Below are 56,353 nucleotides of genomic sequence, written 5' to 3'. Positions count from 1 at the left end.
GGCCGCGCTTCTCGGCGACGGTCTCGTTCGGCACCGGCAGCCTGAAGCCCGCGAACGCGACGGCGAGGCCGCCGTCGCCGCGCACCAGCTCGGCGTTGACGAAGTTCATCGACGGCGAGCCCATGAAGCCGGCGACGAACAGGTTGACCGGCTTGTCGAAGAGGTTCTGCGGGGTGTCGACCTGCTGGAGCAGGCCGTCGCGCAGCACGCAGACGCGGTCACCGAGGGTCATCGCCTCGACCTGGTCGTGGGTGACGTAGACGGTCGTCACGCCCAGGCGCTCGTGCAGGGTGTTGAGGGAGGCCCGCATGGAGACGCGGAGCTTGGCGTCCAGGTTGGACAGCGGCTCGTCCATGAGGAAGGCCTGCGGCTCGCGCACGATGGCGCGGCCCATGGCGACACGCTGACGCTGACCGCCGGAGAGGGCGGCGGGCTTGCGCTTGAGGTACTGGTCGAGGCCGAGCATCTTGGCGGCCTCGCCGACGCGCTTGGAGATCTCCGCCTTGGGCATCTTGCGGAGCTTCAGACCGAAGGCGAGGTTCTCCTCGACGGTCATGTGCGGGTAGAGCGCGTAGTTCTGGAAGACCATGGCGATGTCACGGTCCTTCGGGGGCAGGTGGTTGACCACCCGGTCGCCGATCGCGATCTCGCCGCCGCTGATGTCCTCAAGGCCGGCGATCATCCGCAGGGCGGTGGACTTGCCACATCCGGACGGACCCACCAGCACCATGAACTCCCCGTCCTTGATCTCAAGATCAAGGCCGTTCACTGCTTTGACGCCGCCCGCGTAGATCTTGTCGACTTTGCTGAGAACGATGGATGCCATGGATGTCCTTGTCGCCTCGGGCCAACCCCGCGTTCACCCGATATTGGATACGTTTTCATGCATCTCACCGGAAACGGATAACCCTGTCAAGGGTTTGCCCGGTTCTGGCCTGTCAGCACGACGGTCGTTCTCGCTCCGCACTGGAACGAACACGGAAAACATGATGGAATCGTTTCCATGAACATGCGTCGTACGACGATCAAGGATGTCGCCGGGGCGGCCGGCGTGGGGGTCGCCACGGTGTCGCGGGTGCTGTCGGGCGGGTCGGCCAGCCCGGAGACCAGGGAGCGGGTGCTGACCGTCGCCGCCCAGCTCGACTACCGGCCCAGCGCGCTCGGGCGCAACCTGCGCCAGCGGCGCTCGGGCGGCATCGGGCTGCTGCTGCCCGACATCACCGACACCTTCTACGGCCGCGTGGCCGACGGCGTGCTCGCCTGCGCGCGCTCGGCGGGCGAGCCGGTGATCGTGGGCACGACCGGGGACGACCCGGAGCGCGAGGCCGAGCTGATCGGCATGCTGCTCGAGCAGGGGGTGGACCGGGTGATCGCGATCCCCTCCGGCGACGGCGACGGCTGGGCGCCGACCCTGCGGGCGGGGGTGATCACGGTGTTCGCGCACCGGCTCTCGGCCGGGCGTGACGACATCCCCGCGGTGGTGGCCGACGACCGCGCGGGAGTCGGGACCGCGGTCGACTACCTGACGGGGCTGGGGCACCGGCGCATCGCCTATCTGGGCGGCCCGGGACAGCAGCAGCGCCTGTCGGCCTTCAGGCAGGCGCTGGGCCCTCTCGTCGACGAGGACCTCATCGTCGTCGCCCGGGGCAGCCGCGACTCCGCGTACGCCGCCGCGGCCGGGCTGTTCCAGCACCGGCCGGACCTGACCGCCGTGCTGGCCGGGGGCAACCTGCTGGGCGAGGCGGCGGTGCTGGCGGCGCGGGAGCTGGACCTGCGCATCCCCAGGGACCTGTCTCTGATCATGTTCGACGACGTGCCCTGGGCGGAGCTGTGCTCACCGCCGCTGACGGTGATCGCCCAGCCCGCCAGGGACATCGGCTACCGCGCCGCCGAGCTGGTGCTGCGCGGCGGCACCAGGAGGCCGCGGGGTGTGCTGCTGCCCACCGAGCTGATCGTGAGGGGCAGCTGCGCGGCTAGAGGGACTTCTCGATCGCCGCGATGACGGCGGGGTCGTCGGGCTGGACCTTGGGCCGGAACCTCGCCAGCACCTCCCCGTCCCGGGCGACGAGAAACTTCTCGAAGTTCCACTCGACGTCACCGGCCTTGCCCTCGGCGTCGGGAGTGGCGGTCAGCACGTCGTAGAGGGGGTGCCTGCCGTCACCGTTGACCTCGGTCTTGGCCAGCAGCGGGAAGTCGACGCCGTAGGTGGTGGAGCAGAACTCCTGGATCTCCTCGGCGGTGCCCGGCTCCTGGCCGTAGAACTGGTTGCACGGCACTCCGACGACGGTGAAGCCCCGCTCGCCGTAGGTCCGCTGCAGGTCGACGAGACCGGCGTACTGAGGGGTGAGGCCGCACCTGGAGGCGACGTTCACCACGAGAACGGTCTTGTCTCCGGCCAACTCGGCCAGAGTGGTCGGCGTGTCGGCGAGAGTGTCGATGGCGATATCACGGATTCCCATGAGTCGCAGCCTAATCTCCCTGTCACATTTGAGAGTTATGCCGTCCATAAAGTGAAATGTGACTGAGGCCACAGGTGAGACGACGCCCCCCTCACCAAGGCTTTGATCATTCTCTTACCGATCTTTGACAGGACTCCTGACAGGCGATGTCGATTGGCCCGCCGCCGAACGGCGGGGCATCGTGTCGGCCGTTCCCCCGTACTCAACGCACAAGGGAGTCCCATGTCGACGCTACGCCGTACCGGTGTGCTGGTGATCACCTCCGTGCTCGCCCTCGGCACCACCACGGTCGCTCAGGCGTCCTCGGCACGAGCGGGCAACCAGGCCGTCGCCAAGCCGCTGGTGTCCGCGCACGGCTGGAACAAGAGCCAGTTCACCTGCCTTCGCAAGCTCTGGAGCAAGGAGAGCAACTGGAACCACCGCGCACTCAACCGCTCGTCGGGTGCGTACGGCATCCCGCAGGCGCTGCCCGCGGGCAAGATGGCCACCGCGGGGCGCGACTGGCGCACCAACCCCAGGACGCAGATCAAGTGGGGACTCGGCTACATCAAGCAGCGCTACGGCTCACCGTGCCAGGCATGGAACCACTCCGTGGCGCGGGGCTGGTACTGATCAGGAAGCGGTGCTTTGAAACCCCATGACAGGGTGATTTTCACCCCGTCTCCCGGTATGGGTGATTCACCGGTCGTAACCGGCCCTTCCTCGAACCACCCGTAAATCACGAAGATCGGGCAAAAACCTCCCCTTCGCGTGTCCCTATCCACCGTTCGGCGCTCTCTCACGTAATAGAAAGCCGCCTAGAGAGATCGCCGCGGCGTCTCATGCCGGAAACAGGCCGGAGAGACCGCGCGGACGTCCCCGTCCGAGCCACGGACGCCGGATCGTCGGACGAGGCAGGACACTCCGTGTCACTCCCTCGCCTTCCGCACGCGGCCCGAGGACAAGGATCCACGTGAACAGCTACCGCGTTCTGCGCAACACCGTCGCGACCGTTCTGGCAGCATCGACGATGGTCGGCCCATCGGCGACGGGGAAGGCTGAAAGCACCTCCGAGACGTCCAGGAAAGGGACGATGAGGACGGTGCACAGGCTCACCTGGGCCACCCAGGTGAAGCCGAGGGTGAAAGCGGTCGCGAGAACCGCCAAGGGCAGGAACAAGACGATCGCCTATCGTCTGGTGTCCCGCCGAGCGTGGCCGCACAGCCAGTTCCGCTGCCTGGACAGTCTCTGGACCAGGGAGAGCAACTGGAACCACCGCGCGTACAACCGCTCGTCGGGCGCGTACGGCATCCCGCAGGCGCTGCCCGCGGGCAAGATGGCCGGCAGTGGCAAGGACTGGCGCCACAACCCGGCCACGCAGATCCACTGGGGTCTGCGATACATCAAGAGCCGCTACGGGTCACCGTGCGGCGCGTGGGGTCACTTCCGGTCGAGCAACTGGTACTGACCCAGGAGAGTTTCCAGGGGAAGGGACAACTCTCCTGACGTCCGGGGCCTGGGGCCCCAGGCCCCGGACGTCACCCTTTTCGAGTCTTTCGAGCCATGCGGCCGCTTCACCGGCTCACCGCGCGACCTCGCCACCTGCCGAGCGGTACGGCCGAGACGCACGATCGTCACCGGCCGGCCGGGACGCGCGGCCGCTCACCGGTCGGGACGCACCGCCATCGCCTGGATGAGCCTCTCCGGGGCGAAGGCGGGGAGTCGCCCTCCTGACCCGCTCCCCTTACCTTCCGAACCTTCCCAGCACGAAGACGACGGCCCCGGCCACGGCCGCGAGGGTGCCGATCCAGACGATGAGGGCGTCGGCCCGGTTGTCGAGGGGGTGGCCCCCGTGCAGGGCCTCCTGGGTGCGCCGGTAGCGGACGCCCGTGTGGGTCAGCAGCAGGACGGCGCAGAACACCGCGGGGACGAAGGGGACGACGGCGAGGACGGGCGTTCCCTCGCGCAGGGCGACGCCCGCGCCGGCCAGGCTGGTGACGGCCAGCACCGCGGTGGTGCGGACCCAGGCGAGACGGGTCCGTTCGTTCTGCAGCCCTTCGTCCCAGAGCCTGTTCACCGCGGGATCACCTGGACAGCAGGATGAGGACGAGGGCGAGCACGGCGACCGCCGCCACACCGTATCCGAACAGGGGCGCGAGGGCCGGCGGCGGGAGCGGGGCGGAGCTGCGCAGGGCGTTCTGGACGCGGCGCCAGCGAGGGTAGGCCATCGCGGCCGCCAGGGCCGAGAGCGACACCAGGATCACGGCGAGCAGGGTGCGCATCCACGGGACGAAGACGTCGGCGGAGACGGCGGCCATCGCCACGCCGCCCGCGCTCAGCGCGAGCGACGTACTCAACCAGGTCAGGTACGTGCGTTCGTTGGCGAGGGTGAACCGGGGGTCCGGCTCGTTGTCCGGAGAGTTCATGAACTTTCCTGGGTCTTCATAGGAACGACGCTATTTCAGCGACATTCCCCCTAGAGAACCCGGGATTTCCGGAGGTGCGCTCCGACACCTCCGGGTCTCACCCGCCCGGCCGCCGGGACGAAGGCTCCGGCGGCGGGTGATCTCCGCACTCAGGCGGCGAGGACTATCCGCAGGCTTCCGTCAGCTGCTGAACCCAGCGTGCCGAGTCGGTGGCCACCTTCTGGGCGGCGTCGACGGCGCTGTTGGCGTCGGTGACGTTGATGCCCTCCAGGGTGTTGGAGACGCCCTCGGCGGCCTCCTTCAGCGAGGTGTTGGCCGCCTTGTCGGCGAGGTCGCCCAGCTTGGCGCCGCCCTCGTTCAGCGCCTGCTCCATCGCGGCGGGGTCGTTGAGCAGCCCGGAGACCTTGGCGACGGTCTCGGTGACGATGCCCGTCGCCTGCACGCACTCCTGCGCCTTGTCGATGCCCTGGCTCACCTCCTGAAGCTCCGAACAGCCGGTGGTGACGAGGACTGCGGCCAGCACGGAGGCGGCGAGGACGGGAATTCGTCGCGGAAGGGGTCGCATGCCCCGACCCTACCCAACGGGCCGCCGCGACAGGCGCCGCCGTACCGGCTCGTTACCCGCCGGATCCACCCATGGAGGCGGGATGCGGGACGCGGGAGGGCCCGGGAACCAGGCGCGGGAAGACCGCGGAGCCGGGACGCGGGGAGGCTCCGGATCCGGGACGCCGCGCTGGCCGTACGATCGATCGGTAGTCACACGAGCGAGGGGGAGACCATGCCGACCTGTGAGCACATCCTGAAAGCCCAGGACCCGCCGCCGCGCACGCCTCAGGGGTGCGAGGAATGTCTGGCGATGGGCAGTCGCTGGGTCCACCTGCGCAAGTGCCTGTCCTGCGGGCACATCGGCTGCTGCGACTCCTCGCCCAACAAGCACGCCAGCGCCCACTTCCGGGAGACCTCCGACCCGGTCATGGCCTCGTTCGAGCCGGGCGAGGACTGGCGCTGGTGCTACGTGGACAACATCATCGGCTGACCCGTCGGCCCCACGCCCACAACCGACCGGGCCGGACCGGCGGATGACGGCCCGGCCCGGACGAACACCGCCTCGCGGCCGTCCGGCGGCCTCCGGTCCCGGCTCACGAGCGAGCCCTCCACTTCGAAGGCTCGGCGACGGTCACGCCGTGCGTCAACGGTCCAGCATTTCCAGGTAGTGCTCGTTGTACATGATCCCCAGCACGTTGCCGAACGGATCGACCACGGACGCGGTGACGAAACCGGGGCCGTGCTCGGTGATCGGCATGTACGGCGTGGCCCCCATCGCCAGCAACCGGTCCAACGCGGCCCGCACGTCGTCGACGTGCCAATGGACGACCGTGCCTCCCGGGGCGACGGCCGCGTCCGACGGGGCGTACCGCCGGTCGATGAGACCGAGTTCCGACTGGTGGTCGCCGATCCGGAACTCGTAGTAGGCGGCCGCTTGGCCGTTACCAGGGCGTTCGAAGTACGGTTCGACGTCCAGCAGGTCGGCGTACCACTTCTTGGCGGCCTCCAGGTCATCGGCCCAGAGGTTGATGGTGGCCGGTCCTCGCAACATGGGTGCTTCCTTCGTTCGATCAGTGGTGGTGACCATTTTCGGCTCTAAAGTGCTCACCAACTGATCACTTTTCTGGAGAACCGGAAGCATGCGCGCCGACCGTCTTGTCGCCGTCCTCCTGCTCATGCAGGCCCGAGGCCGGGTGACCGCGTCCGAGCTGGCCGAGGAGCTGGAGGTGTCCGTGGCCACCGCCCGCCGCGACCTCGAGGCGCTGTCGGCGGCCGGCGTCCCGGTCTACCCTCAACCGGGACGCGGCGGCGGATGGTCCCTCGTCGGCGGCGCCCGCACCGACCTCAGCGGCCTGTCGGCGACCGAGGCCCAGGCCCTGTTCCTGCTCCTCGGCCCGGCGACGTCCGTCGTCCCCGAGGCCAAATCCGCGCTGCGCAAGCTTCTGAGGGCCCTGCCCGGCACATTCCGCGCCGACGCCGAGGCCGCGGCGAGAGCCATCGTGGTCGACCCTGCCGGCTGGGGTGCGCGGGAACGCCGGCGTCCCCAACTGGTCGAAGTCCTGCAGAACGCCACCGTCCGCCACCTCAAGGTCGATCTCACCTACACCAACCGGGCCGGTGAACAGAGGCGACGGCTCGTCGCCCCCTGGGGTTTGATCGACAAGGACGACATCTGGTACCTCATGGCCGGAACCGACGACGGGCAACGAACCTTCCGGGTCGATCGGATCGTCGAAGCGGTCGTGACGGACCTCCCCTCTCAGCGACCCGACAATTTCGAACTGTCACAGGCGTGGCAGCGGGTCGTCGACGAGATGGAGAGGCGACGCTCGCGCGTCTCGGCGACCGTGCTCGCCGACGCCCGCCACCTGCCGGTCCTGCGCGACCAGTTCGGGCGCCACTGCGTCGTCGACGGCCCCGCCGGCGACGGGCGTGTCCGTGTCCGCCTCAGCGCCCCGACGCCACTGATGATCGCTCAGCAGCTCGCCGGTTGGGGCGCCGCCGTCGAGGTCGAGGAACCGGATCCCGTCCGTGCCGAACTCGCCCGGCTCGGCTCGGAACTCACCGAGCGCTACGCCGCCCGGAGGGAGTCCGCCACCGGTCGACGGCCCTGAGGTGGCCGGGCCGCCGACCGCGGAACACGGTGGTGGCGGCCCGATCCGCTCCGGTGCCGACCTGCTCGGGGTCGGCTAGTCACGCTCCAGGGTGGCCTCTTCGAAGTCGATCTCGTGGAGGACCCTGCGGAGCACCTCGTCGTCGATGCGCCGCTCGTCGCGGAGTCCGACGAACACCTCGCGCTCGACCATCAGCATCTCCCTGCGGAGCCGCCGGTAGACGCCGCTCGGCGTCTCCTCCCCCTCGGGTCCCGTACCGCCGCCCAGGCGCTCCCAGGCGGTGAGGGTACGGCGCTCGGCGCGGGTTCTCAGCTGGTCGACGACCTCCCTGTGGAGTTCGTCGACGCCCTCGGCCACCAGTTCGTCCAGCCGGGCCAGCGCGGCCGTGGCGGCCGCCTGCTGCGCGGCCGCCTCGGCCAGGTTGTCGGCGTAGATCTCCCGCTCGTTGGAGACCTTCAACCTGCGGATCAGCGCCGGGAACGTCAGGCCCTGGACCAGGAGTGTGCCGATCACCACCGAGAAGGTGAGGAACAGGAGCAGGTCGCGGCCGGGAAAGGTCGCGGGTATGGCGAAGGCCGCGGCCAGGGAGACCACTCCGCGCATGCCCGCCCAGCTCACGATCGTCACGTTCTGCCAGGTCGGCGCGTGGGTCTCGGCCTGCCGGACCTTCTTGGACAGCATCCGGGGCAGGTAGATGCTGGGCACGACCCAGACCACCCTCGCGACCACCGCGGCGCCGAAGACGGCGAGCGCCATCCCGGCGAGCCTCCACCCGTCGCCCCACTCCAGCTCCCTCATGATCGGCCACATCTGCAAGCCGATCAGCGCGAAGACGATCGTCTCCAGGAAGAAGCCGAAGACCCGCCAGACCGCTTCCGAGAGCAACCGGGTGCCGAAGCCCGCCCTGGGCATGTGGTGGCCGATATAGAGGCCGACGATCACCACGACGATCACGCCGGAGACGTTCAGGATCTCGGCCGCGAGGTAGACGGCGAACGGGATGAGCAGCATGACGGTGTTCTCGACGAGCGCGTCACGCAGCCGGACCAGCACCCGGGTCAGGATCCAGGCGAGCGCGAGGCCCATCGCCACGCCGCCCGCCGCGGAACGCGCGAAGTCCAGGGCGGCGTCCTGCCAGGTGATGCCGTGCCCGACCGCCGCCGCGATCGCCACCCGGTAGGCGGTGAGCGCGGTGGCGTCGTTGAACAGGCTCTCCCCCACCAGGATGGTGACCACCTTGCGGGGCAGCCCGAGCCTGCGGGCCACGGCGACGGCGGCGACCGCGTCGGGCGGGGCCACGATCGCGCCCAGCGCGAACGCGGCGGCCACCGGCAGCTGGGGCAGGAGCAGATGGGTGACCCACCCGACGACCAGCGTGGTGAACAGCACCAGGCCGACCGAGAGCAGCGCGATCGGCCTGCGCAGGTCCTTCAGCCTCAGGTAGGAGCTGTCGATCGCCGCCGAGTAGAGCAGCGGGGGCAGGAAGACCAGCAGGACCAGCTGGGGGTCGAGGTCGTACTCGGGCACGAACGGCGACAGCACCACACCGGCGAGCACGAGCAGCAGCGGCGCCGGCCATCCCCGGCGCCTGGCCACCGCGGCCACCGCGATCCCGACGGCCGACACCGCCAGCATCTGCAGCACCGTCGACTCTTCCACGCCACCCCGTCAGGTAGGGATCGGTCGGTCACCCGGCGGTCACCGGGCAGCCACCGCACGGCCGCTGAGCGGCCACCGAAGCAGCCTACGTGCCCCGGCACGCCTCGCGAACCGCCCTCCCCCGCGGGCCGAGACCACCATACGGCGCGAGTCGCGCCCCCGGCGGACGCCACACGCCGTCCGTCCGGACGAAGAACTCCGCGACAGGGCGTGGCGGAGTGGACGGACGGAACGGCTCAGACCTCACGACGGGACGCGGCCCCCTGCTCGCATGGCCCCGCCGTGTCCCGGGGAGAGGTCACCAGTCGCGCTGCTCGTCCCGGTCGCTGCGGCGCCGGCCCTCGCGGCGCCTGTCGTCGTACTGGCGCTCGTCTCGGCGATGATCGTCGTACCGCTCGTCGTAGCGCTGCTCGGGGCGGAGCCTCTCACCGGTGGAGTGCGGTGGCTGATCCTGGACGTAGGGGCGGGGCAGTCTCTGGTCGGGCGCGGCCTGACCTCGCAGGCCCAGCGGATCGGACGGGTCGACGTCCTGCTGGGCGTACGAGGGCGGCGCGCCGTACAGGTCGCGCAGGTCGGCGGGATGACCGGCCTGGTGCTGCTGGGCGCCGTAGGCGTAGGGATCGGGCTGTGCGGGGGCCGGGTAGCCGCCGTAGGAGTCGCCCTGGGAGGCGTCGTAGGCGGCCTGCTGCTGGGCGGCGAACCCGAAGGGGTCGGTCGAGTTCTGCTGTCCCTGCCCGTAGGGGTCGGGCTCCGGCCGCTGGGCGGACTCGGCGAACTGTCCGGCGAACTGGTCGAGGCGCGGCGTGAACGAGGTGGCCGGCTTCCTGCGGCCCGCCGGGGCCGTGAACGGGTCGGCGGGCTGGGCGGACTGGGACGGGGACTGGGGCGGCACGCCGTACGGATCGGGCCGCTGAGCGCCGTAGGGGTCGGGCTGGGCGGCGCCGTAGGCGGCCTGCCGGCCGGGCGGAGCGGCGTAGGGGTCCGGCGCGGGCGGGGCGCCGTACGGGTCGGGCTGGGCGGGCGGGGCGCCGTAGGGGTCCGGCTGCTGGGCACCGTACGGGGCGGGCGGCGCGGGCGGGTAGCGGTCGCCGGACAACTGGTAGGCGGCCTCGCCGGTGGCGGGACCCGAGCCGAGCGGCTCGACCGGCTGCGGCTGCCCGTAGGGCAGGGAGTCGTTCACGATCATGTTCTCGCGCGGCACGACGTCCGGGGAGCCGTACCCCTGGGGCATCCGCTCCTGGGGGCGGTCGAGGGGGGGCGGCGGCACCGCGCCTCGCGCGACGAGCACGTCGTTCGGACCGAGGGTGGCGGCCTGGCGGGGTTCGTCCAGCGGCGAGGGGACGTGACCCGCCGGGTCGGAGTACTGCTGCGCCTGGGCGTAGTCCTCCGGGCGGGGCCGGGCGTACTGACCGGTGCCGGGATACTCGCCGTAGGGCTGCGGCTCGTCCTGGGAGGGCTGCTCGGCGTGAACGGGCTCGCCCACCTCGTCGGGGTACTGCCCACCGGCCTCGACGAAACCCTCGTCAAGTGTGTCGACCAGGCGTCCCACATCGCTCATGGGCATGCGGAAACTCGCGGTGCACATCTCGCCGCGCCACAGGCTCAGCACCAGCGTGCCTTCGTGCCAGGTGACCCGGAGCACCCGCTCCTGGCCACGCTCGTCAAAGAACACCTCGCCGAACGACGGCAACGGGACCACTTCCGACATGGAAGACATAGTTCTCTAACCAGCCTTTATTCGTCCACTCGACCTCGGGAAACCCTACCGAACCGGTCTTTACGTCCCTATCTTCCGCCTCAGCGGCACCAAAACGGTAGCCCTTCCCTTGACCTTACGAGGATTGATGAGCCGGGTGATCCAGCCAGTTTGCCATGTGACGTGAACCTCGGGTTCCGGAATACGGGTATGCGTCCACGCCGCGACTCGCCGGAGCAGCCGCGACTGTCGGGGCGAACGGGTACGGTTGGCTGTCGTGCCGACCGACTCCATCGCCCCATCCGAAGACGTCTCCTCAAAGGTGGATATTCCCCCGGTTGAGGATTTGCTGAGCACCGCAGTCGAGGCGGTCGGCGGGGTCGAGCGCCCCGGGCAGATCACGATGACGAGGGCGGTGCAGCACGCGATCGAGTCGGGCGACCACCTCGCCGTCCAGGCCGGCACGGGCACCGGCAAGTCACTCGCCTACCTGATCCCCTCGATCAGGCACGCGATGACCTCCAAGGGCGCCGTGGTGGTCTCCACCGCCACCATCGCGCTCCAGCGCCAGCTCGTCGACCGCGACCTGCCCCGCCTCGCCAAGGCCCTCGCCCCGAAGCTGCCGCACGAGCCCGCGTTCGCGATCCTCAAGGGCCGCCGCAACTACCTGTGCCGCTACAAGGCGAGCGCGGGATGGCCGGACGAGGAGCAGGACCAGCTCTTCGACCCCCGGGAGGTCAACGCGACGGGCCGGATGGTCCAGCGCATCCAGGAGTGGGCGAACGAGACGGAGACCGGCGACCGCGACGAGCTCGTCCCCGGTGTCAACGAGCAGGCCTGGCGCCAGTTCTCGGTCAGTGCCAGGGAGTGCCTGGGGGCCACCCGCTGCCCGAGCGGCATGGAGTGCTTCGCCGAGCTGGCCCGCGCCCGCGCCGGTGAGTCCGACGTGGTCGTGACCAACCACGCGCTGCTCGCGATCGACGCGATGGAGGACTTCCCTCTCCTGCCCGAGCACGAGGTGGTCGTGGTCGACGAGGCCCACGAGCTCGTCGACCGCGTCACCTCGGTGGTGAGCGGCGAGCTGTCGGAGACCATGGTCGCGGTCGCCGCGCGGCGGGTCGGCAAGCTCATCGAGCAGCACCTCGCCGACCGGCTCATGGAGGCCGGCGAGGACCTCAAGGCCCTGCTCGCCGCGGCCCCCGCCGGGCGCCTCGACGAGCTCCCCCAGGTGCTCGGGATGACCCTCGCCCTCATCCGCGACGCGGCGTGGGCGTGCATCACCGCCCTCGGCCCGCGAGGTGGCGACAAGGACGACCCGGAGGGCGCGGGGCTGCGCAGGGCGGCCTTCACCTCGCTGGACGAGGTCCACGACACCGCGCAGCGCATGCTCGACGCCTTCGGCCACGCCGAGGAGATCGACCGGGCCGAGGTGGTCTGGCTGGAGGCGGGCACCGACCGGCGTCCTCCCCTGCTGCGGGTGGCGCCGCTCACGGTGGCGGGCATGCTGCGCGACAAGCTCTTCGGCGACCGTACGGTCATCCTGACCTCCGCCACGCTCGCCCTGGGCGGCGCCTTCGACGGCCTGGCCCGCCAGTGGGGCCTGGGCGGCGGGAAGGACGCCGCGGAAACCGTGGAAGAGGAGACGCGGGAAGGCGGGGAAGGCGGGGACAGGAAGCGGAAGAAACGCGACAAGGGCGGAGCCGGTTGGACCGGCATCGACGTCGGTTCCCCCTTCGACCACCCGCGCAGCGGCATCCTCTACGTCGCCAAGCACCTGCCCCAGCCGGGGCGCGACGGTCTGCCCGAGGCATACCTTGAGGAGATCACCGAGCTGATCGAGGCGGCGGGAGGCCGCACCCTCGGCCTGTTCTCCTCGATGCGCGCCGCCAAGGCGGCCACCGAGGCCCTGCGCGACCGGCTGAGCGTGCCGCTGCTCTGCCAGGGAGACGACTCCACGATGCTGCTGGTCAAGCAGTTCGCGGAGGACGAGCCGACCTGCCTGTTCGGCACGCTGTCGCTCTGGCAGGGTGTCGACGTCCCCGGTCCCTCGCTGCGCCTGGTCATCATCGACCGCATCCCCTTCCCCCGCCCCGACGACCCGCTCAGCTCCGCCCGCCAGCGCCACGTCGCGGCCAAGGGCGGCAACGGGTTCATGTCCGTCGCCGCCACCCACGCCGCGCTGCTGCTGGCCCAGGGCGCGGGCCGTCTGCTGCGCAGCCAGCACGACAAGGGTGTGGTCGCGGTGCTCGACCCCCGGCTCGCGACGGCACGCTACGCGGGGTTCCTGCGCGACTCGCTGCCGCCCTTCTGGCCCACCAACGATCCGGCGAAGGTCCGCAGCGCCCTCAAGCGCCTCAGCTCCTCCTGAGACCATCGGCCGCCGGATTCGCGGGTCCCTCGTCGCCGAGGGATCCGCGGATCAGAAAACGGCCGGTGCGGCAGGCCGAGGCCCCTTACCGGCCCGGGATCAGGTGGCCGTCTCGGCGATGGCCTGCAACGCCAGCACGTACGACCGCAGGCCGAAGCCCGCGATGGTGCCGGTCGCCACGGCGGCGACCACCGAGTTGTGCCGGAACTCCTCGCGGGCGGCCGGGTTGCTGATGTGCACCTCGACCAGGGGCGCGGTGCGCTGGGCGATGGCGTCGCGCAGCGCGTAGGAGTAGTGGGTGAACGCCGCGGGGTTCAGCACCACGGGGATCCTGCCGTCGGCCGCCTCGTGCAGCCAGCCCAGCATCTCGGCCTCGTCGTCGGTCTGCCGGACGTCGACCGACAGGCCGAGCTCCCTGCCGGTGTCCCGGCAGAGCGCGGCCAGGTCGGCGAAGGTCTCCGCGCCGTAGACATCCGGCTCGCGGGTGCCGAGCCGCCCCAGGTTGGGGCCGTTGAGCACGTAGACGGGTCTCATCGGGTCACTCACCGCTCCTTGATGGCCGCGCGCCTGCCGCGGCGGCCGACGTGACTCAGCAGACTTACCGGGCGACCTCGTGGTAGGCGGCCTCCAGGAGCTCCTCCGGCGGGTCGACCAGCGGAGACACCTTCGCCAGGTCGTCCAGGAGGACGAAGCGCAACTTGGCTCCGCGGCTCTTCTTGTCGAGGCGCATGTGGTCGCGCAGCTCGGGCCAGGCCTCGCGGCGGTAGGCGGTGGGCAGCCCGACCGAGGTGAGGATGGACCTGGTCCGCTCCACGACGTCGGCGCCGATCCTGCCGTCCAGCCGGGACAACTCGGCCGCGTAGACCATGCCGATCGCGACGGCCTCGCCGTGGCGCATCTGGTATTCCTCGACGCGCTCGATCGCGTGCGCCAGTGTGTGGCCGTAGTTGAGGATCTCCCGCAGACCGCTCTCGCGCAGGTCGGCTCCGACGACCTCGGCCTTGATCCGGATCTTCCGCTCGATCAGCTCGCGGGTGTGGCGTCCCTCGGGGCGCCTGGCGCCGTCCGGGTCGTCCTCGATGAGCTCGAGGATCCGGGGGTCGGCGATGAAGCCGCCCTTGATGATCTCCGCCAGACCGCCCACGTAGTCGTCGCGGGGCACCGAGACCAGCGTCGCCAGGTCGCACAGCACCCCGGCGGGCGTGTGGAAGGACCCGACGAGGTTCTTGCCCTCGGGGGTGTTGATGCCGGTCTTGCCGCCCACCGCCGCGTCGACCATGCCGAGAAGGGTGGTCGGCACCTGCACGACCTTGACACCGCGCAGCCAGGTGGCGGCGGCGAACCCCGCCAGGTCGGTGGTGGCTCCCCCGCCGACGCCGACCACGGCGTCCGAGCGGGTGACGCCCGCGCGGCCGAAGGCGGACCACAGCTCCGCGACCACCTCGACCGTCTTCGCGCGCTCGGCGTCGGGCACCGGCAGCGCGACGACCTCGTACCCGGCCGCCTCGATCGCGCCGCAGACGGGACGGGCGATCTCCGGCAGGCTCCCCGGATGGATCACGGCGACGGTGTTCACCCCCGCCCCCAGCAGGCCGGGCAGCTCGCCGAGCACCCCGGTGCCGACCACCACCTCGTACGGGCTCTCGCCGGGCACACCGATCCTGGAGATCGTCACGGCTTCAGGTCCTCCACGATCTGGTCGACGATCTGGCCGGGTTCGCGCTCGTCGGTCGCCACCACGATCGTGGCGAGCTCCTCGTAGACGGGACGCCGGGCGTCCATCAGCTTCTTCAGCTGACTGCGCGGGTTCAGCACGAGCAGCGGTCGCGCCGAACCCAGGCCCACCCGCTGGACGGCGTTGGAAAGACCGACCTCCAGGTAGACCACCGGCTGCCCGGCCAGCAGCACGCGGGTGCCCTCGGCGAGGATCGCGCCGCCGCCCAGGGAGAGCACCCCCTCGTGCTCGGCCAGCGCCCGCCGTACGGCGTCGGCCTCCAGCTCGCGGAAGACCTCCTCGCCGTCCTCGACGAAGATGTCGCTCACCGGCTTGCCCGCCACCTGCTCCACGTCGGTGTCGGTGTCGCGGAAGGCGACTCCGAGCCGTTCGGCGAGAAGCTGCCCGACGGTCGACTTGCCCGATCCTGGAGGACCGATCAGCACTGCTCGGGGACTCATGCGATCTCCTTCGACGCCGGCCCGCCCGTCGGGGAACCGAGAGCGGCCTCGCCGGGACGCCCGCTCACTTGATCACCAACGAGGAGAGGTAGCCGGACAGGTTGCGGGCGACCTCCTCGACGGAGTCGCCACCGAACTTCTCGATCGCGGCGTCGGCCAGGATCAGCGCGACCATCGCCTCGGCGACGATCGCGGCCGCCGGGACCGCGCACACGTCGGAGCGCTCGTGGTGGGCCTTGGCGGCCTCGCCGGTCAGCACGTCGACGGTGGCGAGCGCCCGGGGGACGGTGGAGATCGGCTTCATCGCCGCGCTGACGCGCAGCGGCTCGCCGTTGGTCATGCCGCCCTCGACGCCACCGGCCCGGTTGGTCATCCGGCGTACGCCGTCGGCGGTGTTCTCGATCTCGTCGTGGGCCAGGGAGCCGGGGCGGCGGGCCGTCTCGAACCCGTCGCCGACACCGACGCCCTTGATCGCCTGGATGCCCATCAGACCGGCGGCGAGGCGGGCGTCGAGGCGGCGGTCCCAGTGGGTGTAGCTGCCCAGGCCCGGCGGCAGGCCGTAGGCGATCACCTCGACGACGCCGCCGAGGGTGTCGCCGTCCTTGTGCGCCTTGTCGATCTCGGCGACCATGGCCGCGCTGCCCGCGGGGTCGGCGCAGCGCACCGGGTCGGCGTCGATCGCCTCCAGGTCGCCGGGGCCGGGGACGACGCCCGGGGTGGTGGCGGCCCCGCCGATCGAGACGACGTGGCTGACGATGTCGACGCCGAGCGCCTGCTTGAGGAAGCTCCGCGCCACCTGGCCGAGCGCGACACGGGCGGCGGTCTCGCGGGCGCTGGCCCGGTCGAGCACCGGGCGGGCGTCGTCGAAGCCGTACTTCTGCATCCCGGCGAGGTCCGCGTGGCCGGGACGGGGGCGGGAACGCGGCGCGTTGCGCGCCTGGCCCTCCAGCACGGCCGGGTCGACGGGGTCGGCGGCCATCACCGTCTCCCACTTGGGCCACTCGGTGTTGCCCACCCGGATGGCGACGGGACTGCCGAGCGTCCGGCCGTGGCGGACTCCGCCCACGATGGTCACGACGTCCTGCTCGAACTTCATCCGCGCCCCGCGCCCGTAGCCGAGGCGGCGACGGCGCAGCGCCTCGTCCAGCTGTGCCGTGGTCACCTCCACCCCGGCGGGCAGTCCTTCCAGGATCGCGACGAGCTCGGGGCCGTGGGACTCCCCTGCGGTCAACCAGCGCAACATGGTGACAAGTCTTCCACGTGCCGCCCACTGGAATGGCCTTTGTTCACCGGTTGAGACATCCGCCGGTCACCAGGACGGTCCGGTCACAGGGCGGTGAGGACGGCGGCGAGCGCGCCGACGGCCATGAAGGGGCCGAAGGGGATCTCGCTCTTGCGGCCCGCGCGGCGCGCGGCCATCAGGGCGGCTCCGTAGAGCCCTCCGGCCAGCAGACCGAGGAAGGCCCCGGTGACCAGGGTGTTCCAGCCCAGCCAGCCGAGGGCCGTGCCCAGGCTCGCCGCGAACTTGACGTCGCCGAACCCCATGCCCGCCGGGTTGACCAGGAACAGCAGCAGGTAGAAGCCCGCCAGAGCGAGGCCGCCCAGCCCGGCGCCGAGCAGGTCCCCGAGGCGGCCGTCGGCGAGGGCCGAGACGACGAGCGGGGCGGCGGTCCCCAGGTAGGCGGCGAGGGTGAGCCTGTCGGGCAGCCGGTGGACGGCGGCGTCGACGAAGGACAGGACGACGGCGACCACCGCGAGCCAGCCGAAGGCGAGCAGTTCCGTCGCCCTCCCTACCGGCGTGACCTCCGCCCCTTCCGGCACTCCCGGCCAGGCGGCCGCTCCCGCCGCCGCGTCCGGCCACAGGGCCCGCAGCGCGAGGGCGGCCAGCACCACCGCGGTGACCCCCTCCACCGCCCCGGCCACGGGTCGGGCGCCCCGCCGCTCCCCCTCGACCCCTGACAACTCGGCCCCCGACGACTCGGCCCCCGAGAAACGGGCCACCAGGCGCCGCGTCCCGCGCCCGATCGCGAGTCCGGCCAGAGCCGCCAGGACCGCCGTCGCGGAGAGGGGCAGAAGGGTCACCGGGGGGCTCATGAAGCCGACCATAATCGGCGCTCCTCTGCCCGCGCCGGGAATCCGGGCACTCCTCCTCTCCCACGCCGGGTGTGCCGAAACGGCCCGCGCCCGGCGACCGCGCCGCGCACCGACCTCCCTCCCCGCCGAAGGGACCCGGTGGTCACCCCGCACGCCGAGCCCCGCCCCCACCGGAGTGGCCGAGAAGACCCGCATTCGGTGGCCACCCCGCACCGGTCTCCAGCTCCGCGGAAAGAGCCCCGAGCGGCGCGCATCCGGTGGTCACCCCGCACGCCGAGCCTCGTCCACACCGAAGGATCGAAGTGACCTCGGAGGTCATTGACGATGACGGCGATGATCACGGAGGCTGTAGGCATCCCTACCTACCCCCGGAGGTCAGGAACGCGTGGACACGGATCGCTTCAGCAAGCTGCCCGCGGTCATCGCGTCACTCGTTCTCCTGCCCGTGCTGCTCGAACTCCTCGCGTGGTACATCGAGGGCGAGGAGTACGACGTGGCCCGCGCGGCCACCGTGATCACGGTGATCGTCGCGCTCGCCCTCATCGCCACCGTGCTCGGCCGGATCAGGGCGCGGCTGCCGGTGCTGATGGTGGTCGCGCTCACGGTCACCGCGGCGGGCGAGGCGGTCCTGGGGTTCGTGGCCGCGTTCGGCCCCGTGCTCTGGCGGGGCGGGGTGCCCGGCGAGCTGCACGGCCTGGTGACCGCGGGGGTGAGCGCGTTCGCCGTGGCCACCGGCGTCTACCTGCTCGTCCAGTATCGCCGGGGCCTTTACCTCCCCTACCTGGAGGCCGGGATGGGCCCGCTGCCCACGGCCACCAAGCGCAGGGTGATCGGCGAGTCGGAGATCCTGATCCGCACCATGCCGGACATCGGCCCCTCGGTGGAGAAGGCACTGGCCAGCTGCGTGGCCATGGTCGACCAGGACGACCTGCACTTCGTGGCCTACTTCGGCGACCAGAGGTGCCGCTTCTACACCGACGTGCTGGAGGACGGCGACCTGGCCCACTTCTTCCACGAGACCGACCAGGAGGAGCGCAGGAAGATCTATCTCAGAGCGGGCAACCAGCTCAACTGGCTGACCCAGCGGCTCAACCAGCAGCTGCACAGGCTGGAGGGCGGCATCCTCATCCGCACGGTCCTCGACGTGGAGCGCGGGGCCATGTTCTTCTACTGGGTCGACGAGACCCGCTATCTCATCGGGGTGACCCTGGACCAGCGCAAGGTCGACATCGCCGACGACAAGATGGCACGGCTCGTGGACACCATCCGCGGGCACTTCACCCTGCCCCCGATCAACCAGCGAGAACGCGCCCCGAAAACCCAGGGGCACCTGCGATCCATCCCAAGGAGCGAACGTTGGCCCGAATCGGGCTCTTGATCGTCGTCGTCGGCTTCGGCTGGCTCGCCGCCGACCTGGGCGGCCTGCGTGATCTGGAACACTCCAGTGCGTACGTGCTGCTCAGCAGCCTGTTGCTCGCGATCGGCCTGTACGGCAGCACGCACGGGATCGACCGCGCCGAGGCCAGAGAGCACTCGCGGCTGATCGTGCTCGCGGTCACCGTCGGGGTGCTGCTCAAGACCGCGTTCATCGCCGGGGTCGTCTACCTCGTCTCCGGCGACCCCCGGGCTCTGATCATGGCGGTGGTGGTCGCCCAGATCGACCCGCTCTCGGTCGCCGGCGTGATGCGGGACAGCCGTCTGTCGAACCGGGCGAAGACGATCCTCGGGGCGTGGTCCTCCTTCGACGACCCCGTGACGATCATCCTCGCCGTCTACGCGGCGGCGCTGGTGAGCGGTTCCGGCGGCAGCGGGCAGTCGGCCTCGTACTTCGCCGACCTGGGGTTGAACGTGCTGTTCGCGGTCGTGGTCTATCTGCTGTGGCGGCTGATCAGGAAGGCCCCGCCGGTGCTGACCTACGTGACGGCAGCCGGAGCGGTCGCCTCGGCCGCCTGGACCTCCCTCATGCTCGGCATCGCGACCGTCGGGCTCTACCTGCGCCTGCCCGACGCGCGCTGGCTGGGCCGAGCGGTGAGCGCGGCGTTCGCGCTGTCGGCCTTCCTGACGGGCCTGCTGCTCGTCGGCGGGACGAACATGGGGATGGGCGTGCTGCTCGGGCTGGCCGCGTACGCCGCGCAGATGGTCGCCGCGCTGGTGCTCACGCACGGCCTGCCGATGATCGACCGGGTGCATCTGGGGCTGGCCCAGCAGAACGGGGTGACGGCGGTGATCCTCGCCCTGGTCTTCGAACGCGACTTCGGGGGGTTTGTCGCCGTGATCGCCCCGGCGATCCTCACGGTCAACCTCGTCCACGCGGCGGCCAACCGAACCGCCGACGCCTGGGAGGCTCGGCGATCTCTTCCATCCGCGCCACTGTGACGTCGGGGGCCTCGGATGCCAGCCGGTCCAGGGTGCCCGACTCGACCGCGGCGAGCGCCCGCAGGAGGCCGCCCTCGATCACGAAGGGCACCGGGCCCGCGACGTCGACCACCGCCGCCGCGCTGCCCTCGTGCACCGCGGCCTGGCAGACCTGAAGGATCGTGGCCTGGATGGGCCTGGCGTCGGGGCGCCACCGCCGCAGCGCCTCCGTCCCGGTGAAGGCGAGCACCGCCTCGCGGCCGTCGGCTCCGACGAGCTTCGGGAGGGCCATCTCGCTCTCCTTCTCCTGCCGCAGCCCGTGCTCGCCGATCTCCGACTCCTTGAGCAGGGCGACCACCGGCACGAGCAGCCGGGCCCCGCTCAGCGCGGCGACGACCTCGCCGGCCTGCGCCTCTCCCTCGGCGAAGGCGGCGAGCGCGGATGTCACGGCGGCGTCGGCGGCACCGTCGTCGCCGGGGACCAGGGGTCGCGGAATGCTCGGCACGAACCGGGAGCCTACCCTCGGCCGGGCCAGGGGGGACGATCGCCCCACCCGGCCCGCCCCGGCCCGACCTCGGCTCGGACGTGACGCGTACACCGGAGCGGCGCACCGGGCCTGGGCATCCCGGCACCGGGGGCGGGGTGTCCCGGGCGATGTGTCGGGGCGGGGTGTCCCGGCCCGGTGCGCCGGGGTGCGTGTGCCGCCTGTCAGCCGAGGTCGGCGATGGCGGCCACCGGGCCACCGCCGCTGGGCCCCTGGTGGACCGCCGCGACCGAGACGAACACGGCCGGGTCTCCGGTGACGCTCGCCGCGACACCGCCGACGGTGGCCTTGATCTGGCGGTGCCAGTGCACGTCGGAGTCGTCGAGCATGATGTTGCGGCGCCCCCGCACGCTGCCCGACGGGTCGGCCTCGCACTTCATGAAGACGTTGACGAGCCGGTCGCCGAGGTCGGACGGGTGCGGGCGCTCGGGCAGCTCGATGCCGCTGGAGCGGATCGCCTCCCAGATGCCGTCGGCGTCCAGCGCGTCCTTCATGACCGAGTGGCCGATCCGGTACCGGCCGCCGATCCCCCGTACGTTGCCGACGACCACGATCTGGGCGCGGTCCAGCTCGACGCCCGAGGAGCACGACGCGACGGAGGAGTAGAGCGACAGGTCGCGGTGGATCTGGTCGGCGGAGGGCATCTCGATCTCGCCGAGGGCGACGGCGATGCCGAGGGCGGTGGTGGAGTTGGAGATGTCCATCGACGGGCCGGTGTCCTCGATCACCACGTCCTTGCCGCGCGACTTGGCGTCGTTGATCGTGGACAGGGTGAGCAGCGGGGTCTTGGTCTGGACGTAGTGGACGTCGGCGGGGTCGTCGATCCCGGCGATCTTCATCGCCTCGCGGACTCCGGCGGCGACCTTCTCCACCATCGCGGGGCGGCCGATGTCCTCGGGCAGGATCACCTCGCTCATCGCGATGCCGACGCTCACCCTCGGCTCGTCGCTCGGCTCGGCGTTCGCGGTGGTGGCGAAGACGGTGGCGTGCGGGCTGAGCACGCCGTCGGTGCCGCCCGACCACACCAGGGGCACGCTCTCCGGGGACGGGTGCCCCTTGGCCTGGAGCACCTCGCGAAACGCCCGGTCGGCCAGGATGCGGGTGTAGTCGTTCACGCCGCCGTTGCCCTCGGTCTTGCCGATCACCGCGAGCACCCGGTGCGCCTCGATCACCCCGTCGTCGATGAGCCTGGCCAGCCCGGAGGCGTCGGTCACACTCTCGATGGGCACCTTGCGCACTTCAATGGGTTCGGGCATCTCTGCCGCCTTTCGATCGCGTCCTGTTCACTTTCGCACCACGGTGCCGGTCTCCCCGGTGAGCGCCGCTCCCATGTCCTGCAGGGAGGTGATCACCGACCGGTCGCCGCCCTGCTCGACGAAGCGCAGCGCGGCCTCGACCTTCGGCCCCATACTGCCCCCGGCGAAATGGCCCGCGGCGTGCAGTACGCGCAGCTCGGCCGCGGTGATGTGACCCAGGGGCCTGGCCCGGGGCGTGCCGAACCCGACGACGGCCTGGGGGACGTCGGTCGCGATGATCAGGACCGTCGCCCGCACGGCCCGGGCGAGCACCGCGGCGGCGAGGTCCTTGTCGATCACGGCCTCGACCCCGGCGAGCCGCCCCTGCGCGTCGCGGGTCACGGGCACGCCGCCGCCCCCCGCGGCCACGACGGTGAAGCCCGCGGCCACCAGCGCGGCCACCGCGGGCGCGTCGAGGATCTCCAGCGGCTCGGGGGAGGCCACCACGCGGCGCCAGCCCCGCTCGAAGTGGCGCCAGGTCTGGCCGAGTTCCTCGAACCGGCGTGCCTCGGCCTCGCTGAAGTAGCGGCCGATCGGCTTGACCGGGTCGGCGAAGGCTGGGTCGTCGGGGTCGACGAGCGTACGGGTGACCACGACCGCGGCGCGGCCGTCGAGCGCGTTGAGTACGAGGGTGCCGATGGTGGCCTGGGTCTGCGCCCCGCACCAGTCGAGCGGCACCGGGGGCACGACGTGGGCGGCGAGCTGGTTCTTCAGGATCAGGTTGCCGACCTGGGGGCCGTTGCCGTGGGTGAGGGTCACCTGGTGACCCTCCCGGATGAGCGCGACGACGTGGCGCATCGCCTGCTCGACCGCGCGGTGCTGGTCGCCTGGCGAGGCGCCTCCGTCGGGCCCGGTCATGGCGTTGCCGCCGAGCGCGATCAGTATTCGTTCACCCACCTGGCCGACGTTAACGGCCTGCCCGTCTCGCCTCATGGGCACTCATTGCCCAAGGGGCGCCCGTCCTTCGGCACAACCGGCCAATCTCTCACCCCATGAGCGTACGGGTGATCTCCTCGACCACCGGCACGCGCCGCGGCTGCAGGTAGAAGTGGTCGCCGGGAAAGACCGTGAGGGAGAAGCCGGAGCTCGTACGGGTCTCCCACGCCTTGGCCTGGGCCGGGGTGACCACCGGGTCGGCGTCGCCGACGAGGACGGAGATCGGGGTGTGCAGCGGGGGGCCGGGACGGTGCCGGTAGGCCTCGGCCAGGCGGAAGTCGGCGCGGACGTAGGGCAGGACGACCTCGCGCATCGTCCGATGGGACAGCACCTCCGCCTCGGTGCCGCCGAGTTTCGCCAGCTCGGCCACGAAGTCGTCGTCGGCGTACCCCGAGATCGCGGGCCTGTCGCGGGGATCTTGCGGCGCTCTCGCGCCGGAGACGAACAACCGCGCCGGGGCGATCCCCCTCGCCTCGAGGCGGCGCGTGACCTCGTAGGCGAGCGTCGCCCCCATGCTGTGCCCGAACAGCGCGAAACGCCGGTCGAGCAGCGGCAGCATCGACCCGGTCACCTCGTCGGCGAGCGCCTCCATGTCGCCGGGCAGCGGCTCGGCGAACCGGTCGGCCCTGCCGGGCAGCTGCGTCGCGTGCAGCTCGACGGACAGGGGCAGCAGCTCGGACCACGCGCGGTAGGCGTTGGCCGATCCGCCCGCGTGCGTGAGGCAGAACAACCGCGTGGTCGCCCCCGGGCGGGGAAAGGCACAGCGCAACCAGGTCATGTGACCATGATCCCATGGCGTGGGCCCGGCGCCTCATGCCCTGAGGCGGACCTCATGTCTTGCGGCAGGCCCCGATGTCCCGGGGCGGGCTCATGTCCTCCGACGGACCTCATGCCCTGAGGCAGACCTCGAAGACGGCGGTGAGGCGGGCGATCACGGTCTCGCGGTCGGGGGCGCCGGCCGCGTCGGGGCCGTAGAGCTGGCGCATCGTGCCGGTGCCGGTGACGAGCGCGGTGGCGATCATCGCCCGGAAGGCCGCGTCGGGGCCGGGAAGCCGCGCCGAGAGGGGTTCCAGGATCGCCGTCCTGACCCGGTCGCGGATGATCTCGTGGATCTCCGGGGCGCTGGACGACCGGATGAGCGCGGCCAGCACCACGCTCCCCTGGTCGGAGCGAAGCCGTTCGGCGACGTACTCGGCCAGCCGGCGGGGCAGCTCCTCCTCGGGGCCCTCCAGGACGCCGGGGAAACGTCCCTGCATCGCGAGCACCTCGGCGAACAGGTCCCGCTTGCTGCCGAAGTAGCGGTTGATCAGCGCGATGTTGGCGTCCGCCTCGGCGGCGATCATCCGCATCGTCACCTGGTCGTACCCGAGCTCGGCGAACAGCAGGCGGGCGGCGTCGAGGATGCGCCGCCTGGTGCCCTCCCTGTCGCGATGCCGTGTCTCATCCACTTACGGGATCCTTCCAGATTTGACGAGTAAACAAGCGTCTACTAACTTCACATGTACCGTACATACATTGGGGGCGGTTCATGCTGACCGAACAACAGATCCAGGCCGAGGCCGCACCGTCCTTCACCCACAGGCAGGTGCTGGAGATCCTGGCCGGACTGATGCTCGCCATGCTGACATCGATGATCTCGACGTCCGTGGTGGGCACCGCGCTGCCGACGATCGTCGGCACGCTCGGCGGCCAGGACCAGCTCGCGTGGGTCGCCAGCGCGACCCTGCTCACCATGACCGCCTCCACCCCGATCTGGGGCAAGCTCTCCGACCTCTACGGCCGCAAGCTCATGTTCCAGGTCTCGCTGGTCGTCTTCGTGGTGGCCTCCATCGCCGCCGGGTTCTCCCAGGACATGGCCCAGCTCATCGCCGCCAGGGCGCTGCAGGGCATCGGCGCCGGCGGCCTCGCCGCGCTGCCGCAGATCATCCTCGGCGACGTGGTCGAGCCCCGCGAGCGCGGACGCTACTCCGGCTACATCGGCGCGGTCTTCGGTGTCTCGACCGTGGCCGGCCCGCTGCTCGGCGGGTTCATCGTGGACAACATGTCCTGGCGCTGGACCTTCTGGATCTGCGTACCGCTCGCCGTGGTCGCCTTCGTCGTCATCCAGAGGGTGCTGAGGCTGCCGCTCGTCCGCCGCGACACGAAGGTCGACTGGTGGGGCGCGACCCTCATCACCGGCGGCACCACCGCGCTGATGCTGCTGCTCTCCCTCGGGGGCAAGGAGTTCGGCTGGAACTCCGCGTGGACCTACGGCCTGGGCGCGCTCAGCCTGGTGATGTTCGCTCTCGCCGTCGTCGCCGAGCGCAGGGCCGCCGACCCGATCCTGCCCCCGCACCTGTTCCGCGACCGCACCTTCGTGCTCACCGCCGTCGCCTCCCTGCTGGTCGGCGCGGCGATGTTCGGCGCGCTGATGTTCCTGCCGCAGTATCTGCAGATCGTCAAGGGCATGAGCCCCACGGGCTCAGGCCTGATGACCCTCCCCCTGGTGCTCGGCCTGCTCACCGCCTCGATCCTCACCGGCCGGCTCGTCAGCAGGACGGGCCGCTGGAAGATCTTCCCCGTGGTGGGCATGCTGCTGGTCGCGCTCGGGCTGTTCCTGCTCTCGCGCCTGCACGTCGACAGCTCGCTGGTGATCGTCGGCATCGACAACGCGGTGCTCGGCATCGGGCTCGGCGCCTCCATGCAGATCCTGATCCTCGCCGCCCAGAACGCGGTGAGCCGCGCGAACCTCGCCTCGGCGACCTCCGGGGTGGCGTTCTTCCGCTCACTCGGCGGCGCGGTGGGCGTCGCGGCCTTCGGCGCGATCCTGTCCAACCGGCTCACCGCGGAGCTGGTCTCCCTCGCGAAGGCGGCACACCTGCCGCTGAGCGGTGGCGCGGTCCCCAGCCTCGGCTCCCCCGAGGCCATCCACAACCTCCCCGCGCCCGTCCTGGAGATCATCCTGGAGGCCTTCACCCGGGCGATGAGCGCGGTCTTCGTGGTCGGCGTCCCGATCGCCGTCCTCGCCTCACTCGCCGTCCTGATGATCAAGGAGATCCCGCTGCGCTCGGCGCGGACCCCCGCCCCGGCGGCCGCCGACCCCGCCGCCCCGCCGATCGGCGCGGGAAGGCCGTAACCACCCCCGCGCAGCCCGGGACCGGCCCGCTCTCCGGCCGGCCCCGGGCCCTCTCATTTCCGCCTCGCGCGCATCGGCCCTCCCCCGGGCGAGGGCGGCCCCCCGTGGCGGCGCCACGGGGAGTCGCCCCCCTTCCCCGGCCGGGATCAGGCCCCCGCGCGGGCGAGCGACGGACATGGCACGTAGCGCCGCCCTCGGGCGGCCGTCAGAGCGTCCACTTCTGGTTGGCCCAGCCGTTGCAGTCCCACAGCTGCACCTTGGTGCCGTTCGCGTTGATGGTCCCCAGGTCCGCGTCCAGGCAGCGGCCGTTGTGCATGCTGTAGATCGTGTGGCTCGTCGCGTCGTAGATCCATTTCTGGTTGGTCCAGCCGTTGCAGTCCCACAGCTGCACCTTGGTGCCGTTCGCGTTGATGGTCCCGAGATCCGCGTCCAGGCAGCGGCCGTTCTCCTTGCTGTGGATCGTGTGAGTGGAGACCTCGTAGCTCCACGACTGGTTGTCCCAGCCGTTGCAGCCCCACAGCTGCACCTTGGTCCCGTTCGGGCCGATGGTTCCGAGATCGGCGTCCAGGCAGCGCCAGTTCTGGTGACTGCGGACGGGCCCCCAGGCGGCGGACTCCGAGTCCGAGGCCGCCGCACCAGGAACGAATCCCGCGCAACCCAGCGCGACCGCCGCCGCCGACACCAGCACCCTGAATCCCCGTCGCATCGTCGATGCTCTCCTTCCTGCGAATCACGGAGGTGGAGAACGGCGCGTCGGCGGAAGGAACCCGCCGCCCACCCGCTCCGCACCGTGCGCGTCACCCCGCGGACACGCCCGTCGATCACTCTCCGCAGCAGAAAGTACACGTACGGGGATCGGCCCCGGGTGGACGAGACGGCGACCGGCGTTTCAGGGAGGTACGGGCGCCTTCCGGGCGGCTACCGGGTGCCCTCAGCCTTCTGAGGAGGCGGAGCCCACGGCGCGCTCGGCCGCCGTGATCGCGTTGCGGAACAGCATCGCGACCGTGGTGGGCCCGACCCCGCCGACCCTGGGGGTGATCGCCCCGGCCACCTCGGCGCAGGACTCGTCGACGTCGGGCAGCAGACGCCTGCCCTCGTAACGCACCCCGCCGCCGATGACGACCGCGCCGGGCTTGACGTGCTCGGGCCGGATGATCCCCGGCACGCCCGCGGCGGCGACCAGGACGTCGGCGCGGAGCGTGTAGCGCGGCCAGTCGCTCACCCCGGTGTGCACGACCGTGACGGCGGCGTTCGCCGTCGGGCGCTTCTGCGCGAGGAGGATCGAGAGGGGACGGCCGAGCGTGGCCCCGCGCCCGAGGATGACCACCTCCCGGCCCGCCACCGGGATCTCGTAGTGCGCGAGCAGCGCCTCGATCCCGGCGGGCGTACACGGCAGCGGGCCGGGAAGCTCCAGCGCCAGCCGCCCGATGTTGAGCGGGTGCATGCCGTCGACGTCCTTGTCGGGATCCATGACCTGCAGGGCCCGGTCGTAGTCGAGGTGCTTGGGGACGGGGTGCTGCACGAGCAGACCGTGCACCGCCGGGTCGTCGTTGAAGGCGGTGATGACCGCGTGCAGGTCCGCCTGGGTGGCACTCGCGGGCAGGTGCTCGTGCGGCGAGGCGAAACCGAGCTCGGCGGCCTGCCGCTGCTTGATGCGGATGTATCCGGCGCTGGCGTCGTCGTCACCGACCAGGACCGTCGCCAGGCTCGGCGTGACACCCCGGCCGGTCAGGGCGGCCACCCGCTCGGCCACGTCGGCGAGGATCCGCTCGGCGACCGGGCCGCCGGGAAGCAACCGGGCCGACGACGTGCCCTCGGAGCTGGAACCGTTCGATACGGGCTGGGACATGCGCTTCCTCCCGGCGTGGGCGCCCAGGCGGTCGACTCCCACGGCGAGCTCCCCGATGGTTGATGCCATCCCTTTGCCGCCAGTCGCGTCATCCCCAAGGATGCCCGATCATCCCCCTCCAGGTCGAACCGCCCCCGCCGCACCGGGCCCGGCCAGGCGAATCATCCCCCTCCAGATCGAACCGCGCCCGCCCCACCGGGGCCGGCCAGGCGCATCATCCCCCTCCACCTCGCGCCGCGCCCGCCGCGCCGAGCCCGGCCAGGCGGCTCACCGCCTCGTCGATGACCTCGTCCCGCTTGCAGAAGGCGAAGCGGACGAAGTGGCTCCCGCGCTCGGGGTGGGTGTAGAAGACCTGGGTCGGGATGGCGACCACGCCCGCCAGGGACGGCAGCTCCCGGGTGAGGGCGAGGCCGTCGGTGAAACCCAGGGGACGGATGTCGGTCTGCACGAAGTACGTGCCCGCGGGGCGGTAGACCTCGAATCCCGCCGCGGACAAGCCCGCCATCAGGCGGTCGCGCTTGGACTCCAGATCCGCCCGCAGGGCGGAGACCCAGGCCGACTCGTGCCGCAGACCGTGGGCGACGGCGAGCTGCCAGGGCGCGGAGGCGGTGTAGGTGAGGAACTGCTTGACGGTCTGCACGCCCCTGACGAACTCGGGCGGCGCGCAGATCCAGCCCGTCTTCCAGCCGGTGACCGAGAAGGTCTTGCCCGCCGAGGAGATCATCACGGTGCGCTCGCGCATGTCCGGCAGGGTGGCGATCGGCACGTGCTCGACCCCGTCGAAGGTGAGGTGCTCGTAGACCTCGTCGGTGACCGCCACCAGGTCTCGCTCCAGGCACAGCCGGGCGATCTCGTCCAGCTCGGCGCGGGTGAAGACCGTGCCGGTGGGGTTGTGCGGGGAGTTGACCAGGACGACCCGGGTGCGCGGCCCGGCCGCCGCGCGCAACTCGGCGGGGTCGAAGGTGAAGCGGCCGTCGACCGGGCGCAGGGTGACCGGGCGGAGCACGGCCCCGGCGAGGGCGACGGCGGCGGCGTAGGAGTCGTAGTACGGCTCGAAGGCGATCACCTCGTCGCCGGGCTCGCACAACGCGAGGATCGTCGCGGCGATGGCCTCGGTGGCTCCGACGGTGACGAGGACCTCGCCGTCGGGGTCGTAGTCGAGCCCGTAGTGGTCCTTGCGGTGCTCGGAGACGGCCTGGCGCAGCTCGGGCGTCCCCGGCCCCGGCGGGTACTGGTTGAAGCCCTCCCGGATCGCCGACACCGCCCGCTCCAGCATCGCGGCGGGCCCGTCGGTGTCGGGAAAGCCCTGCCCGAGGTTGATCGAGCCGGTTCGCAGGGCGAGCGCCGACATCTCGGCGAAGATGGTCGTACCGAACTCGCGCATCCGCGCCACCAGAGGATCGTTCACGCGCTACAGCGTAGTCCCGCCCTTTCCCGCCGCCTCGTGGCCTCCGCCCCGGCCTCGTTCCCGAGCGCGCCCTTTCCCGGGAACATCTCGTCCCGAGAGCGTCGCGTCCCGAGAGCGTCGCAGACGCGGTGACGGGGGCCTGACACGCCGGCATTCACGAAGAGCGCCCGGAAAAGCGGTGAGCACGCGACGGGAAAGCACGCCGAATACGTTCTGTCAACGATCATGGACGCGCCTCGACAATCACACATCGGCTGCGTCCGGCGGCGAGTCGCCCGATTGTCGACTCTTCATTCCACTGGAGTTCGCGATACGGACGTAACACACCAGCCCGAATGCCCCGGCCTCTCCCGCCCTCAAATGCGGCCGACCGTAAATACCAAAGCGGTTAATCCCCCTTCCCTAGATCACAGAAAGCATCTCTCGGTGGTGATGATCCGACGTAGGGTGAAGGCGGACCAGCGGGAAACCACCGGCGGAGACAGCTGACAGATGGTGAACAGCGAGAAGACTTCGGAGACCCCGCATTCGTCGGACACCGCCGGATCGACGAACCGCGCCTGGCAGATGGTGACGGGTTTCTCCAACGCTCTCATCCAGACACTTCTCGTGCTTCTCGCCCTCTCCATTTCCACGGCTTCGAAAGTCGCCCTGGTCCTCGGGATTCTCGCGCTGACGACGCTGACCATCTTCCCAGGCCACCTGCTGAAAAGCACCGCATGGCTGCGTCGCGTCATTCCCGAGCGGTCGTACGGCGTTCTCACGATGTTCTCCCGATGGGTGCGCCGGGACGTCTGGTGGCTCCTCTGCACCGGAGTCGCGGTCACCGTCGTCGCCGCCCTCGCGGTCGTTCCCAAGGACGAGCCGTGGGTGACCTGCCGGGTCCCCGACGAGATCACGCTCCTGGCGTCCGCCGAGACCTCCCCGGTCGTCCGGCGGGCGGCCGGGGAGTTCATGGCAGGGAAGGTCGACCTGTGGGGCTGCCGGCAGATCAACATCAACGTCAGCGGGCTGCGCGCCGCCGAGGTGCGGGACCGGCTGAGCGACTGGACGTTCCCCGTCCAACCGGCCGTCGGGCCGGGCGCCGGCCGGACGGCGAGGAAACCCCCCGGTGCCCGGCCCGACGGGTGGATCGCCGACTCCTCCCAGGAGATCGACTACGTGAACAGGGACACGGACGGCGTGGCGACGTTCGGCGAGCGGACGGTCGTCGCGACCTCGCCACTGGTCATCGCCGCACCGGAGAGGCTCGCGGAGGAGCTCACCGAGGCGAACAGGAATCCCGGAGATCGCGACTGGGCCGACCTGCTGCGGAGCAGGCCCGGCGCCCGGCAGCAGGTCGTGCGCACCCATCCGCTCGCCTCCAACGTGGGCCTGATGGCCACGGCCGCCGCGCCCGGCCCCGCGGAAGGACTGTCCAGGAAGGTGCGGCCGGGCGACACCGTCCGCGACGTGATGTGCCGGTACGCGAACTCCCTCGACACCTCCGCGATGGTCATGACCGAGCAGCAGTTCTACGAGCTCGACGTCGCGCTGTCGGGCGCCGACCCCGCGCTTCCCGAGCCGGGCGGCTGCGCCCTTTCCGGTGCGGGAGGCGAACGGCCGTCGCCCGGCGCCGTCTCCGCGCCGCGAAGCGCCGGCAAGAAGCCTCCGCGACCGGTCGCCGTCTACCCGAAGGGCGGCCACGCCATGCGGTACGAATGCGTCTCCAAGCGGTGGCCCGACCTGAGGCGACCCCCTGCCGTCGAGCAGACGGTCGAGGAGTTCTGCGACTTCCTGCGGGAGACCCTCCCCCGCTACGGATTCCGTGACGCCGAGGGCCGCCTGGACGTCCAGAGGTTGCCGGTGAAAACACATCGGCTGAGGAGCGACGCGCCGGTGGCGGCGAACTGGAAGCCCGACATTCCCAAGCTGCTGTACAAGCTGACGACCCCCCTCGCGGACCACGTCCTCGTCGTGGTCGACGTCTCCGGCTCGATGGCGCGCAACAAGGTGAACGACGGCAGGTCACGGCTGGAGGCGGCGATCCAGGTGGCCCAGGTCGCCGTCACGTCCAAGCGCGGCGAGCGGACCACGGGAATCATGACGTTCTTCCCCGATGACGACTACGCCGTTCCCCCCGCGCCCGTCGGCGACGAGGGAAAGGCCCTCACCGGCAGGCTCACCGAAGTCCAGAACGCCTACCGAGGCGGTTCGCGCCCCGATCCCCCGATGCGTCCGATCATCGAAAAGGCTCTCGACCGGTTGGAGGGGACGGGCGCCCCGGGGGAGCGGAAGGTCGTGCTCGTGCTCACCGACGGCGGGAATCCGAGCGGGCTGAGCGGCGAGGACATCAAAGGACGCGACGGTGTGCGCCTGCTGATGCTCTCCTTCGACCTGCACGGCTGCGACACCTCCCCGCTGCCCGCGCTCAGGGACGAGGGCCTGATGTCCTGCTACGACGCGAGCACCGACCCCGACCAGAAGCTGGACGACGCGTTCACCGAACTCCGGCCGGTCACCGGATGAGCCGTCCCACGCCGCCTCCGCCGTCATCGCCGTTCTCCTCAGGTGGGACGGGCGGGCGGGTCACACCGGCTTCCTCAAGTGGGACGGCCAGGCAGGGAACACCGGCCGTGGCGGAGCCGGCCGGCCGCGGAGTGATCCTTCTCCTCCTGCTACTCGCCTGCTTTCCCTCCCTGGCGGCGAGCACCGCGCCCACCCCTCCCCCGGGACCGCCCAGGCAGGACTGCGTCCTGCGCATCGCCAGTGGCGCCGACGTCTCGGGAGGTGCCCGCGAACGGGCGCTCGAAGCCGTCTGGAACGGCGTCAAGGGCAGGCCCCGGGCGTGCTTCGTGGCGATCTCCTCGGTCGCGGACGAGCAGCGCAGCGCGATGATCTCGGCCGCCCAGTCGAAGGCCGGGCACTACGACGTGTACAACCTCGACATCCAGTGGATCCCCGAGTTCGCCGAGGAGGGATACCTGCGCCCGATCGACACCGCCGCACACGGCGGGACCAACGACTTCCTCTCCCAGATCTGGTCCGCGGGCGCCTGGCACGGCGTCCAGTACGCGGTGCCGTTCAACACCGACGTGGGACTGCTCTACCGCCGCCACGACCTGAGGTCACCGACGAACTGGCGGGACATGACCGACCTCGCGAAGGCGCGCCGCGCCGGGCCCGACCCCACCGCCCTCGGCCTCTCCGGGCAGTTCGCCTCCTACGAAGGGCTCACGGTCAACGCCCTGGAGGCGATCTGGGCCAACGGCGGAGAGGTGGTCGACGCGGACGGCCAGGTGGTGATCGCCCAGAAGGAGGGTGTGGAGGCCGTCGGACGGCTCATCGAGACGGTGAAGGCCGGCGTGATCTCCGGGGAGACCCTCGGTAGCACGGAGGCGGAGTCGCTGACCGCCTTCCGCGAGAGGCGCGCGCTGTTCCTGAGGCACTGGCCCTACGCCCACGAGGTGCTCTCCGGGGAACGGAAGTCGGGCGGAATCGCCTTCCGGGCGGCGCCACTCCCCTGGCAGGGAGTCCTCGGCGGCCAGTACCTCGCCGTCTCCAGGCACACTCCCCGGCGCGACCTCGCGCAGCGACTGGTGGCGGCGTTGACCGGCGAGGAGGCGGCCGGACTGCTCTACCGGTGCGGCGGGTTCGCCCCGGCCAGAGTCTCAGCCCTCTACACGGAGGCGGGGACCGGTTGCGACGGCCCGGCCCCGGCGGCCCCGCCCGGCCCTCGCTCCGGTTCCTCCGGTTCCTCAAGCGCGGAACCGGAGTCCGAGAGCGTGCGGCCCGACACACTGCTGCGCGCGCTGACCCAGGCCAGGCTCCGTCCGCCCTCCCCGTACTACAGCGAGTTCAGCCGGGTCTTCCGCACCGAGGTCCACGAACTGCTCAGTTGCTGGTCGCTCGGGCGGAAGGGGTGCGAGGACGCGAAGACGTTCACGGCCGGCCTCGCCCTCAAGCTGAGAAAGGCATTGGCCGGCGGCTGAGCCGGACCGGAAGCCTGAAAGGGCTTATGGATGGGGTCGTCTATGCGTAGGTGATTATGGGGTGGTACGTCTATTTGCTGTGACCCGAATGACCCGACCGACCGGACCGGCGGAACCGGCAGGACCGACCGGACCGCCCCGGCTCCACGAGCTCGACGCGCTTCGCGGCTTCGCGGTGTGCGGGATCATGGTGGTCAACACCTGGCAGCACACGCGTGAGCACCTGAGGGAGTCCGATCGCAACGCGGTCGACTGGGCGATCGACAACCTGCTGCAGAGCAGGTTCTATCCGATCTTCTCTTTCCTGTTCGGGCTGAGCTTCGTCCTCTTCCTGAGGTCGGCGGCCGCACGGACCGCGCACCCCTGGGCCGTGCTGCTACGCAGGCTCGCGGTACTCGCGGCACTCGGCGCGATCCACCAGGTCTTCAACCACGGCGAGGTGCTCCTGCCGTACGCGATCTTCGGGGTGTTGGTCCTGCTGCCCGCCTCGTTCTTCCCGCAGCCCGCGGTGGTGGTGCTGGGCGTCGCCCTCACCGCGTGGGCGGTGTACCAGGGCGGCGGGATCATCCTCGTCCCCGGCCTGTTCGTGCTGGGCATGGCCCTGATGGAACACCCGCCGCCCGAATGGCTGCTGTTCCCCGCGTTCGTCGCGAGCACGGTGCTGGGCGTGACGCTCACCTGGCTCTGGGTGGTCATCGCCAAGGATCCCGCCCTGTTCCACGCGTCCGTCTACCCGGCCGCCGGGCTCGCCGCCGCCACCGCCTACTGCACCGGGCTGCTGCTCCTGCTGCGGACCCGGCTGCGCGACCTCCTGCTCGCGCTTCTGGCCCCGCTCGGCCGGATGGCGCTCACGAACTACCTCATGAGCACCCCGATCATCCTGCTCTTCGTACCGCTGCTCGTCGCGGACACCACCCGGCTCGCCGGTGTGGTGCTCTCCGCCGCCGTTCTGGCGCTCCAGGTGCTGTTTAGCCGTGTGTGGCTGGGCAGGTTCAGGTACGGCCCGCTGGAATGGGCGTGGCGAAGCCTCACATGGATGGAACGAGTGCCGAACAGACGGATAGGGTCACACCCGTGACGCGCATAGCCCTCTGCCAGATCCCGGTGGCCGAAGATCCCTCCGCCAATCTGAGCCGGGCCCTCGACTCCCTCGCCGAGGCCGCCGCGGGCGGCGCCGAGCTGGCGATCTTCCCGGAGGCCACCCTCACCCGGTACGGCAAGCGCGTCACCGACCTCGCCCAGCCACTGGACGGGCCGTTCGTCACCGGACTGGCCGCGGCGGCGCGGGAGCACGGGCTTGCCGTGATCGCGGGGGTGTTCGAGCCCGTCGAGGGCCGGGTGTACAACACCGCGGTCGCCATCGGCCCCTCGGGCTCGATCGAGGCGGCCTACCGGAAGATCCACCTGTTCGACTCCTTCGGCGCCCGCGAGTCCGAGCTGGTCGCGCCGGGCGACACGCCGGTCGTGGTCGAGCTGGCCGGGCTCCGGGTGGGACTGGTCACCTGCTACGACATCCGCTTCCCCGAGCTCACCCGGGCCCTCGTCGACCTGAGGGCCGAGGTGTTCGCGGTGATCGCCGCGTGGGGATCGGGGCCGATGAAGGAAGAACACTGGACCACCCTCGTCAGGGCCCGCGCGATCGAGAACACCACCTGGGTCGCCGCCGTGGGCCAGGCGCCGAACCCCGAGGCCCGCGACGGATTCGGGATCGGACGGAGCATGCTGGTCGATCCGATGGGAGTGACACGCACCGATATGGGACCCACGCCGGCCGTACAGACGTGTGAAATCGACTCGCAGATCACGATTGCCACCCGGAATGCCGTACCGTGCCTGGAACACCGGCGACTCCCTCTCGGCAGATCGTAAAATGCCGATCGTGAGTGAGCCACCTGGGCGTAGAACGCAGATGCAGAAGGTCATACCGCCTCGGCTGCTCGTGCCCTATCTGGCCGGCAGACGCACCGTGATCTCCGGATATGTTTACCGGGTTCAGGACTGCGCGCGGCTGACCACCCCCGCGCAGCTCTTCGTCGGCCTCGACCTGGGGTTCGAGGGGTCGGAACTGACCGCGACGGTCCCCGAGATCTACCTGATGCGCTGGTTCGCCCGCGACATGGACGCCTACATCGTGCCGTACGGACCGCACATGGGCGGTGACTGGAACGATTCACCGCCCTTCGCGGGAAACGGCTTCACCACCTCGCGGGAGCACGTCGTGCCGCAGTTCCACACCACACCCATGCCGATCCCCGCGGGAGCCGAGATCATCCACGTGGTCCCCGGCGAGGAGCGCCTCTTCGGCCTCTACGACGGCCTGAGCTGGCGGCCCGCCTCATGAGCGCCGAGATCGAGCCGGTGGCCTCGGGCTTCGCCGCCCGCTACCTGGGCCGTACGTACGCCGCGGCCCTCGGCCCCGGCGCCTCCGAGGTGGTGCTGTTCAACGAGGAGGCCCAGAAGGGCTTCGAGGCGGCCTCCGGCTACTGGCGGCTCGTCGTCGCCCGCGAGGACCTCGACTGGCTGGTGCTGGTCCGCACGGTCGGCGCGTTCGGCGGGGAGCCGTGCCTGGTCCTCGACGTCTCCGAGGAGAACGGCGAGGAGAGCCTGCACATCGCCTACACCGGGCACAGCGGGATGAAGGCCGAGGCGCTGGGTTACTGGATGGTCGACCACGGGGCGTACGAGGTCGTCGTCCCCCGCGACGAGGTCTTCTCCATCAGGATCGAGCGGCTGCCCGTCCCCCTCTCGCCGGAGGGCGCCGAGCCGTAACCCGCCGCCCTCCGCTCGACCGGCGCCTCCTCGGAGGCGTCCCTCTCAGCCGAGGTCCACTTCGGCAAGGGTCCCGCTCAGCCGGTATCCCGCTCGGCCGGCGCCTTTCTCAGCCGCTGCCTTTTCAGCCGGTGCCGAGCCGCCGGTAACGGGCCAGTCTGGCGGCGAGGCGGTCGGCGGGGGCCTGGCTCAGCAGCCCCGCGATCTCGTGCTCCAGGGTGCGCGCGACCCGGACGCAGAACGCCTCCGGCTCGTAGGCGGCGTCGGGAAACTCCGGGATGATCCGGTCGACGAGCCCGTTCCCGCGCAGGTCGGTGGATCTCACCCCCTGCGCCGCGGCGATCTCCGGCGCGAAGTCGACACTCCGGTAAAGAAGCGCCGAGGCCCCCTCGGGAGACAGCGGCGACAACCAGCCGTGCTGCGCGCAGAGCACCCGGTCGGCGGGAAGCAGCGCCAGGGCGGCACCGCCCGCCCCCTCCCCCAGCAGCAGACACACCGTCGGGGCGTCGAGCATCACCAGATCGGCCAGGGAACGTGCGATCTCCGCGGCGAGGCCGCCCTCCTCCGCCGCCTTCGACAGCGCGGCACCGGCGGTGTCGATCACGGTGACCAGCGGCAGCCCCAGCTCGGAGGCGAGATGCATGCCCCGCCTCGCGACCCTCAGCCCGGCCGGGCCGAGCGGGGCGTCGATCCGCTGGTGCCGCCGGTCCTGGCCGAGCACGACCGCGGGGGCCTCGCCGAACCTCGCCAGGGCGAGGATCAGCCCGGGATCGTTCTCGCCCACACCGGTGCCGTGCAGCGGGGTGACGTCGGAGGCACCGAGCTTGAGCAGCGCCCGCACCCCGGGGCGGTCGTCACGGCGGGAACGGCTGATCGCGTCCCACGCCTCGATCGCGGGAATCCGCCCGTCGGGCTCCTCCCCCGGATCCAGGCCCGCGCGCGGTGCGCACAGCACGGCGAGCGCCCGTACCGCGATCCCCCGGGCGTCCTGTGCCGACACCACGGCGTCGACCAGGCCGTGGGCGAAGAGGTTCTCGGAGACCTGGACACCTTCGGGGAACGGGTAGCCGTGCAGCGACTCGAACACCCTCGGCCCCAGAAAGCCGATCAGCGCCCCCGGCTCGGCGGCGGTGACGTGCCCGAGCGACCCCCAGGAGGCGAAGACGCCACCGGTGGTGGGATGACGCAGGTAGACGACGTACGGCAACCCCGCCGCGCGGTGCGCGGCCACGGCGGCGGTGATCTTCACCATCTGGACGAAGGCCACCGCGCCCTCCTGCATGCGGGTCCCGCCCGAGGCCGGGGCGGCCAGCAGCGGGAGCCCCTCCGCGGTGGCGCGCTCGACCGCGGAGGTGAGCCGCTCGGCGGCGGCCACCCCGATCGAACCTGCCATGAAGGAGAACTCACACGCGACGATCGCCACCCGCCGCCCTTCGAGCAGGCCCTCACCGGAGATCACCGACTCGTCGTACCCCGTCTTGGCCCGGGCCGCGGCGAGCTCCTCCGCGTACCCGGAGCCGGGCGCGGCGGGGTCGGCGGGGTCGGCGGGCGGCTCGTCCCACGAGACCCACGTCCCCGGATCGAGAAAGGTGTCGATCAGCGTCCGCGCGTCGGGCCGTACCGGGGTCATAACCACGCTCCGGGAGACGGCACGCGGGCGTGGGCCGGAAGGCTGCCTGTCATCGCTCGCGCTCCTCCAGCCAGGCGAGGACCTCGTCGCCGTGCTCGCCGAGGGCCGGCGGGGCGGTGTGGCGCACGGGAGCGTCCCCGTCGAAGCGCAGCGGCGGTCCCGGCAGCTCGATGGTGCCGAGCACGGGGTGGTCCACCTCGACCACCAGGCCCTGGGAGCGGGTCTGGTCCCAGGCGTAGACCTCGTCGATGGACCTGATGGCCCCCGCGGGCACCCCGGCCTCGGCGAGCGCGGCCAGCCAGTGCCCCCTGTCATGCTTGGTGAGCGCCTGCTCCATGTCGGCGATCAGCTCATCCCGATGCGCGAATCTTTCCCTATTGATCGCATATTTCGCGACATCTGGGTCTATGTCCAGCAGGGCAGCGACCTTGCGCCACTGCACGTCGTTCGCCGCCGCGATCTGGATCATGCCGTCGGCACAGCGGAAGGCGCCGTACGGAGCGATGGAGGCGTGGTGATTACCGCCCGCCCCGGGCACCTGCCCGCCGACCGTCCAGGCCGTGCCGTGGTAGGAGTGCACCCCGGTCACCGCGGCCAGCAGCGAGGTCCGCACGACCTTGCCCCGCCCGGTCCGCTCCCGCTCGTACAGCGCGGCGACCACCCCGTACGCGCCGTGGATGCCCCCGAGCAGGTCCGCGATCGAGGCACCCACCCGGTACGGCTCCTCGGGCGACGGGCCGGTCAGGCTCATCAGCCCTGCCTCGCCCTGCGCGATCTGGTCGTAACCGGGCCTGCCGCCCTCCGGCCCGTCATGGCCGAACCCGGTGATCGACAGGATGACGAGGCGGGGGTTGAGCTCGTGCAACCGCTCGACGGAGAAGCCCAGCCGGTCCAGGACCCCGGTGCGGAAGTTCTCCACCAGCACGTCGCTCTGACGCACCAGCCGCTCGATCAGCGATTTACCCTCGGCGGACTTGAGGTCGACGGCGATCGACTGTTTGTTGCGGTTGGCCGCCAGGAAATACGTGGAAATATCATGATCAGGGCCTACGAACGGCGGCCCCCACCCCCGCGATTCGTCACCCCCCTCGGGATGCTCCACCTTGATCACCCGGGCCCCCAGGTCACCGAGCATCTGCGCGGCGTGCGGACCCGCGAGCGCGCGAGAGAGATCGAGGACGACGATGTCGCCGAGTGCTCCCTGCAAGATCAACCTCCGGTGCATGGCGGCCGGCCCGGCCGACGAGGGCTCCCCCGCTTCCGACCCGTTTGTCATGAGACCACTTGGCACGATATCCGGGCGGAGGAACACCCATGATCTCCCATACCGTCACCGGACGGGACCGGAGGGGAAGATCACGAGGACGTGTCAGTCACGATCTCCCGTATGACTCCTGCCGAGAGCCCAGGAGCACCCACATGTCGGCTCGCACAGAAACAATGCCGCACACTCCAGTCAACTCCGCAAACCGAACACAGCAGGCTGGTCAACTAAAGATCCGAGAGTCTTTTGTGGTTAATTTTCCCAAATGATAGGAAATTTAACTTATGGGCGAGAACTCTCTGGAGACCTGTCACCTCGTTCGGCTTCGTTACAATGTTCAACGCCCAGATCACCTCAGAGGGCGAGCCTCTCGACGATGAAGCATCAGCCCGCTGACCAACTAAAGATTTTCGCCCCCTTCCCTGCTTAGAACCGCAGGACAGCAGGTGTCGGCCCCGCGCCCGCGGGGGTGTTCCCGCACTCGGCGGCACGAATCGCCCTATGGTGGGGTCAGCCCTGCGCCTGCGGGGGTGTTCCCTTCCACGACGAGCTACTCAAGGCCATCGAGCAGTCGGCCCCGCGCCTACGAGAATGCTCCGCGTGGTGGCGGCACCTTTGGGTGACCGGCCCGGTCGGCCCCGCGCCTGCGGGGATGGCACCTGATTCACCATGACACGTAGCTTGTTACCGGCGTCGGCCCTGCGCCTTCGGGGATGGTCTGGGTCACCCCGAGGTGGTTGGAGGCTCCGGACGTGACCCCGCATCGGAGTAGACGTGGTGGCGGCCCGGGTCGACGCTGGGCGCGGGGAGGCGGCGGTAGTTGTAAGCCTCGGCCCAGGTGATCAACGTGAGCTCCGCAGCGAGATCACGTTAGCCGCCGGGTCCGATGCTTCGAGGACGAAACGAGGACGACCCGCTCAACTCATTCCTTGATCTGGGAAACGATGCCCAGGGAGCGAAGCTCCTCGTCGAGATGACGGACGTGCTTGTTGCCCGCCCATGGCTGGAGCCGGGTACGCGCCTGCCGTACGGAGTCGGCGAGCTGGCCGGAACTGTGCGAGCTGCTGAGGTGAGCAGCACCCCGGATCTTGTCGACGGCGGCGAGGATCTCACGCTTCCGGGTGAGCGCCTCGGCGTAGTACAGCAGGGCCTCGCCATGAGCGATCTTGCGGGTCACGGGAATCGCCAATGCCTTTTCCGCCGAGTCGATCGCATCGGCGAGGCGTCCCCAGGCGAGCATGCAATAGGCGGTGTTCCGTTGCACTCCGATGGGTGTCCACCAGTAGAGATAGGAAGGATCGGCCTCGCTTCTCGGCCGACTGACCAGTTGAAGGGAACGGGCGAGGGCCTGCTCGCTCTCCCGGACGCTTCCGGAGCGGGCCAGCACACGGGCCATGTCTATGGCGTGCAGCGATCCGAGAAGAGCGCTCGGACTCCGCCGTACCCAGCCCTCAGCGGCGTAGATGTGGTCGAGAGCCCGACCTGTCTGTCCTTGGCGCAGGAGCATGCTGCTCAGGCAGGTGTGCAGATAGGCGATCAGGGTGGGATCGGCGATCTGATGCGCGGCCTCCAGCGCCTCCCGGTAGCGACGCTGCGCTCCCGCGTAGTCCATCAGGTCGTAATGGAGATATCCGGCGAGCTGGCTGAGCTGGGCGTAGGCGTGGGTGAGGCGGTCGCGCAGCGCGGGGAGCAGGGTTTCGCCGTGCAGTAGACCTGCGACCAGCTCGCGCTGGGCGTCGACCACGGGAAGCACGGCCTCGGGGCCGAAGTCGTCGTCCAGGCGGCGGCACCGGGCGGTCAGCTTCTCGATCACCTCGACTGTCCCGGCGTCCACGCGACCGGAGGTGCGCACTACCGCCACCAGCCGGTCCTTCTCCGGTGGGGAGAGGTGGCGCAGCAGGGCGACGGCGGGGGCGCCGCCCATCGCCAGGGCGAGCTCGAACAGCAGATCCCGTCGTCTCACGTCGGCCTCCTCGGCTCTGAGGGCGCGAAGCAGGGCGGCGCAGTCCTTGCGCGTCAGGACAGCGGGAACCGTACCGCTCGCACGCACCGCTTCTGGCTCCATGCTGGCACGAGTGGCCCTCTCGCTCGGGGTGTGGCGAGACCTCCGGGAATCGAGGTGACGGTGATCCGTACGGTCGATGAGATCGCGGTCGTTCGGGTTGTAGGAGGCGTACGTCTCATCGGTGACCAGACGTCGAGCGGTGGTGTGGTAGATCTGCGCGAAGATCGCCAGCGCCCTGGCGTTGGGGCGCCGCTCCGAGTCGGGCCATCCTTCGAAGACGTAGAGCCTGGGTACGCGCATCGCCGCCGTACCGGCCGGGTCCAGGTCGTTGTAGGCGGCCACGGCCTGCGCGCCGGTGAGTCCGTTCGCGTACCGGTGCAGCTTCAGCGGGCTGACATCGTGATGGAGCGTGAAGATGTCCGCGATCTGGTCGAAGCTGAAGCCCTTGGCCCGCAGCAGCTCGCTGTGCTTCCTGCAGTCGATCATGATGTGGTAACCGTCCCTGGACATCGTCATCAACCCCCGGCGTACGATGCAGACCAAGCTTTGGTCACGGATAGTACATGACCAACCACGGAAAGACAGAGAATCGGGAATTCGAAAAGCGGGACCGCGGGAAGGGAAATCGCCTGTCCCTGGCCGTACGGACGGCGCCCCGGTCAATAATCGGGATCCCTCCGGTCGAAAAACCGGGGATCTTCTTCATGGGCACCTCGCGCCAGGGTTCGGTTTTATGCGTCAACCTTTCGGCTACGGCCACGAGCGGCTTCACCCGCCCATCGACTCGAACCCGCATCTCGGCTTCCCCGCCGAGAGCACATCGGCCACGATCTCACTTCCTGGGGGCGGACAGGCCACCACCCCGGCTCGGCCACGCCCTACCGGTCACCTGGTCTGGGCGAGATCCTTCTCCGGTACGCCGGACCAGGTGGCCCAGGCCCGCAGGCTCGTCCGTTTCCTGCTCGCCGACACCCCCTGCGCCGACGATGCCGAACTGATTGTGTCCGAGCTGGCCGGCAACGCGCTGCGCCACAGCCGCAGCGGCGACGCGGGCGGCTCCTTCACCGTCGAGGTCGTACTGGACCGCGCGTCGTTCGTGCGGCACGGGGGCGAAGCGACCGGCATCCTCATCACCGTGCACGACCAGGGCGGAAACGGTGTCCCGTGGTTCCGCGGGGAGCATCCGCCGGACACGGACGAGGAGAACGGCCGTGGCCTGGCGACCGTCGCGGCCCTCGCCACCCGCGTCGGCTACCAGGGTGGCCCCACGCTCGGTCACCGAGTCTGGGCCTATCTCTCGGCGCGAGGAGACCTCGCGACGCCCCTGGGAATCGACTCTGATGCGCCGCGACTTTGCAAGACCCCCAGGGAATCCACTCAGGAAACTAGTCCCGCAAATGGCCTGTCTCGTTGAAGATCTCGGACTTGGAGTCGCGCCACACCGAGAGCGAGGCGTTGCCGACCGGGCCGGACGCCTCGACGGAGTCGATCGGGACACCCTCGATCACGTGCTTGAACATCAGCACGACGGAGTCGTGCGCGACGACGAGAATGCGGCGGCCGGCGTGCCCGGCACGCAGTTCCTCGACCACCTCGCGGATCCGAGCGGCGAGGTCCGGGAAACTCTCCCCCTCCGGGGGCCGGAAGCCGCCGTACAGACGCGCGACCAGGTTCTCCGACTCGTCCGGAAACCTCTCCCTGATCGCGAACGCGTTCATCCCCGACCACCGCCCCATGTCGTGGTCCCTGAGTCTCGGCTCCAGCCGGACCTCGGGGTCCGCGTCCAGCTCGGCGGCGACCAGCTCCCAGGTCCGCACGGTCCTGAGGTACGGCGAGCACAGGACGAGTTCCGGCGGATCCCCCGCCGCCAGGTGCCGCCCCAGCCTGGTGGCCTGCTCCCTGCCGAGCGGGGTCAGCTCGGTCTCGGAATCGGGGCGGCCCAGGACGACCGCCCTGCCCGCGTGAAAAGCCTCCTCGAAGGCCAGGTTGGACTCGCTCTGGCCATGTCGAACCACAGTGATCGTCAGTGGCATTCTCGTATGAAAACACTTTCTCGATCAGTGGGAAAGAAACGCCGGACACGAAACGAGCCGGGGCCCGCACCTTGGAAAGGTGCGGGCCCCGGCCCGTGAAGTACAGGTGCTACTAGGCGGGGACGATGTTCTCCGCCTGCGGGCCCTTCTGGCCCTGCGTGACGTCGAAGGAGACCCGCTGGCCCTCCTGCAGCTCACGGTAGCCCTGGGCGGCAATGTTGGAGTAGTGGGCGAAGACGTCGGCGCCGCCGCCGTCCTGCTCGATGAAGCCGAAGCCCTTTTCCGAGTTGAACCACTTGACGGTTCCAGTTGCCATGATCATTCTCCTTCGAACAGGGGGCAGAGCCGGGATCCGCACCGCGCGGAACCCGCGTCGCCGCGATGAGCCCATCCGGAGATGACCGGCAAAACAAAAATGCACCTGAAGGGTTATCCGTCAGGTGCACACAAAGTTTCATGGGTACCACAACCGCAACTACGTCCAGGCTAGCACCTGCCCGGACCATCACACGAGTCCACCCCCGCCGCCGGGCCGCCGTCGCGACAGGCCCGGCGGACGGCGTGAGCGGGCGGGGATGGGCACCCTACGGAGCGTCACACGAGGTCCACCTCCGCGTACGGCAGGCCGCCAGAAAGGGTGGGGAAACCGGGGCCTCGGTCGAAGAAGGGCGCGTCGGCGGGGGCGAGGGTGCGCAGTTCCGCGCGGCGGGCCTCGGTGGCCTCGGTGTCCGCCTGGGGATCGTCGGGGGTGCCGCTCAGGACGACCCCGTAGTCGTCGCGGGCGCCCTCGGGTGAGACCTTGCCGTCGCGGACGTCGGCGGCCACCAGGGCGGGGTCGCGGTCCAGCGGGGAGCCCCAGCCGCCTCCGCCCGTGGTGCGGACCCGGATGATCTCGCCCGCGCGGACCGGGGAGTCGTCCACCAGGCCCTCCATCTCCTTCCCTTCGATCTCCACGACGAAGGGGCGCCCGGCCCGGCCGCCGTTCACGCCCCAGCAGGACAGGATCGAGCGGTCGGCGATGGACATGAACGAGGCGTCGCGGAGCATCCGCAGGTGCTTGTCGTAGCCGAGGCCGCCCCGGTAGAGGCCGGGGCCGCCGGAGTCGCGGGCCAGGCCGAGCCGTTCGACGCGGAAGGGCCAGCGGGACTCGGCGAACTCGACCGGGATGTTGCGCGAGTCGGGCACCACGTGGATGGTGTCCTCGCCGTCGGCGTACCATCGGCCGCCAGAGCCGCCGCCGAGGACCTCCCTCATCAGGTACGGGGTGCCGTCGAGGCCGTCGCCGTAGACGCCGGTGTAGCGGATGGTCTCCTGGTCGGCGGGCATCCGGCCGCCGGTCGCCTTGGCCAGCACCCCGGCCAGCACGCCCAGCAGGCGCAGGATCACGAAGGTGCGGGCGTTGGTGGGGGCGGGGAAGATCGGGGTGAGCAGGGTGCCCTTCTCGGGGAAGCGCATCTCGATGAGGGGGACGACGCCCTCGTTGACGTCGAGTTCGGCCATCCGCTCGGGGGTGTCGGCCAGGTTGCGCAGGATCGGTGCGAGCCACTTCTTCAGGAAGACCCCGTCGGCGTAGTCGCCGGCGTGGTTGATCGGACCCTTGGCCTGCGGGGAGGTGCCGGTGAAGTCGATCACCAGCGGCACCGGCGCGGAGTGGTCGACGGTGAGGGTCATCCGCTGAGTGTGCAGGCGGGGGGCGTCCACGCCGTCGTGTTCGGCGTAGTCCTCCCAGACGTGGGTGCCCTCGGGGATCTTGGCGAGCAGTTCCCTGCGGAACGTCTCGGTGGTGTTGGAGATGATCGCGTCGAAGCACGCCTCGACCGCCTCACGCCCGTAGCGGTCGAACAGCTCTCCCAGCCGCCGCGCGCCCATCAGGCAGGCCGAGCACTCGGCGTCCAGGTCTCCGGCGAGGGAGTCGGGCATCCGGGAGTTTCGCGTCATGATCGTGAGTGCCGCCCGGTTGGGTACGCCCTCGTCCCATAGTTTGATCGGCGGGACCATCAGTCCCTCCTCGAACACGCTGCGCGCGTTGCTCGGCATGGAGCCCGGTACGGCCCCGCCGATGTCGTCGTGGTGGCCGAACGCCTGGACGAAGGCGACGACCTGTCCTTCGTGGAAGACCGGGACCGTCACGCACAGGTCGGGCAGGTGGCCGATGCCGCCCTCGGACAGGTAGACGTCGTTGTGGAAGAACACGTCGCCGGGCTTCATCTCGTCGATCGGGAAGTCCCGCACGATCGGCTGGACCAGCGCCGAGTAGGACCTGCCGGTCAGCTTGCGCAGCCGTACGTCGTGGATGCCCGCGCGGAAGTCGTGCGCGTCGCGGATCATGGGTGAGCGGGCGGTGCGGGCGATCGCCGTCTCCACCTCCATCTCCATCGAGGCGAGGGTCCCTTCGACGATCTCCACCAGTACCGGGTCGGCCCCGCTCGTAGGCCGCCCGCCCGTGCTCGCCGGTCGCTCACCGCTCACCGTTCCTCGCTCGTCCGCGATCGTCGGCCGATCCGCGTCATGCACGGCGTACCTCCAGGTTTCCGAACTCGTCCATGGTCGCGGTGAAGCCGGGGTGGAGCGGCAGGGTGGAGCCGTACTCCTCGATCACCGCCGGGCCGGTGATCCTCGCTCCGGCGGTCAGGTCGCGGCGGCGGTGGATGGGGGCGCTGCCCCACTCGTCGTAGAAGACCTCGCGGGAGGCGGTGGGCTCGGGTCGCGGGTCGCCGTGGGGTCTGCGTCCGATGGAGGGCCGGGTGATCGGGCCGATGCCGGAGACGCGGAGGTTGACCCACTCGACGCCGTGCCGGGGGTCGTCGCGGTAGCCGTATCCGTAGAGTTTGCGGTGCTCGGTGTGGAAGCGGTCCAGCACCTCGGCCCGCCATGCCTCGTCGAGCGGTCCTGCGGGGGCGGGCACTCTCACCTCGTAGGCCTGGCCGTTGTAGCGCAGGTCGGCGCTGCGCGCGTAGACGTGCGCGTCGACGGGGAAGCCCTCGCGGTCCAGGGCGGAGGCGGCCTGTCCCTCCAGGTCGCCGAAGATCTCCTCGGCGTCCTTCAGGGAGAGGTCGCGGGTGACGAAGGTGCGTACGTAGTCGTTCTTGACGTCCACGGTGAGCAGTCCGAAGGCCGAGACGTTGCCCGGGTCCGGCGGGACGATCACCAATGGCAGGCCGAGGATGTCGATCAACCGGCAGACCAGCAGCGGTCCCGAGCCGCCGAAGGCGACCATGGGGAAGTCGCGTACGTCCAGGCCGCGTTTGACGGTGATCTGGCGGATGGCGTTCGACTGGTTGAACGCGCTGATCTCCAGGATGCCCGCCGCGGTCCGTTCCGGGGTCAGGCCGATCTTGCCGGCGAGTGCCTCGATGCCCTCGCGGGCGGCGTCGGCGTCGAGCGGGATCTCCCCGCCGAGCAGGTGCGGCGGGACCCGGCCGAGGAAGACGTGCGCGTCGGTGACGGTGACCTCTGTGCCGCCCCGGCCGTAGCAGAGCGGGCCCGGGTCGGCTCCGGCCGATCGGGGCCCGACCTTGAGCGTGCCCTCGGGTGAGATCCACGCGACGGAGCCGCCGCCAGCGCCGACGGTCACGATGTCGATCATCGGGATCTTGCAGGGGTAGCGGCCGATGCTGCCCTCGGTGGTGAGGGATGGTTCGCCGTCGACGACCACCGCGACGTCGGTCGAGGTGCCACCGCCGTCCAGGGTGATCACCGAGGGATGTCCGGCGGTGGCGGCGATGAGGGCGGCGCCGAGCGCGCCCGCGGCCGGTCCTGAGAGCACGGTGGTGATCGGCTGGTGCACGACTTCGGCCGCGGACAGCACGCCGCCGTTGCTCTTCATGACGGAGAACGGCATGCCGCTCCCCCTCTCCGCGCTTCCCTTCTCAGCGCTTTCCTTCTCCGCACTTCCCTGCCGCGTGCTTTCCTCCGGGCTTCCCGTACGCGCGTTCCCCGCCGCCTCCAGGCGTTCGGCCAGGTTCGCGATGTAGCGGCGCATGGTCGGTTTGACCGCCGCGTCGACGAGGGTGGTGACCGACCGCTCGTACTCGCGGTATTCGCGCAGCACGTCGCACGAGAGCGAGACGACGGCGTCCGGGTGCTCTCTTTCGAGGACCTCTCGCATGCGCTGCTCGTGGGCGGGGTTGGCGTACGAGTGCAGGAAGCACACGCCGATCGCGGTGATGCCGCGGTCGCGGAACCAGCGGGCCGCCGCGACGGCCTGCTCCTCGTTGAAGGGCCGCACCTCCGCTCCGGTGTGGTCCAGGCGTCCGCCGACGGCCCTGATCCGGTGCACCGGGACGATGCGGGGTGGTTTCACCCAGAAGTAGGAGTTGCCGTAGCCGTCCGGCACGCTCTGGCGGGCGATCTCCAGGATGAACTCGAAGCCTTCGGTGGTGACGAAGCCGAGGTCGGCGATGCGGTCTTCGAGGAGTTGGTTCGTGGCGACCGTGGTGCCGTGCACGACGGCGGAGACGGCCTCCATCGTCACGTCCTCGGCGCCGGCCGCCTTACGCAGGACTTTTCGCACCCCCTCCATGAACCCGTCGGCCGGGTTGGCCGGGGTGGAGGGAGTCTTGGTCGTGGTGATCTCACCGGTCTGTTCGTCCACCGCCACCACGTCGGTGAACGTGCCTCCGGTGTCGACCCCGATACGGACGCTGCGCATGCCCCCGTGTCTACCCAGTCCCGGCGAGTCCACAAATCGGCGGACCCTGCCGAAGCTGTGGCCGTTCCTTGTGCAGTGTTGGCGGCAGGTGGCGTGGCAGGCGACCTCTCCGGAGACGCTCCCACCCGGGAAGCGGCCTCACCGACGACGACGCTCCCGCCCCGGAGACGGCCTCGCCGTCACGGGCCGGGAGGGTCGAGGGGTGGGCTCTAGCGGCGGCGGGGGCCCATGGTGGTGTTGATCACCGCGTCGGCGTCGTGCGCGTGGATCTTGGCGGCGAGGCGGATCGCCATCTCGTTCGTACGGCGCAGTTCGGCCTCGACCCGGTCCTTGCCGGACTGGCCGACCTGCACGCCGAAGTAGGCGCCGATGATGGCGCCGGAGACGCCGACGAGCCCGGCGAACGGCGCGGCGGTGTCGCCGGCGCGCATCGCGATCACCACGAAGCCGATCAGGATGACCAGGAGTCCCACGATGACGACGTAGAACCCGTATCGCCAGCGGGCCGCCTCGGCCTGGGCGGCGACGGCCTCGTCCTCGGTCATCATCGCCGCGAGGGCCGTGGGTATCTCGGCGGTCTCCGCGCTGGAGGGGCCTGAGGTCACGACGGCCGGGGTCTTGCCGTGGGGTGGAGCGGAGTTGTTGGTGGTCGTCACAGATTCTCCCACTTTTCGATAGACCAAAAGGAATCTCCCATGGTTTTCGCCGTCAAGCCAAGTCAGACCATGTCAGGTCTTGTCGGGACTTAGTCGGGGCGTGGCCGGCGCTTGTCGGCCGGGGACCCCCCACCCCTACCAGGACATCATCTCCCCAAACGTCCTGATACACCGCGCGGCTCAGTGTCGCGCGGAGATAGCCCTCTTTTCTGAAGGATGTAAGAAAACGAGCCATCCATGAAACATCGCGATCACGATCCGTCTGCGGCGTACTAAACCACGGTCAGACGAGATACAAGAGATCTACTACTCTCGTCCGGCTCCCAGAGGTATCTGTGACGAAGCTCCTCCGGCTCCTCGTGGCCCCGCTGTCCGCCGTCGTCCTCCTCACCACCGTGTTCTCGGCCCCCGCCCGCGCCGACACCGACCCCGTTCTCGCCGCCCAGTGGCAGATCGCGTGGAACACCTACAGGTTCTACGAGTGCCTCACCGCTCCCCTCCCGATCACGGGACGCGGCCAGGCCAAGCGCGACGTCTCGATTGAGATCGACGCGCCGGTGGAGCACGTGTTCGACGCCTACTCGAATATCAACAACCACCTCGGCGCGCACTCGTTCCTGCAGCGGGTCGTCACCCACGCCGACCGGACCGACGCCGGGGTGCGCTACGTCAACTTCACGGCCGTGGAGAACATCCCGGTCGCCGGACTGCCCGTCACCGTCAACACGCACGCGCAGCAGCGCATTCACCGCGACGCCCTCTACTACGAGACCGACACCTGGACGCTGCCGAACGTCGTCACGCACCAGAAGATCGTCTTTCACGACCTGGGCGACGGACGGACGCGCGTCACCGAGCATCTCACCTTCGAGGCGAGCATCCTGCTCCTCGACTTCACCGTGACGAACGGTGTCTCCTCCCACCAGGCGACGCAGGCGGGTCTCAAGGCGGCGATCGAGAGCGGCGAGCTCTGACCCACCGGCCGAGGGAGGCTCGCCCGCCGGGGATGGCGAGCCTCCCTCGGCCGGCCCCGGCCCCCTTCTGGGCCCGTTCCCCCGGGCGCTCCGGAGGCTTCCGCCCGGCGAGGCCGCGAACGGTCCCACCGGGCGAGGCGGGAGACGCCGTACGCCCCGGCGGCAGCCGAGAGCGGCGAACCGATCGTCAGGGGCGGAGATCGCGGAGCGTGGCCGGGGCACTAGGCTGGCGCCCCGTGACCGAATTGTCTGCCCTCTCCGCCGTTCCCACCGGTTCCCGGGACGGAGTGCTGCGCTTCTACTTCGGCCCGATGGACTGCGGCAAGTCCACGCTGGCCCTGCAGATGAACTACAACCACGGCCGCCAGGGCAGGCGCGGGCTGGTGCTCACCAAACACGACCGCTCGGGCGCCCCGCAGGTCACCAGCCGGATCGGCCTGGGCAGCGAGGCCGTCGAGGTCGTCGACGACCTCGACCTGGTCGCCCTGGTCCGCGCGCACGAACCCATCGACTACGTCATCTGCGACGAGGCGTGCTTCTACACGGTCGCCCAGATCGAGCAGCTCGCCGATCTCACCGACGACCACGGCATCGACGTCTACGCCTTCGGCCTCGCCTCGGACTTCCGCTCGCAGATGTTCCCCGCCGCCCAGCGGCTGTTCGAGCTGGCCGACGAGATCAGCCGCCTGCAGGTCGAGGTGCTGTGCTGGTGCGGGCGCCCCGGGCGCCTGAACGCCCGGGTGGTCGGCGGCAGGATGGTCCGTACGGGTGAGCAGGTCGTCATCGGCGACACGGGCGCCGATCCGATCCGCTACCAGGTCCTGTGCCGCCGCCACCACCGCTCCGGCGAGCTCGGCCTGCCCGGCTGACCTCTCCGCCGGGCAGGAGAAAAACCATCAGACCGGGCAGTAGCCCTCGTCGTCGCAGGCGTCGCCACCCGCCGTCGCGGCCTTCACGGCCCGCGCGGCCGGGGACTGGCCGGTCCGCTCGGCGACCTCCTCCAGAGCCGCGAGCAGGGTGTCCTCCGGCTGGGCTCCGGAGACGGCGAACTGGCCCTCGAAAAGGAAGAGCGGCACCGAGCTGACACCGATCGCGCGGGCCTGGGCCAGCTCCTCCTTCACCGCCGCCACGCCGTCCTCCCCGTCCAGGTCGGCCTGTACGCCGATCTCCTTGGCCAGCCCGGCGAGAACCTCCCGGGAACCGATGTCGAGACCGTCGGTGAAGTGGGCGCGGAAGAGGGCGTAGAGCGCCTCCTCCCCCTTGCCCTGCTCCCCGGCGAGCTGGATGAGGCGGTGCGCGTCGAGGGTGTTGGCCTGGATCGCATGATCGAAGTCCAGCACCAGCCCGTCCTCGGCGGCGACCCCGGACACCCTCGCGAACATCTGGGCGGCCTGCTCGGCCCCGCCGAACTTCGCCGCCGCCCAGGTTCGCGTGAGCTCGCCGCTGGACTTCGCGTCCGGAGCGAGCTGGAACGGCCTGAACTCGACCTCCACCTCACCGCCCTTGGCCCGGTAGCGCTGCACGGCACGAGCGAAGCGGGTGTGGCCGATGTAGCACCAGGGGCAGACGACGTCTGAGTAAATTTCAACCTTCACACAACGCTGCAACCGGTACGGGGGGCCGCTGATTCCGCTGATTCGTCCCGTCATCCGGGGACGCGGGCCGCGCGACGGGATGAGGGGCGGCGCCGGACGGGGTGTTCACGCCCGGCGGGGCGGGGTCAGTACGGCAGCAGCCTTCCCGACGGGGTCCGCAGGTCCAGCAGGCCCTTGATGGGGCGTCGCGGTCGCCTGCGGATCCGGATCTGACGCATCGTTCGGGACTCCTTCGTGTGCGTGCGCGGGCATGGCCCGCTTTTCTCCTCGCGTACCGCCGTCCGAGCGGCGCGAGTCGTGCGTGTCGTTCACGGGGAAGAAGCGTCCTCTCGCGTCGGGTGAGCCGGGTCCCCGAAAGCCCTCTTACCCCTCTCACGCCGCTGAACCACCGGAACGCCTGTCGGCCAGTTCGAACCAGCTGACCTTTCCCATGGGCGTGCGGTCGCTGCCCCACCGGTCGGAGAGCAGCTCCAGCAGCTGCAACCCGCGCCCTCCCTCGTCGTCCTCGTGGGCGTCGCGTGGGATGGGCGGGTCGGGATTGGCGTCACCCACCTCACAGCGCAGCGTTCCGTCCCGGTAGGAGATGGTGAGCCGGATCGGTCCCCACGCGTGGCGCAGCGCGTTGGTGACGAGCTCGCTGACGAGCAGCCGGGCGACCTCGCTCTGGCCGTCGATTCCCCACTGGGCCAGCCGGCCGCCGATCAGCCACCGGGCCCTGGGTACCGAGGCCGCGACGGGGAAGAGCGGCCAGGACGCTCTCTTGGGGCGGGGGCGCGGCAGCGGGACGGCGGCCACGAAGAGGGCGAGATGGGCGAACAGTCTCATGCCGACCTCCCGAAAAGCCCTCGATGGACGGGAACGCTTCCGTCTCCCGGCGACAGCGCCCTGACACGCACCCGCGCCTCCCGCCTCCCGCCTCTCAGCGGCCCTCGGCGGTCCCTCGGCACGGCCGGTTCGCGGCGGACGGTTCCGACCGTAACCGGGAAACTCCGTCGTCGACCGCATTCATCCGTTCTATGACCCGTACATGGTGTGGGATCTTCCAGCACACTCCCCGAACGAACGCGCCGTTGATTTTGTCGCCATTTATGTATCGATTTATCTGTATTTACACCCAGGTGTATTGAGGGTCGACAGATACACGGTCTTGTCCTGGTAGAGCATTCTTTGCGATGCGGAATTCTCCGCACGCCGGGTAAAGCTCGTCTCCCTCACGACCCGCCGGGGACGAGGAAACTAGGGGGTGTAGATGACGGACCAGGGGCGGGGCGTAGGCGACGGTGACGTCCCGGACGCCACCCGTGGTGTCCCTGCGGCGTCCCGGGTGAGGACCTCGGTGGCCAGGGTGGCGAACCTGGCGGCGGCGGGGTGCGCCGACCGCTCCGGCCAGACGACGTGGATCCCTCGGACGAGGGGGTTACCGGCGAGAGGGCGCCAGACCAGGCGGGGTTCCCTGCGGGCTATCGCCTCCTGCTCGAACGCCACCCCTTGCCCGGCCAGCACGAGCCCCAGCAGGAACTCCGGGTTGCGGGCGTGCTTAAGGCGTACGGGTGAGAAACCCCCGGCGCGGCAGACATCGAGCATCCGGTCGTACCACGCCGAGGAGGTCTCGCGAGGAAAGACGACGAGGTCGTGCCCGGCGAGGTCGGCCAGCGCGATCTCCCACGGCCGCCCCCTCGGCCGTCGCGTCTCCGGCCGCGAGCCCGGCTGCGGGTCCGGCCTGGAGTTCGCCCCGCTTCCGGCCTCCGGCCGGGAACCGAAGACGGACCCGGGGTCCTGTTGCGGCCATGGATCCTGCTCCGGCTCGGGTCGCGAGCCCGGCCGCGTCAGTACCAGGGGGGAGGTACGTGGCAGCACCACGCCCAGCGGGACCTCCACGACGGGGCCGGACCGCAGACCGGGAACCTCGACGGGGTGGTGCACGAGACCCGCGTCGAGGCGGGCGGAGGCCAGGCCGCGCAGCTGTTCCGGGGTGGTGAGTTCGTGGAGTTCCAGGTGCAGTCCCGGCGTCTCCTCCCCGACATGTCCCAGCAGGGCGTGCAGCGTCACGGCCGGCATCTCCGGGGGCACCCCGACGCGCAGAGTTCCCAGCTCACCGTCGGCGGCCTGGCGCATCGTCGTCCGCAGCCGCTCCTCACCGGCCAGGAACCGTCCGGCCTCCCCGACGAGGAGCCGTCCCGCCATGGTGAGCTCGATCTGCCGGCGCGAGCGGTCGAACAGCTCCGCGCCGAGCTCGCGCTCCAGCCTCTGGATCGACTGGCTGAGCGGAGGCTGCGCGATGCCCAGCACCTCCGCGGCACGGCCGAAGTGCAGTTCTTCCGCGACGACGAGGAAGTGCCGCAGATGCCGGGTGAGGTCCACGGCGTCACGATAGGCGATCGCCCACGGCCCCGCGCACCCGCGTCGCGCCGCAGGTCAGAACAGGCTTCCGGCGGCGGGTCCGGGAAGGCTCAGGGCTCCGGTGGCTGGTCCCGGAGACTTCCCGGCGCGAGCACGGGCAGGAACCCGGCCGCAGGCTCCGGCGTGCTTCCCGGGGCGAGCGCGAGCGGGAACCCGGTGGCGGGTCCCGGCGTGCTTCCCGGGGCGAGCACGGGCGGGAACCCGGCGGCGGGTCCGGACAGGGGCGCGGGACTGGATAGCGTGGCGGGCATGTCGCCAGAGGAACGGATAGCAGAGATCTTCGCGTCCGCGGGGGTGGAGGGGCACCTGCACGCGCTGGACATCGCCGAGGGCCGTGAGATCGCCGTACGCGCCGACGAGCAGGTCGTGATCGCCTCGATCTTCAAGGTGCTCCTCGTCCTGGAGTTCGCCCGTCAGGCGGCGGCAGGCCAGCTCGACCCCGCCGAGCGGGTTCTCGTGACGGCGGAGGACAGGCTCGGCGGGTGGGGCACCGCCGGATGCGCGGACGACGTGGAGATGTCGCTGCGTGATCTCGTCCACTTCGCCGTACAGGTGAGTGACAACACCGCCGCCGACCTGCTGATGCGGAGGATCGGCCTGGACACCGTGCGGATGCTCGCCGCGGAGCTGGGACTGGAGCGCACGCGTGTGATCGGCGGGCCCAGGCAGGTGCTGGAGTCGATGTTCGCGGACGTGGGGGCGCGGGACGACGCCGAGTTCGCGCGGATCTTCCCGACGCTGTCCCCAGAGCGGGTTCGGGGGCTGCGGGTCCTCGACCCCGATCGCACGACCTCCAGCACGGCGCGCGACGTGACCGGGCTGCTCGGACTGATCTGGCGCGACGAGGCGGGGCCGCCGGAGGCGTGCGCGGCCGTCCGCGACTACCTGACACGACAGATCTTCTGGACGCGGATCGCCTCGGGTTTCCCGCCGGGTACGCGGGTGGCGGCCAAGACGGGGACGCTGCCGAGCCTGCACATGGAGGCCGGGGTCGTCGAGTATCCCTCCGGGGAGAGTTACGCGGTGGCGGTCTTCGCCCGGAGCGGTGAGTTGCCCACCCGGCGTCTCGACGTCGACCTGGCGATCGGCCAGGCCGCGCGGACCGCCGTCGACGCGCTGCGAGCCGGGTGAGCCCTGCCCGCCGACGCGTCGACGAGCCCGCGTCGACGAGCCCCTCAAGTCCCGCCGACACGAGTTCCGGCGACGCGCTGACGAGCCCGGCGACTCCCGCCGCCGGCACATCGCGGCCGAGGCGGCTTCTGCCGCCCCGAGGGCCGCCGGGACCCCGTTTCACCTGCTCCGATACGTGTTCGCCTATGGGAGGCGACGGTCGCGAATCTTGGACGCGGCCGGTGCGGCGATGGTTGGGTCCTCATCGGGCCGCACGCGGCCGACGGTCGTCCCCGGGATGCCTGGACGACGGCCGTATGTTCACACGCACCCAAGGGGAGACATGTCCCGATTTGATCGAAGAGGTTTCCTGCGTACCGCGACGGCGGGGGCCGTGCTGGCACCGATGGCCGGAACCCTCCTGTCCCCGTCCCCCACCGGGGCCGCGACCCCGCGTCCGAGTGGCCAGAGTGGTCAGGGTGGGAAGAAGACCTCCGCGACGTTCCGCTGGCTCGGCACGTCGGGCTGGCGGGTGGATGTGGGATCGTCGACGCTCCTCGTCGACCCGTACGTGACCCGGTTCGACACCGGTCTGGCGGCGGGTAAGTTCGATCCCGCCACATCGCTCAAGGTCGACACCGGGGCCGTCCGCAGGCACACGGGCACCCCACAGGTGGTGCTGGTGACGCACGCGCACTGGGACCACTTCAACGACGTCCCGCACATCGCGACCTCGACCGGGGCGCGGGTGGTCGGCACCGCCACCACCTGCAACCTGGCCCTGGCGTACGACGTGAAGGACAGCCTGCTCAGCCCGGTGAAGGGCGGAGAGGTCCTGGACTTCGGCGACTACGTCGTCGAGGTGGTGGCGTCGCTGCACAGCCGCAACGCCAACTACTCCATGCTCTTTCCCGGTGTCCGGCTGACCAGGCCGAAACGCAGGCCGAAGAACATCTCCGAGTTGCCCGAGGGCGACACCCTGGCGTTCCAGGTGACGGTCAAGGGCGGTCCTTCGGTTTTCTTCATGGGAGGCAGCGACTTCGTCGAGCGTAACCTCAGCGGTCTCGCCCCGGACGTCGCGATGATTCCCACCACCTCCTCGTCGTCCACGTACGACTACGTGCCGCGCCTGCTGAAGGCCCTGGACATGCCGGGGGTGGTCGTGCCGGTGCACTGGGACAACTTCGAGGTGGCTCTGCGCAACCCTCCTCAGGCCGACGAGAAGTCGAAGAAGAGCCTCGCCGAGTTCGTCGCTGCGGTGCGCAGGGTGAGCCCCACGACGAAGGTCGTGATCCCGGACTATCTGACACCGCACACCTTCGGCTGACGTCCGCGTCAGGAGACGGAGGCGATCTCCTGCAGGCGGGCGGCCAGTTGCTCGGGCTCGCCGTCGACCAGGGCGGACACCCCGCGCCACCAGGCGAACCACTCGCCGCTGCGCCACATCCAGTCGATCCGCTCGATGGAGGCGACGACATCGCCCCTGTCGCGCCACACCTCACCGGCCTGCTCGGCGGAGGCGCCGTGGCGCAGCGCCCAGGTGTGCAGGGCCGCGGCGGCCTCGGCGTCGACCGGCCGCTCGTACGGGTCGGGGTGCTCGTCCAGCCGGTGGGGGCCGAGCCCGGCGGCGACGCCCCAGCTCCACTGGGCCTCGGCGGGGCGGGAGTAGCGCAGCGAGTCGAAGTCGAGGTTGGAGCCGAGCTCGTCGTCGGGACGGCGCAGGACCACGGCGTCGAGGCGGCCGCCGGCGTCGAAGGAGACCACGACCCGCTGGCCGGGGTGCGCGTCCTTGGGCAGCTCGACCCGGTCCTCGGCCTGCCAGGAGTTGAGGTCGGTGACGGCGGCCGGACGACCCCAGGCCTCGTCGGCCGCGTCGTCGGCGATCCAGGCGGCGAGCATCTCCAGGACGGTCAGGTCGGTCCACGGGTCGATCGCCGTGGAGGTCCGAAGCGCCTCGTCGGGCGCGGGCAGCTTGTCGCCGCGCTCCTGGTGCCACCACCGCTCGCCGAGCTCGCGGGTGCCGACCAGCAGACCGGCGAGCGCGGCGAGTTCGGTGGACCTGCGGGTGAGGGGGGCGCCGCGCGCGAGCTCGACGGAACGCGCGACGCGGTCGGCGCCCAGCGCCGACCTCGCCTCGCTCAGCAGCAGGGCGGCGTCCGGCCGCTCCTCGCCCAGGAGATCACGGATCAGTCGTCTGGCCTCGGTCCTCGCGTCCTCCGCACGTGCATCACGCATACCGACACGGTACGCCGGGAGATCCTTAGGCGCGAGTGTCAC

General features: G+C 70.6%; 55 protein-coding genes (2 of these 55 running past the window's edge). 20 read left to right on the top strand and 35 right to left on the bottom strand.

What is annotated here, in order from left to right; translation table 11 throughout:
• Positions 1-826, bottom strand: the 5' portion of a protein-coding gene (locus ACFY3V_RS18740) for a sn-glycerol-3-phosphate ABC transporter ATP-binding protein UgpC (protein WP_362906053.1). 395 nt of this gene lie to the left of the window's left edge; the window shows 826 of its 1,221 coding nt (coding positions 1-826); its start codon is at positions 824-826; its stop codon lies beyond the left edge, outside the window.
• A 177-nt stretch (positions 827-1,003) separates the two neighbouring features.
• On the opposite strand from ACFY3V_RS18740, the gene ACFY3V_RS18735 reads away from it, so the two are divergent.
• The gene (locus tag ACFY3V_RS18735) at positions 1,004-2,002 is read left to right on the top strand and encodes a substrate-binding domain-containing protein (protein ID WP_350946818.1); all 999 of its coding nucleotides are present in this window, start codon (positions 1,004-1,006) and stop codon (positions 2,000-2,002) included.
• Here the strand turns inward: ACFY3V_RS18735 and ACFY3V_RS18730 are convergent.
• A complete protein-coding gene (locus tag ACFY3V_RS18730) occupies positions 1,974-2,459 on the bottom strand; it encodes a glutathione peroxidase (RefSeq protein WP_362906056.1) in 486 nt (161 codons plus the stop codon). The genes ACFY3V_RS18735 and ACFY3V_RS18730 overlap by 29 nt on opposite strands.
• Before the next feature lie 222 nt (positions 2,460-2,681).
• Between ACFY3V_RS18730 and ACFY3V_RS18725 the strand changes: the two genes are divergently transcribed.
• Together ACFY3V_RS18725 and ACFY3V_RS18720 are read left to right on the top strand one after the other, a co-directional pair.
• The gene (locus tag ACFY3V_RS18725; protein ID WP_362906058.1) at positions 2,682-3,071 is read left to right on the top strand and encodes a transglycosylase SLT domain-containing protein; all 390 of its coding nucleotides are present in this window, start codon (positions 2,682-2,684) and stop codon (positions 3,069-3,071) included.
• Between the two features lie 460 nt (positions 3,072-3,531).
• On the top strand, positions 3,532-3,906 hold the full coding sequence (locus ACFY3V_RS18720) for a transglycosylase SLT domain-containing protein (RefSeq protein WP_350946815.1): 375 nt from the start codon (positions 3,532-3,534) through the stop codon (positions 3,904-3,906).
• A gap of 276 nt (positions 3,907-4,182) precedes the next feature.
• Here the strand turns inward: ACFY3V_RS18720 and ACFY3V_RS18715 are convergent, their stop codons facing one another.
• The 3 genes from ACFY3V_RS18715 to ACFY3V_RS18705 form a co-directional block, all read right to left on the bottom strand.
• A complete protein-coding gene (locus ACFY3V_RS18715; protein WP_350946814.1) occupies positions 4,183-4,515 on the bottom strand; it encodes a DUF202 domain-containing protein in 333 nt (110 codons plus the stop codon).
• A gap of 7 nt (positions 4,516-4,522) precedes the next feature.
• Positions 4,523-4,864, bottom strand: coding sequence for a DUF202 domain-containing protein (locus tag ACFY3V_RS18710; protein WP_350946813.1), 342 nt, complete (start codon positions 4,862-4,864; stop codon positions 4,523-4,525).
• A gap of 163 nt (positions 4,865-5,027) precedes the next feature.
• Complete coding sequence (locus tag ACFY3V_RS18705) at positions 5,028-5,429, bottom strand: hypothetical protein (RefSeq protein WP_362906061.1); 402 nt, start codon at positions 5,427-5,429, stop codon at positions 5,028-5,030.
• Positions 5,430-5,642: 213 nt separating this feature from the next.
• On the opposite strand from ACFY3V_RS18705, the gene ACFY3V_RS18700 reads away from it, so the two are divergent.
• Positions 5,643-5,900 carry a UBP-type zinc finger domain-containing protein gene (locus ACFY3V_RS18700; protein WP_362906063.1) on the top strand — a complete coding sequence of 86 codons (258 nt, stop codon included), beginning with the start codon at positions 5,643-5,645 and terminating at the stop codon, positions 5,898-5,900.
• Positions 5,901-6,053: 153 nt separating this feature from the next.
• Here ACFY3V_RS18700 and ACFY3V_RS18695 read toward each other — a convergent pair whose 3' ends face one another.
• Entirely contained in the window at positions 6,054-6,461 is a 408-nt protein-coding gene (locus ACFY3V_RS18695) for a VOC family protein (RefSeq protein ID WP_389774691.1), read from the bottom strand.
• Between the two features lie 88 nt (positions 6,462-6,549).
• Between ACFY3V_RS18695 and ACFY3V_RS18690 the strand changes: the two genes are divergently transcribed.
• On the top strand, positions 6,550-7,524 hold the full coding sequence (locus ACFY3V_RS18690; protein WP_389774689.1) for a helix-turn-helix transcriptional regulator: 975 nt from the start codon (positions 6,550-6,552) through the stop codon (positions 7,522-7,524).
• A gap of 75 nt (positions 7,525-7,599) precedes the next feature.
• Here the strand turns inward: ACFY3V_RS18690 and ACFY3V_RS18685 are convergent, their stop codons facing one another.
• Together ACFY3V_RS18685 and ACFY3V_RS18680 are read right to left on the bottom strand one after the other, a co-directional pair.
• Entirely contained in the window at positions 7,600-9,183 is a 1,584-nt protein-coding gene (locus ACFY3V_RS18685; protein WP_362906069.1) for a Na+/H+ antiporter, read from the bottom strand.
• 298 nt (positions 9,184-9,481) lie between these two features.
• A complete protein-coding gene (locus tag ACFY3V_RS18680; RefSeq protein ID WP_389774686.1) occupies positions 9,482-10,891 on the bottom strand; it encodes a hypothetical protein in 1,410 nt (469 codons plus the stop codon).
• A 265-nt stretch (positions 10,892-11,156) separates the two neighbouring features.
• Here ACFY3V_RS18680 and ACFY3V_RS18675 point away from each other — a divergent pair, with 265 nt between their 5' ends.
• Complete coding sequence (locus ACFY3V_RS18675; protein ID WP_362906073.1) at positions 11,157-13,247, top strand: ATP-dependent DNA helicase; 2,091 nt, start codon at positions 11,157-11,159, stop codon at positions 13,245-13,247.
• Between the two features lie 99 nt (positions 13,248-13,346).
• On the opposite strand, the gene aroQ is transcribed toward ACFY3V_RS18675, so the two are convergent.
• The 5 genes from aroQ to ACFY3V_RS18650 all read right to left on the bottom strand — a co-directional run bounded on the left by aroQ (position 13,347) and on the right by ACFY3V_RS18650 (position 17,516).
• Positions 13,347-13,781, bottom strand: coding sequence for a type II 3-dehydroquinate dehydratase (gene aroQ, locus ACFY3V_RS18670; protein ID WP_350946856.1), 435 nt, complete (start codon positions 13,779-13,781; stop codon positions 13,347-13,349).
• Positions 13,782-13,845: 64 nt separating this feature from the next.
• Positions 13,846-14,922 (bottom strand): 3-dehydroquinate synthase, encoded by a 1,077-nt coding sequence (gene aroB, locus ACFY3V_RS18665; protein WP_389774683.1) that lies wholly within the window; start codon positions 14,920-14,922, stop codon positions 13,846-13,848.
• On the bottom strand, positions 14,919-15,422 hold the full coding sequence (locus tag ACFY3V_RS18660) for a shikimate kinase (protein WP_362906077.1): 504 nt from the start codon (positions 15,420-15,422) through the stop codon (positions 14,919-14,921). The genes aroB and ACFY3V_RS18660 overlap by 4 nt, the downstream gene beginning before the upstream one ends.
• Before the next feature lie 64 nt (positions 15,423-15,486).
• Positions 15,487-16,665, bottom strand: coding sequence for a chorismate synthase (gene aroC / locus ACFY3V_RS18655; RefSeq protein WP_350946803.1), 1,179 nt, complete (start codon positions 16,663-16,665; stop codon positions 15,487-15,489).
• Positions 16,666-16,748: 83 nt separating this feature from the next.
• Entirely contained in the window at positions 16,749-17,516 is a 768-nt protein-coding gene (locus tag ACFY3V_RS18650; protein ID WP_389774679.1) for a prepilin peptidase, read from the bottom strand.
• A 385-nt stretch (positions 17,517-17,901) separates the two neighbouring features.
• Here ACFY3V_RS18650 and ACFY3V_RS18645 point away from each other — a divergent pair, with 385 nt between their 5' ends.
• Positions 17,902-18,894 (top strand): hypothetical protein, encoded by a 993-nt coding sequence (locus tag ACFY3V_RS18645; RefSeq protein WP_362906081.1) that lies wholly within the window; start codon positions 17,902-17,904, stop codon positions 18,892-18,894.
• Positions 18,873-19,892 carry a cation:proton antiporter gene (locus ACFY3V_RS18640; RefSeq protein WP_362906083.1) on the top strand — a complete coding sequence of 340 codons (1,020 nt, stop codon included), beginning with the start codon at positions 18,873-18,875 and terminating at the stop codon, positions 19,890-19,892. Before ACFY3V_RS18645 ends, ACFY3V_RS18640 begins: the two co-directional genes overlap by 22 nt.
• On the opposite strand, the gene ACFY3V_RS18635 is transcribed toward ACFY3V_RS18640, so the two are convergent.
• From ACFY3V_RS18635 to ACFY3V_RS18615, 5 genes are all read right to left on the bottom strand, one after another.
• Positions 19,813-20,376, bottom strand: a complete 564-nt coding sequence (locus ACFY3V_RS18635) for an SseB family protein (protein ID WP_350946799.1) — start codon at positions 20,374-20,376, stop codon at positions 19,813-19,815. The genes ACFY3V_RS18640 and ACFY3V_RS18635 overlap by 80 nt on opposite strands.
• A 203-nt stretch (positions 20,377-20,579) precedes the next feature.
• Positions 20,580-21,671 carry a ring-opening amidohydrolase gene (locus ACFY3V_RS18630; RefSeq protein ID WP_350946798.1) on the bottom strand — a complete coding sequence of 364 codons (1,092 nt, stop codon included), beginning with the start codon at positions 21,669-21,671 and terminating at the stop codon, positions 20,580-20,582.
• A gap of 27 nt (positions 21,672-21,698) precedes the next feature.
• A complete protein-coding gene (locus ACFY3V_RS18625) occupies positions 21,699-22,607 on the bottom strand; it encodes a carbamate kinase (protein ID WP_389774674.1) in 909 nt (302 codons plus the stop codon).
• Positions 22,608-22,695: 88 nt separating this feature from the next.
• Complete coding sequence (locus ACFY3V_RS18620) at positions 22,696-23,424, bottom strand: thioesterase II family protein (RefSeq protein WP_389774671.1); 729 nt, start codon at positions 23,422-23,424, stop codon at positions 22,696-22,698.
• Between the two features lie 109 nt (positions 23,425-23,533).
• Positions 23,534-24,094 (bottom strand): TetR family transcriptional regulator, encoded by a 561-nt coding sequence (locus ACFY3V_RS18615; protein ID WP_362906090.1) that lies wholly within the window; start codon positions 24,092-24,094, stop codon positions 23,534-23,536.
• An 80-nt stretch (positions 24,095-24,174) separates the two neighbouring features.
• Here ACFY3V_RS18615 and ACFY3V_RS18610 point away from each other — a divergent pair, with 80 nt between their 5' ends.
• Positions 24,175-25,761 carry an MDR family MFS transporter gene (locus ACFY3V_RS18610; RefSeq protein WP_362906092.1) on the top strand — a complete coding sequence of 529 codons (1,587 nt, stop codon included), beginning with the start codon at positions 24,175-24,177 and terminating at the stop codon, positions 25,759-25,761.
• A 205-nt stretch (positions 25,762-25,966) separates the two neighbouring features.
• Here ACFY3V_RS18610 and ACFY3V_RS18605 read toward each other — a convergent pair whose 3' ends face one another.
• From ACFY3V_RS18605 to ACFY3V_RS18595, 3 genes are all read right to left on the bottom strand, one after another.
• Entirely contained in the window at positions 25,967-26,467 is a 501-nt protein-coding gene (locus ACFY3V_RS18605; protein WP_362906094.1) for an RICIN domain-containing protein, read from the bottom strand.
• A gap of 225 nt (positions 26,468-26,692) precedes the next feature.
• Positions 26,693-27,610: a tetrahydrofolate dehydrogenase/cyclohydrolase catalytic domain-containing protein gene (locus ACFY3V_RS18600; RefSeq protein ID WP_350946792.1), complete on the bottom strand. Its 918-nt coding sequence runs from the start codon at positions 27,608-27,610 to the stop codon at positions 26,693-26,695.
• A gap of 214 nt (positions 27,611-27,824) precedes the next feature.
• On the bottom strand, positions 27,825-29,018 hold the full coding sequence (locus ACFY3V_RS18595) for a pyridoxal phosphate-dependent aminotransferase (protein ID WP_389774666.1): 1,194 nt from the start codon (positions 29,016-29,018) through the stop codon (positions 27,825-27,827).
• A 492-nt stretch (positions 29,019-29,510) separates the two neighbouring features.
• On the opposite strand from ACFY3V_RS18595, the gene ACFY3V_RS18590 reads away from it, so the two are divergent.
• From ACFY3V_RS18590 to ACFY3V_RS18565, 6 genes are all read left to right on the top strand, one after another.
• The gene (locus ACFY3V_RS18590; RefSeq protein WP_389774663.1) at positions 29,511-31,526 is read left to right on the top strand and encodes a substrate-binding domain-containing protein; all 2,016 of its coding nucleotides are present in this window, start codon (positions 29,511-29,513) and stop codon (positions 31,524-31,526) included.
• Between the two features lie 107 nt (positions 31,527-31,633).
• Positions 31,634-32,989 carry an extracellular solute-binding protein gene (locus ACFY3V_RS18585; RefSeq protein ID WP_362906101.1) on the top strand — a complete coding sequence of 452 codons (1,356 nt, stop codon included), beginning with the start codon at positions 31,634-31,636 and terminating at the stop codon, positions 32,987-32,989.
• An 88-nt stretch (positions 32,990-33,077) separates the two neighbouring features.
• Positions 33,078-34,067 (top strand): DUF418 domain-containing protein, encoded by a 990-nt coding sequence (locus ACFY3V_RS18580; RefSeq protein ID WP_362906103.1) that lies wholly within the window; start codon positions 33,078-33,080, stop codon positions 34,065-34,067.
• Positions 34,064-34,858 carry a carbon-nitrogen hydrolase family protein gene (locus tag ACFY3V_RS18575; protein ID WP_389774658.1) on the top strand — a complete coding sequence of 265 codons (795 nt, stop codon included), beginning with the start codon at positions 34,064-34,066 and terminating at the stop codon, positions 34,856-34,858. Before ACFY3V_RS18580 ends, ACFY3V_RS18575 begins: the two co-directional genes overlap by 4 nt.
• A 10-nt stretch (positions 34,859-34,868) precedes the next feature.
• Positions 34,869-35,330 (top strand): hypothetical protein, encoded by a 462-nt coding sequence (locus ACFY3V_RS18570; protein ID WP_362906107.1) that lies wholly within the window; start codon positions 34,869-34,871, stop codon positions 35,328-35,330.
• On the top strand, positions 35,327-35,758 hold the full coding sequence (locus ACFY3V_RS18565; protein WP_350946785.1) for a hypothetical protein: 432 nt from the start codon (positions 35,327-35,329) through the stop codon (positions 35,756-35,758). Before ACFY3V_RS18570 ends, ACFY3V_RS18565 begins: the two co-directional genes overlap by 4 nt.
• A 124-nt stretch (positions 35,759-35,882) precedes the next feature.
• Here ACFY3V_RS18565 and ACFY3V_RS18560 read toward each other — a convergent pair whose 3' ends face one another.
• From ACFY3V_RS18560 to ACFY3V_RS18550, 3 genes are all read right to left on the bottom strand, one after another.
• On the bottom strand, positions 35,883-37,388 hold the full coding sequence (locus ACFY3V_RS18560; protein WP_389774654.1) for a carboxyl transferase domain-containing protein: 1,506 nt from the start codon (positions 37,386-37,388) through the stop codon (positions 35,883-35,885).
• Positions 37,389-37,437: 49 nt separating this feature from the next.
• Positions 37,438-38,595, bottom strand: a complete 1,158-nt coding sequence (locus ACFY3V_RS18555; RefSeq protein WP_389774759.1) for a CaiB/BaiF CoA transferase family protein — start codon at positions 38,593-38,595, stop codon at positions 37,438-37,440.
• 979 nt (positions 38,596-39,574) lie between these two features.
• On the bottom strand, positions 39,575-41,173 hold the full coding sequence (locus ACFY3V_RS18550; RefSeq protein WP_389774651.1) for a hypothetical protein: 1,599 nt from the start codon (positions 41,171-41,173) through the stop codon (positions 39,575-39,577).
• A gap of 217 nt (positions 41,174-41,390) precedes the next feature.
• Here ACFY3V_RS18550 and ACFY3V_RS18545 point away from each other — a divergent pair, with 217 nt between their 5' ends.
• Complete coding sequence (locus ACFY3V_RS18545) at positions 41,391-42,071, top strand: ATP-binding protein (RefSeq protein WP_389774648.1); 681 nt, start codon at positions 41,391-41,393, stop codon at positions 42,069-42,071.
• Here the strand turns inward: ACFY3V_RS18545 and ACFY3V_RS18540 are convergent.
• From ACFY3V_RS18540 to ACFY3V_RS18520, 5 genes are all read right to left on the bottom strand, one after another.
• Positions 42,043-42,690 carry a histidine phosphatase family protein gene (locus ACFY3V_RS18540; RefSeq protein ID WP_389774645.1) on the bottom strand — a complete coding sequence of 216 codons (648 nt, stop codon included), beginning with the start codon at positions 42,688-42,690 and terminating at the stop codon, positions 42,043-42,045. The two genes, ACFY3V_RS18545 and ACFY3V_RS18540, sit on opposite strands and share 29 nt — an antisense overlap.
• Before the next feature lie 112 nt (positions 42,691-42,802).
• Entirely contained in the window at positions 42,803-43,006 is a 204-nt protein-coding gene (locus ACFY3V_RS18535; protein WP_350946775.1) for a cold-shock protein, read from the bottom strand.
• Positions 43,007-43,284: 278 nt separating this feature from the next.
• Positions 43,285-45,204 (bottom strand): hydantoinase B/oxoprolinase family protein, encoded by a 1,920-nt coding sequence (locus ACFY3V_RS18530; RefSeq protein ID WP_389774642.1) that lies wholly within the window; start codon positions 45,202-45,204, stop codon positions 43,285-43,287.
• Positions 45,197-47,341 (bottom strand): hydantoinase/oxoprolinase family protein, encoded by a 2,145-nt coding sequence (locus ACFY3V_RS18525; RefSeq protein WP_389774639.1) that lies wholly within the window; start codon positions 47,339-47,341, stop codon positions 45,197-45,199. The genes ACFY3V_RS18530 and ACFY3V_RS18525 overlap by 8 nt, the downstream gene beginning before the upstream one ends.
• A gap of 209 nt (positions 47,342-47,550) precedes the next feature.
• Positions 47,551-47,997, bottom strand: a complete 447-nt coding sequence (locus ACFY3V_RS18520; protein ID WP_362900102.1) for a hypothetical protein — start codon at positions 47,995-47,997, stop codon at positions 47,551-47,553.
• A gap of 335 nt (positions 47,998-48,332) precedes the next feature.
• Between ACFY3V_RS18520 and ACFY3V_RS18515 the strand changes: the two genes are divergently transcribed.
• On the top strand, positions 48,333-48,971 hold the full coding sequence (locus ACFY3V_RS18515; protein ID WP_362900104.1) for a hypothetical protein: 639 nt from the start codon (positions 48,333-48,335) through the stop codon (positions 48,969-48,971).
• A gap of 236 nt (positions 48,972-49,207) precedes the next feature.
• Positions 49,208-49,840 (top strand): thymidine kinase, encoded by a 633-nt coding sequence (locus tag ACFY3V_RS18510; RefSeq protein ID WP_350946770.1) that lies wholly within the window; start codon positions 49,208-49,210, stop codon positions 49,838-49,840.
• Between the two features lie 27 nt (positions 49,841-49,867).
• Here the strand turns inward: ACFY3V_RS18510 and ACFY3V_RS18505 are convergent, their stop codons facing one another.
• The 4 genes from ACFY3V_RS18505 to ACFY3V_RS18490 form a co-directional block, all read right to left on the bottom strand.
• Positions 49,868-50,566, bottom strand: coding sequence for a DsbA family oxidoreductase (locus ACFY3V_RS18505; RefSeq protein WP_362900106.1), 699 nt, complete (start codon positions 50,564-50,566; stop codon positions 49,868-49,870).
• A gap of 372 nt (positions 50,567-50,938) precedes the next feature.
• Positions 50,939-51,391, bottom strand: coding sequence for an ATP-binding protein (locus ACFY3V_RS18500; protein WP_362900108.1), 453 nt, complete (start codon positions 51,389-51,391; stop codon positions 50,939-50,941).
• 411 nt (positions 51,392-51,802) lie between these two features.
• Entirely contained in the window at positions 51,803-52,927 is a 1,125-nt protein-coding gene (locus ACFY3V_RS18495) for a LysR substrate-binding domain-containing protein (protein WP_389774632.1), read from the bottom strand.
• Between the two features lie 89 nt (positions 52,928-53,016).
• The gene (locus ACFY3V_RS18490; protein WP_389774629.1) at positions 53,017-53,217 is read right to left on the bottom strand and encodes a hypothetical protein; all 201 of its coding nucleotides are present in this window, start codon (positions 53,215-53,217) and stop codon (positions 53,017-53,019) included.
• Between ACFY3V_RS18490 and ACFY3V_RS18485 the strand changes: the two genes are divergently transcribed.
• The gene (locus ACFY3V_RS18485) at positions 53,216-54,097 is read left to right on the top strand and encodes a serine hydrolase (protein WP_362900112.1); all 882 of its coding nucleotides are present in this window, start codon (positions 53,216-53,218) and stop codon (positions 54,095-54,097) included. The genes ACFY3V_RS18490 and ACFY3V_RS18485 overlap by 2 nt on opposite strands.
• Positions 54,098-54,419: 322 nt before the next feature.
• On the top strand, positions 54,420-55,403 hold the full coding sequence (locus ACFY3V_RS18480; protein ID WP_362900114.1) for an MBL fold metallo-hydrolase: 984 nt from the start codon (positions 54,420-54,422) through the stop codon (positions 55,401-55,403).
• Between the two features lie 8 nt (positions 55,404-55,411).
• Here ACFY3V_RS18480 and ACFY3V_RS18475 read toward each other — a convergent pair whose 3' ends face one another.
• Together ACFY3V_RS18475 and mnhG are read right to left on the bottom strand one after the other, a co-directional pair.
• Entirely contained in the window at positions 55,412-56,311 is a 900-nt protein-coding gene (locus ACFY3V_RS18475; RefSeq protein ID WP_389774626.1) for a hypothetical protein, read from the bottom strand.
• Positions 56,312-56,336: 25 nt separating this feature from the next.
• On the bottom strand, positions 56,337-56,353 hold the final stretch of the coding sequence (gene mnhG / locus ACFY3V_RS18470; protein WP_362900118.1) for a monovalent cation/H(+) antiporter subunit G. Its footprint extends 316 nt past the window's final position; only the last 17 of its 333 coding nucleotides appear in the window; its start codon lies beyond the right edge, outside the window; the stop codon is at positions 56,337-56,339.

The sequence above is a fragment of the Streptosporangium sp. NPDC000095 genome (assembly GCF_042899335.1).
In the GTDB taxonomy this organism is placed as follows: domain Bacteria; phylum Actinomycetota; class Actinomycetes; order Streptosporangiales; family Streptosporangiaceae; genus Streptosporangium.
This window is presented reverse-complemented; position numbering and strand designations above follow the sequence as displayed.

Coding starts and splice junctions, on each gene's coding strand:
- ACFY3V_RS18710 (WP_350946813.1), bottom strand. CDS start 4,864: ATGAACTCTCCGGACAACGAGCCGGACCCCCGGTTCACCCTCGCCAAC.
- ACFY3V_RS18730 (WP_362906056.1), bottom strand. CDS start 2,459: ATGGGAATCCGTGATATCGCCATCGACACTCTCGCCGACACGCCGACC.
- ACFY3V_RS18535 (WP_350946775.1), bottom strand. CDS start 43,006: ATGGCAACTGGAACCGTCAAGTGGTTCAACTCGGAAAAGGGCTTCGGC.
- ACFY3V_RS18735 (WP_350946818.1), top strand. CDS start 1,004: ATGAACATGCGTCGTACGACGATCAAGGATGTCGCCGGGGCGGCCGGC.
- aroC (WP_350946803.1), bottom strand. CDS start 16,665: ATGTTGCGCTGGTTGACCGCAGGGGAGTCCCACGGCCCCGAGCTCGTC.
- ACFY3V_RS18695 (WP_389774691.1), bottom strand. CDS start 6,461: ATGTTGCGAGGACCGGCCACCATCAACCTCTGGGCCGATGACCTGGAG.
- ACFY3V_RS18600 (WP_350946792.1), bottom strand. CDS start 27,610: ATGTCCCAGCCCGTATCGAACGGTTCCAGCTCCGAGGGCACGTCGTCG.
- aroQ (WP_350946856.1), bottom strand. CDS start 13,781: ATGAGACCCGTCTACGTGCTCAACGGCCCCAACCTGGGGCGGCTCGGC.
- ACFY3V_RS18605 (WP_362906094.1), bottom strand. CDS start 26,467: ATGCGACGGGGATTCAGGGTGCTGGTGTCGGCGGCGGCGGTCGCGCTG.
- ACFY3V_RS18565 (WP_350946785.1), top strand. CDS start 35,327: ATGAGCGCCGAGATCGAGCCGGTGGCCTCGGGCTTCGCCGCCCGCTAC.
- ACFY3V_RS18630 (WP_350946798.1), bottom strand. CDS start 21,671: ATGCCCGAACCCATTGAAGTGCGCAAGGTGCCCATCGAGAGTGTGACC.
- ACFY3V_RS18485 (WP_362900112.1), top strand. CDS start 53,216: ATGTCGCCAGAGGAACGGATAGCAGAGATCTTCGCGTCCGCGGGGGTG.
- ACFY3V_RS18475 (WP_389774626.1), bottom strand. CDS start 56,311: ATGCGTGATGCACGTGCGGAGGACGCGAGGACCGAGGCCAGACGACTG.
- ACFY3V_RS18725 (WP_362906058.1), top strand. CDS start 2,682: ATGTCGACGCTACGCCGTACCGGTGTGCTGGTGATCACCTCCGTGCTC.
- ACFY3V_RS18650 (WP_389774679.1), bottom strand. CDS start 17,516: ATGAGCCCCCCGGTGACCCTTCTGCCCCTCTCCGCGACGGCGGTCCTG.
- ACFY3V_RS18540 (WP_389774645.1), bottom strand. CDS start 42,690: ATGCCACTGACGATCACTGTGGTTCGACATGGCCAGAGCGAGTCCAAC.
- ACFY3V_RS18680 (WP_389774686.1), bottom strand. CDS start 10,891: ATGTCGGAAGTGGTCCCGTTGCCGTCGTTCGGCGAGGTGTTCTTTGAC.
- ACFY3V_RS18500 (WP_362900108.1), bottom strand. CDS start 51,391: ATGAGACTGTTCGCCCATCTCGCCCTCTTCGTGGCCGCCGTCCCGCTG.
- ACFY3V_RS18660 (WP_362906077.1), bottom strand. CDS start 15,422: ATGAGTCCCCGAGCAGTGCTGATCGGTCCTCCAGGATCGGGCAAGTCG.
- ACFY3V_RS18580 (WP_362906103.1), top strand. CDS start 33,078: ATGACCCGACCGACCGGACCGGCGGAACCGGCAGGACCGACCGGACCG.
- ACFY3V_RS18705 (WP_362906061.1), bottom strand. CDS start 5,429: ATGCGACCCCTTCCGCGACGAATTCCCGTCCTCGCCGCCTCCGTGCTG.
- ACFY3V_RS18700 (WP_362906063.1), top strand. CDS start 5,643: ATGCCGACCTGTGAGCACATCCTGAAAGCCCAGGACCCGCCGCCGCGC.
- ACFY3V_RS18560 (WP_389774654.1), bottom strand. CDS start 37,388: ATGACCCCGGTACGGCCCGACGCGCGGACGCTGATCGACACCTTTCTC.
- ACFY3V_RS18550 (WP_389774651.1), bottom strand. CDS start 41,173: ATGACGATGTCCAGGGACGGTTACCACATCATGATCGACTGCAGGAAG.
- ACFY3V_RS18480 (WP_362900114.1), top strand. CDS start 54,420: ATGTCCCGATTTGATCGAAGAGGTTTCCTGCGTACCGCGACGGCGGGG.
- ACFY3V_RS18490 (WP_389774629.1), bottom strand. CDS start 53,217: ATGCCCGCCACGCTATCCAGTCCCGCGCCCCTGTCCGGACCCGCCGCC.
- ACFY3V_RS18720 (WP_350946815.1), top strand. CDS start 3,532: ATGAGGACGGTGCACAGGCTCACCTGGGCCACCCAGGTGAAGCCGAGG.
- ACFY3V_RS18525 (WP_389774639.1), bottom strand. CDS start 47,341: ATGCGCAGCGTCCGTATCGGGGTCGACACCGGAGGCACGTTCACCGAC.
- ACFY3V_RS18620 (WP_389774671.1), bottom strand. CDS start 23,424: ATGACCTGGTTGCGCTGTGCCTTTCCCCGCCCGGGGGCGACCACGCGG.
- ACFY3V_RS18545 (WP_389774648.1), top strand. CDS start 41,391: ATGCGTCAACCTTTCGGCTACGGCCACGAGCGGCTTCACCCGCCCATC.
- ACFY3V_RS18690 (WP_389774689.1), top strand. CDS start 6,550: ATGCGCGCCGACCGTCTTGTCGCCGTCCTCCTGCTCATGCAGGCCCGA.
- ACFY3V_RS18610 (WP_362906092.1), top strand. CDS start 24,175: ATGCTGACCGAACAACAGATCCAGGCCGAGGCCGCACCGTCCTTCACC.
- ACFY3V_RS18590 (WP_389774663.1), top strand. CDS start 29,511: ATGGTGAACAGCGAGAAGACTTCGGAGACCCCGCATTCGTCGGACACC.